The sequence below is a fragment of the Phytoamicus setariae genome (assembly GCF_016722925.1).
In the GTDB taxonomy this organism is placed as follows: Bacteria; Pseudomonadota; Alphaproteobacteria; order Rhizobiales; family Rhizobiaceae; genus Rhizobium_E; species Rhizobium_E setariae.
This window is the reverse complement of sequence record NZ_JAEQNC010000002.1, coordinates 168,452-226,122: the sequence shown is the minus strand read 5'-3', so window position 1 is coordinate 226,122 and position 57,671 is coordinate 168,452. Positions and strand designations below refer to the sequence as shown.

The window sequence follows — 57,671 nt, the reverse complement described above, 5'->3', positions numbered from 1 at the left end:
CGCCAACGGTACTCGAACGCCACGCCCCGGAAGATGAGGCCCACCAGCATGGCGATGATCGGTGCGTAAAGGGCGGGCAGGATGGTGGCGTAAGCGAGCGGAAACACTGCCATCAACCCGCCGCCGCCCAGCACCAGCCATGTCTCGTTGCCGTCCCAGACAGGGGCGACCGAGTTCATCATGACATCGCGGTCCTGTTTTTCCGGAAAGAGCGGAAAGAGGATGCCGACACCGAGATCGAAACCATCAAGGATGACATAGGCGAGCACGGCAAAGGCAATGATCGCCGCCCAGATGAAGGCAAGATCAATGGCCATGGGACTTCTCCTGCTGGGCCAGACCGGGATTGATGCCTGCCGTGCGCAGCGGGCCATCGACGAGTTCCGGCATAGGGTCACGCGGCAGACGCGCCATCAGCCTGAGTATGTAGAATACGCCGGCGCCGAAGACGAAGAAATAGACTGTTATGAAGGCGATCAGCGACGACGCCACCGCCGGCGCCGAGATCGGCGAGACGGAATCGATCGTCAGCAACTCGCCATAGACGGTGTACGGCTGACGGCCGACCTCGGTGGTGACCCAGCCCGCGAGCACGGCGACAAAGCCCATTGGCCCCATGATCAAGGCAGCGCAATGGAACCAGGTGTTGTGCGTGAACGATCCCTTCCACCGACAATAAAGACTGAAGAGCCCGAGGCCGAGCATGGCAAAGCCGAGCCCGACCATGATCCGGAACGACCAGAAGACGATGAAGACCGGCGGCCGGCGATCGACCGGCACCGTATCGAGGCCATTCAGAGGCGCATTCAGGTCGTGCTTGAGGATCAGGCTCGAAAGCTTGGGAATCTGGATGGCATAGTCGATGCGGTTCTCTTTCTCGTTGGGAATGCCGAACAGGATCAGCGGCGCGCCGTCCGGGTGGCTTTCATAGTGGCCTTCCATCGCCATGATCTTCACCGGCTGGTGCTCCAGTGTATTGAGGCCGTGCTCGTCACCGGCAAAAATCTGGATCGGCGCCACGATTGTCACCATCCACATCGCCATCGACAGCATCTTGCGTGCCCGAACAGGCGCGGTGCGGCGGATCAGATGGAAGGCGCCGACCGCGCCCACCACCAGCGCGGTGGTGAGGTAGGCCGCCAGCACCATATGCACCAGCCGATAGGGAAAGGACGGATTGAAGATGATCGCCCACCAGTCGACGGGGATGAACTGGCCATTGGCATGTTTGGCAAAGCCTACGGGCGTCTGCATCCAGGAATTGGCCGAGAGGATCCAGGTCGCCGATATCAGCGTGCCGATGGCCACCATCAGGGTGGCAAAGAAGTGCAGGCCGGGACCGACGCGGTTCCTGCCGAACAGCATCACCCCGAGAAAGCCGGCCTCGAGGAAGAAGGCGGTCATCACCTCATAGCCCATCAGCGGCCCGATGATCGGCCCGACCTTGTCGGAAAAGACGCTCCAGTTGGTGCCGAACTGATAGGACATGACGATGCCGGACACGACACCCATGCCGAAGGCGACGGCGAAGATCGTCTTCCAGAAGTCGAAGAGTTCGAGATAAACGCGTTCTTTCGTCCACAGCCAGAGGCCTTCGAGCACGGCAAGATAGCTTGCAAGCCCGATCGAGAACGCGGGAAAGACGATGTGGAACGACACCGTGAAGGCGAACTGGAAACGCGCCAGGAGTGTTGCGTCGAGACTGTCGAGCATGAATAAGCGTCCTGCGGCTACAAGGTTGTAGCATATTTTGTATTGCGTGATCTAGGCTGGACCCGCACCCCCCAACTGTCAACGACCACGATGTCGCTGTGTCCGGTGGTCGCAGCCTGATATCGGCTTCAATGGAAGTTGCGTCCCCCGGGCATGACGTTGGCGGCGCTCTCCACCTGGCGGCGCAGATCCTCCTTGAGTTCCGGCATTTCCTTGAAGAGCGCGAGCGCGGCGCCACCTGGCTTCGGCCTCAGGCGGTGCTCCTGTACCGGCCGCCGGACCTCATCGACATTGGCGAGCGCATCGATCATGCGGCCTTCTTCGGCGAGCTTGCCGAGGTATTCGGTCAGGTTCTCGACATGCTCGGCAACCACATGGGTAACGCCGTCCGCTTTCTGCACGCGTCCACGAATGCCCACCAGCCGCGAGCCCATGACGACAGGGCGATAGACGCCGAAGACCTTAGGCCAGACGATGGCATTGGCGATACCGGTCTCGTCCTCGATCGTCATGAAGATTACCCCCTTGGCAGAGCCAGGCCGCTGCCGGACGAGGACGAGGCCGGCGACCGTGACTCTCCTGCCATTGGCAATATTTTCCAGCTCCGCGGTCGGCACGATGCCGAGTGCCGAGAAATCCCGGCGCAGAAACGATACCGGATGCGCCTTGAGCGAATGCGACATCGTCCTGTAATCGTGAATGACTTGCTCGCCTTCCGGCATGACAGGCAGATTGACCTCGGCCTCGTGTTCAAGGAGATCGTCACCGGAGTTCTCAAACAGCGGCAGACGCTCGGCGGCACTCTTCTCGTCGAGCGCGCGCACCGCCCAGAGCGCTGTGCGTCGGTCAAGACCAATCGAACGAAAGGCATCGGCATCGGCCAACCGTTCGATGGCTGAGCGGGAAAGCCCCGAACGCAGCCAGAGATCGCGCACCGAACGGTAGCCCTCGCCACGGCACTCCACCAGCCGCCTCGCATCCTCTTCCGAAAAGCCTTTGATCCTGTGAAAACCAAGCCGCACGGCCTTGCGTGTCCGGATCACGCCGATCATTTCTCGATGATGGGGATGGATTCGTCCGGGATCGAAGGTGCCGTCCTCCAGATCCGAGTACCAGGTGGAATGGTTGATATCAGGCTCGAAGATCTCCACGCCGTGTTCGCGCGCGTCGCGGATCAATTGCGAGGGCGCATAAAACCCCATCGGCTGGGAATTGAGGATGGCCGCACAGAAGACGTCGGGATAGCGGGCCTTCAACCAGCAGGAGGCATAGACGAGCAGTGCAAAAGAGGCGGCATGACTTTCCGGAAAACCATACTCGCCAAAACCCTCGATCTGCTTGAAGCACCGTTCGGCGAAATCCGCCTCGTAGCCGCGCGCCACCATGCCATCGACCATCTTCTTCTGGAACGTATGGATCGTGCCCACGCGTCGGAATGTCGCCATGGCGCGACGCAACCGGTCGGCCTCGCCGGGCTCGAAACCCGCCGCAACGATGGCGATCTTCATCGCCTGCTCCTGGAAGAGCGGCACGCCGAGCGTCCGGCCTAGCACTGCCTCCAGTTCCTTGCTGGGATACTTCACCTCTTCCTTGCCCTGCCGCCGACGGAGATAGGGATGGACCATATCGCCCTGGATCGGACCGGGACGGACGATCGCCACCTCGATCACAAGGTCGTAGAAAGTTCGCGGCCTGAGGCGCGGCAGCATGCTCATCTGCGCCCGGCTTTCGATCTGGAAGACGCCCAGTGTATCGGCCCGGCAGATCATGTCGTAAACCTCGTAACGTTCCTTGGGTATCTTGGCGAGGCTCAGTTCCCCGCTGTTGTAATGACGTTCGAACAGTTTGAAGGCCCTGGCGATACAGGTGAGCATGCCGAGCGCCAGGACATCAATCTTGAGGATGCCAAGCGCATCAAGATCGTCCTTGTCCCACTCCACCTGCGAGCGCCCCTCCATTGCCGTCGGCATGACAGGCACCACCTCGTCAAGCCGGTCGCGGGTGATGACGAAGCCACCGACATGCTGGGAGAGGTGTCGGGGAAAGCCCATCAGGATGGCGGAATAATCGAGCACCCGCCGGGTCGTCGGGTCGGCGACATCGAGGCCGGCGGCCCTGGCTTCCCTTTCATCGAGGGCAGACGCCGACCAGCCCCAGACCGCGCCCGACAGCGCCGACTGCTGGTCTTCCGACAGCCCGAAGGCCTTGGCGGTCTCGCGTCCTGCCGAACGCGCCCGATAGGTGATCACGGTCGCGGCAATGCCGGCACGATGCCTGCCGTATTTCTCATAGATATACTGGATCACCTCCTCACGCCGCTCGTGCTCGAAATCGACATCGATATCGGGCGGCTCGCGGCGCTCGGGCGAGATGAAGCGTTCGAAGAGAAGATCGGTAAGTATGGGGTCGACCTCGGTGATGCCTATACAAAAGCAGACCGTGGAATTGGCCGCCGAGCCCCGGCCTTGGCAAAGGATCTTCCGAGAACGGGCAAAGCGGACAATATCATAAACCGTGAGGAAATAGGGTTCGTATTCCAGTTTGCGGATCAGCTTGAGTTCATAGTCGATCTGCCCCCGGACCTTGTCCGGGATGCCGTCGGGATAGCGCCGTGCGGCCCCTTCCCAGGCAAGGCGCCTGAGGGATTCGACCTCCGTTTCGCCGGGCACCGCCTCGTCGGGATATTGGTAACTGAGTTCCTCCAGCGAAAATGTCAGCCGCTCGAAAAACCGGCAGGCATTCTTCACCGCCTCCGGATAACGGCGGAAAAGCCTCGCCATTTCCCCAGCGCTTTTCAGATGTCGTTCGGCGTGGGCCGCAAGCCTCATCCCCGCCTTCTGCACCGGCACATGCTCACGGATCGCCGTCACCAGATCGGCCATCGGCTTGCGCGCCGCCTCGTGCATGAGGACGTCGTTGGTGGCAAGCAGCGGCAAGCCGATCTCGGCTGCAATGGCAGCAAAGAAATCGAACGTTCGTCTGTCGTGGCCGTCATAACGCGGCACGAGCGCGAGATAGACCTGGTTCGGAAACCGCGTCTTCAGCCGGTTCAGGAGATTGGGCAACCCCTCGGCGTTCGTCTGTGGCTCGGCCATAACGACAAGCAAAATCCCCTCGCCCCATTCCATAAGATCGGCCTCGTAAATCTCGCAGGTGCCCTTTTTGTTGGCGCGAAGATTGCCCTGGCTGAGCAGCCGGCAGAGACGTCCCCAGGCCGGACGGTCGGTGGGATAGGCAAGAATGTCGGGCGTCTCGTCAGCAAACACCAGCCGCGCGCCGGGATGATAGGGAAGCCTCGCCTCCTTGGCCGCGAGATGGACCCGTACCGTGCCCGCCACCGTATTGCGGTCGGCGATGCCGATGCCCATCAACCCCAATCGCTTGGCGGCAACCGCCAGTTCCTCGGGATGCGAAGCCCCCTCGAGAAAGGAAAAGTTGCTGCGGATGCCGATCTCCGCAAATTGCGGTCCGTCACTCATGCAAACACTCCCTGGATGAACCAGCGCGGCGGTGCCGGGTCACGCTCGTAAAGCCCTTCGCGATAGAGCCAGTAGCGCCGTCCCTCCTCATCCTCGATGCGGAAATAGTCGCGCGCGGGCGCCGTCTCGCCATCGATCCACCATTCCGGCGAAATCCGCTCCGGCCCCTCGGCACGCACCACCCGGAAGGACACTCGCCGCCAGCGAAACGAACGCGGCGGACCATCGGGCACTTCCGCCATCGTCTCGACCGGCTCGGGATGGCTAAAGAGCCGGAGCGGTCGCACAGCTCCGCCTCGATAGACGGACGCATTGCCGTCACCTTGCATGGCATCGCTCACCGGCATCAGCCGCCCGGCCCGCTCCGGCACATGGCTCTGGAACAGCACCGGCACGGTCAGAATCTCCGAACCGAACCGCGCCGACATCTGGTCGATGAAGTCCAACAGCGTGTCGTCCTTGAGGTTTCGCCCCTGCAGGTCGGCTTGCGTCTCCGCGAAAGGGGCCGCGCTCAGGACGTTGAGGCGCAGTGTCTCGAATCCGTAACCGGCATCGAAATCGTCATAGATCGCCGACAGCCGCGCCCGGAAAAGTGCGACGATGCGGGCGGGATCACGGACCGGCATGGCCGTGCCCGCGCGAATGGAAAGGACCTTGCCGTCAACGCGAAAAAGCAGCAATTCGAAGAGCTTGCCGCCCTCGCCGCGCGCCTCGAACGGAGCCTTCAACCCCTCGCCCAGCTTGCCGAGCAGGAGCAGGATATTGTCCTCGTCGATGATCGGTTCGCTCAATCGGCGTTCGGTCGACAATGCCGCCACCGGCCGGCGTGGCGAGATCGCCTCCTCCTCGAGGCCCAATGCCTGGTCGAGGCGCAGCATCAATACGGAACCGAAGCGGCGAGCGAGCGGTGCGCGCGGCTGGCCAAGCAGATCCCCCACCTGCTTGAGGCCTGATTTCACCAAGAGCTCAACCGTTTCCTCCGGCAGCCGCAGCGCGCGCACGGGCAGGCGGATGAGCGCCTCCTCCGCTCCATCAGGCTCGACGACGCCGGGAGGGCCGAAGCGTGAGACGGCCGACGACAGGCCCGGCGCGGACGAAATCGCACCGCGCACGGCAATCCCCATATGGAAAAGTCGTGAGACGATGTCGTCAAACAGTGCCTTTTCACCACCGAAAAGGTGCGCCGAGCCGGAAATGTCGAGAAACAGCCCCCCATCGCCGTCAAACGCCACGAGCGGCGTGTAACGGTCGCACCAGTCGGCGATCGCCTCAAGAAATGCCCGGTCGGCGGCCGAATCGGCCTCGACAACATCGACATCGGGGATCATGGCGCGGGCTTCCGTCACCCCTTGACCAGCTCTCAGGCCGACATGGCGTGCCTCCTCGTCGAGCGCGACAAGCCGGACGGCATTGCGGACATGGCCGGCACAGACGATGGGTGGATGGTCAGGACGCCCGCGGGAACGCCAGGACTGACCCCAGCGCTTGCGCGCGATCCGGTCGGTGGCGAGGAAGGGAAAGTAGAGCGACAGAACCCTCTGTGTGGTGGCCGGCTGGAACAACGATCCGGTCGCGGTCGATTTCGTGAAAGAGGCGGTCATCGGCGTTCCATTCGAGGTAAAAGTCCGGCGGGGACGGGTTACGGCTTTTTTCGATCGTGACGTGGAAGACAGGATTGCCCATGCCCTCGGGATAGAACCGCCCGCCGGGCAGGCGTTCAGGGGCAGCCGGCGCCGGGCCGACGACAAAGCGCGCCGCGGCGTTGGAGGCTTCCTCCTCCCCCCGCTCGCGCAGCAGAAACAGCGGGCGCCGATGCGCCTTGGCGCGCAGGTTGAGGCGGCGGCTTTCCGTCAGTCCGAATTTGGGCGGATTACCATAGATCTCCAGAATGACCGCCGCGAAGGAATTCACCGCAAGTGCTGCCTCGGCGATCATCAGCGCATCCTTCAGATGCCTGGGCCGGGCATGAAGCATGGAGGATGGCGGCACACCATGACGAGCCAGCCCCGGACCGTAGAGGCGCCCGCTTTCAGACGTCCCCATGGGATCGGCGATCCAGAGAAGCCGCGGTTGAGATCCGTCTCCACCGACCTGCCCGAGCGCCAGCCCGCACAAGGCCAGGGCAAAACCGCTCGCCGCGCCGTTGTCGGCGGTCGCTGCCGAGCGAATCTCGTTGAGTGCGGCACGCGCCACGCCGCCACCGAGCGCCAGATCGAAACCGGCAGCGCCCGAGGCAATGACACCATCCCCGGGGTTTGCACCCGCGCTTTGCCAGCCGTCCTGCCGGCCGGCGATCGCCAGCGGCGATGGATTTCCGCTCTCCAGCCGATCGATTTCCGTGCGCAGGGCAGACAGCGCCTCGTGCGCCAAAGCAGCCTGTGCCATGACGTTCATCCTTCATTTTGTTCTTGTTATGTTCTATTAAACGCCCGAAGTGGGGTGGGAGTCAACAGGAGTCTGCCGCTCTGCCGAAATCACTTTCAGCGAATGGTTACCGATCGGAAATCAGGGAATTTGCGCGATGACCAACCGGACGGCACGCCGCAAACGGCAAGAATCGTACGGCAGAACTCCGCCTACCCCTCGCCCGCAGGCCTACCCGCATGCAAAAGCGCCTGCCGGGTCAGAACGAAGAAATCGCTGTCGCCTTCGCCGGCATTATAGGCCAGTTCATATTGCTGGCGGATCTGGGCGGCGAGCGGCAGCGGGCAATGGACATCGCGCCCGACCGACAGGAGGAGATCAAGATCCTTCATCATCTGCCTGACTTTGACATCGGGCGAATAATCGCCATTCACCATCGTTTCCGTCTTTGCCGTCAGCAGCGGCGAAGCGACCGGGCTCGCGTTCAGGACCTCCAGCATCGTCTCCGTCCCGACCCCGCCCTTGCGGCAGAAGGCAACGGCTTCGGCCACAACAGCCGACATCGCCCCCTCCATCGCGTTGAGCGCAAGTTTCATGTAGCGGGACTCGTCCTCCTTGCCGACCACCAGCTGACGGGCCGCAAAGGTGGCGAACAAGGGCTGGAGCCGTTCGCAATCCAGTGGTGCGCCGGAAACGATGACCGTCATTTGCCCCGCTTGCGCGCGCTCGCGCGAGCCGCAGGCCGGAGCACGGACATAGGCCACACCACGGGTTGCGAGCATATCGGCCACCAACTCCGAAGCTTCGGGCGATACAGTGCTCGTGTCGACAAAGATGTGGCCGTAGCGCAGGCATTCGAGCAACCCGCCGGATCCCATGACGATATCCAACAGGGCCTTGTCGTCGCCCACATGCGAAATGATAATTTCCGCCTCTGCCGCAAGGCCGCTGAGCGTCGCAACCGACTTCATGTCACGCTTGCCGGCGTTTGCGACATCATCGCCCCCGACCAGAGCCGTGACATCATAGCCAGCCGCCCTGAGCCGGTTGCAAATCGACGTTCCGATCTCGCAGAACCCAATCCAGCCGATCGTCGGCGCTTCATCTGTCATATTCCAACCCTTGAATATCGGACTGCATCCACAGACATACGCCGCAGCGATCGATATGGATCCGCCACCGCATGATGGCAGAAAGCCTTCCGCCTTGGAGGCAAAAACGCATTCAATGTTGAGATTCTATTAACTCACTTGTCCGGGCCTGGCTCGTCGGCGTCCAAATCGACCGGAGATCCATTTGTGTTGCCCCCCAGAAAACCCACGATCAACAAAACCAAAAAGCCACCCACGACGGCAAAAAGCGCAATCGGCCACAGCCCGAAACCGGTCGCCAGCCCAACAGCTCCGGAAAGCCAGAGGCTGGCGCCGGTGGTCAGCCCGTGAACCTCGCCGCGACTGAGAACGATCGTGCCGGCGGCGAGAAAGGCCACTCCGGCAGTGACTGCCTCCACCACGCGCAGCGGATCGATTTTCACCTGAGAGTCGGAAAGCCCGGCCAGATGCACGCTTTCGATCGAAATCACGGCAAAAACGGCGGCAGCCAGCGTCACCATAATATGCGTCTTCAGCCCGGCGGGCCTGTTTTTCGCTTCCCGCTCGAACCCGATCAGCGCTCCGAACAGGATCGCGCCGATAAAGCGGGCGACGATGACGGGATAGGGTGTCTGGCTGGATGGGAAGATATCGGCATATATTTCCTGCATGGCGAACGTAACGCGATCGCCAGACAATTGTTCCCTGACTGCCCGCAGGCCCTACGCTTCCTGTAAGCCGTAGCCCGCAAAACTTTCGAGCGTTTCGGCGATCTGTTCGGATGTGAGGATAACGGGGCCGCCAATCAGGAGCGAGTGGTAGTATTGATTGGCGATGGTTTCGAGCTCCACGGCACGCCACATCGCCTTCTTGAGGGTCGAGCCTACCGCCAGCATCCCGTGATTGGCCATCAGGCAGCCGTTGCGCCCCTGCAGCGCCACAAGCACATGTTCGGAAAGCGCCTTGGTGCCGTAACGCGCATAATCGGCGACACGGATGTCGTCGCCGCCGAATGCGGCAATCATGTAGTGGCAAGCCGGGATCGGCTTGCGGGCGATGGCGAGAATGGTCGAGTATGGCGCGTGCGTATGAATGACGCTACCGACATCGGGGCGCGCCTTCATGATGTCGAGATGGAATCGCCATTCGGTGGAGGGCTTCTTCGGGCCCTCCCAGGCGCCGTATTCGCCGTCGATCGGCATCGCGCAGATCATGTCCGGCGTCATTTCCTGATAGGGAATGGAAGACGGCGTGATCAGCATCGTATCGCCGTGGCGCACGCTGATATTGCCGGCATTGCCCTGGTTCAAGCCGGAACTGTTCATCAGCAGGCAGTGCTCGATAATCGAACGGCGGATATCCAACTCTGTCATGGCAGGCTCCTCAGCAAATCCCGGTTCGCAACTGTCCTTACAAGCTGTCGCGGAGCTGTTCCAACTGTTCTTTTTCGCAGGAGATGAAAACAGCAGGGAACCATGCGAAGCTCGCAACGTTCGAAGACAGACCCCGAACGAAGATGAATGCAGGATTAACGGCATTTTCAGCCTGCATTAAGCACAAACGCTTCATAGAACGCATCATGGGCAAGTTTTGAGCGCCGTGATTTGACCACCATGACGCGGTAGCACGGCCACGTGGGCAGTTTCATACGGACGAGGAAAGGACAGACAGATGGTCAAGACCTATAAAGGCACCAATGGACCAGATACCGTCAACCAGAAGAACGATAGCAACCACAACTGGTTCAACATCTACACCTATGGCGGTGCCGACCAGATAACCCTCCGGCTGAACCAGACCTATGTCGAGGCCGGAAGTGGCAACGACGTCGTCAAGAGCAATATCGAATACCAGAACGACATCTATTTGCAGAACGGCGACGACACCTATACCGGCAATGGCTTTACCACTTACGGCAATCGGTACGACCGCGTCTATGGTGGTGCAGGCAACGACACGTTCAACATCTCGACCAGCGTCAGCAAATATTATGGCGACGGTGACAACGATACGTTCAACTCCGTCGGTTATTCCAATTACATCAATGGCGGCAAGGGCAGCGACACGGTGAGCTACCTGCGTCAGGACAACGATTCATTCCTGCGCGGGCGCGGCGTCAGCATCGACCTCGATGACGAGACTGCCTTCACAGGCGCGAACCGCGTGGAAGTGCTGCTGAACATCGAACATGCCAAGGGCACGTCCTACGCCGATGACGTTCTCGGCGACGGCGGCAACAACAAGCTGTGGGGCATGGATGGAAATGATTACCTCAAGGGACGTGACGGCAAGGACACGCTTTATGGCGGCAACGGCAAGGATGATCTGCACGGCGGCAACAATGCCGACAAACTGATCGGCGGCAAGGGTTGCGACTTCCTGTGGGGCGACAGCGGTGCCGATACGTTCATCTTCCAGTCCGCCAAGGATTCGGTGAATGGTTCGCAACGCGATGTGATCAAGGATTTCAGCCGTTCGGATGGCGACCTGGTCGATGTCTCCGCCATTGCCGACTTCACCTTCATCGGCAACAGCGCCTTCTCTGGCACCGAGCCTGAACTCCGCTTCGCCAACAACATCATCTATGGCGATGTCGACGGTGACGGCAAAGCCGACTTCCAGATCAAGGTCGCCGGCGTCTCAACGATGCACAATAGCGATTTCATTCTATAAATCACAGTTCCCTGCCCGAACGAAACAACCCGCCGGAGGGATCCGGCGGGTTTTTGCATTCAGGGTTTCGCAAAGCGTTTCAGCTGCGCGAACCGGTCAGCTTGTCGATCGCGTTGGCTGTCGTGACGCCGAAAATACCGTCGACCGGGCCGGAATAGTAGCCGCGATCCTTCAGCAGCCGCTGGATTTCCCGACGGAACGCCGGCGAGTAATTGGTCGCTCCGGCCTTCATGTCGGTGATGAACGGAGCTTCGCCGCCTTCCATCGAAGCGATGGCGAGCCGGGCAGCTTGGCGCGCATCGGGACTCGTGCCGAGGCCCTTGTCGTACAGCAATGAAAGATTGCCCATCGCATAGGCGCTACCGCTGCTGGCAGCCTTTTCGTACCAGTACTTGGCTTCGGAATAGTCCTGTTTGACGCCCTTGCCGTTCTCGTAGAGCCAGGCGAGCGATGCCATCGAGTAAGCGTCGTTGCTCTGGGCGGCCTTCTCATACCACGTGCGCGCTTCCTCGTAGTTCACGGGAACGCCGAGGCCATTCTGCAAGGCATAGCCCATCGAGCCCAACGCATTGAGATCGCCCAGATCCGCGCCCTTGCGATAGTAATCCAGCGAACGGGCATAGTCTTTGTTGACGCCAGCGCCCTCACGATACATCCAGCCCAGCGAGGCGTAGGAATAGGCATCGTTGTTGGCTGCCGCCATCTCATACCAGCGCAGCGCCTCCCGGTAATTGACTGGTATGCCGAGGCCGTACTGGTTCATGTATCCAAGCGACGACATGCCCGTGACATCATTGAGATTGGCAGCGCGCGTGTAGAGATCGAGTGCCTTCGAATAGTCTTGCTCGACGCCTTTGCCCTCGCGATAGAGCCAGGCGAGTGCCGACAACGAATAGGGATCGTTACGGGCTACGCCCTTTTCATACCATTGGCGGGCAGCCGCGAAATCGACTTTGGTGCCCAGACCATTCTGCAAGGCGAAGCCAAGCGAGCCGATGGCGTTCAGATCGCCATTGGCGGCACCCTTTTGATAGAACTCCAGGGACTTGGCGTAGTCGCGTTCGACCCCACGGCCCTCGCGATAGAGCCAGCCGACCGAGGCCTGACCATTGGGATAGTCCTGCATCGCCGATTTGAGATACCAGTCGAAAGCGGCCTTGTAGTCCTGTGCGATGCCACCGTAACCTTCGCGGTAGATCCAGCCGAGCGAAGCCTGCGCATAGGAATTTCCAGCGTTTGCCGCCCGTTCCAGCATGCGCATGCCGCGCGCCATGTCCTGTGGCTCGCCGTTGCCGTAGATCGCCAGCCAGGCCATGTTGGTATAGGCATGCGCGTTTCCGAGATCGACGGCCTTCTGGTAGTTTTTCCGGGCCTGTTCGTAGTTGCGATCAATGTCATGGGCGCGGCCGATCATGTCATGAAGCATGGAGTCGCCGGGGTCCTGCTGGGACGCCTTCGTGCAGATGTCGATAGCCTTGCGGGTCGGAATATCGACGAAAAGCACCCCGGCCAAGCCGGGTTCGGAACCCGGCTCTCCGGCTATGCGATAGCATTCGCGCGCATCCCGAGAGACGCTCTTCACATTCGGACGGAACGTGATCGCATCACCGACCGTGGTGGTCGTGGAGCCATTGTCCATGACTGCCGTGCCACCATTATTCGTGGTGATCGTGGTACCGTTGTCACTGCTGCCGTCGCTCAGGACATTGGGATTGGCGTGGAGGTCCTGACCGGCAGCCAGGCTGTCGATCGCCGAGATCGTCTCAGGACCGAACTCGCCATCGACCGACCCCTTGAAATATCCGCGTGACTGCAGCAATTCCTGAAACTCGCGCCGGAACTTCGGCGAGAAGTTCTGCGGCTGTTCCTTGAGTTCGGTGGTCTTGCCGGGATCGCCACGCTCGACGGCAGCGACCGCCCAGCGCACGGCTTCCTGCGCATCGACGGCCGTACCCAGCCCCTGGTCATAGAGCCGCGAGAGATTGCCCATGGCATAGGCGCTACCGGCATTGGCAGCCTTTTCATACCAATAGCGCGCTTCCACGTAATCCTGCTTTACGCCGGCTCCAGCATCATAGAGGAAACCAAGCGAGGCCATGGAATAGGCATCACCCGCATTGGCACCTTTTTCATACCAACTGCGCGCCTCATCATAGTTCTGGGGGATGCCGAGACCGTTCTGGGCGGCATAGCCCATAGCCGCAATCGAGCTCAGATCACCGGCATCGGCGCCGCGACGATAATAACCTATCGATTTCCCGTAGTCCTGGGCGACACCGACGCCTTCGCGATAGTACCAACCGAGATTGCCGAGTGCGGTCGCATTGCCCTGATCGGCAGCTTTCTCATACCACTTGATCGCTTCAACATTGTCCTGGCGGGTCCCGCCATATCCATCGCGGTAAAGAAAGGCCAAGGAAGCCTGCGCCGAATGGTTGCCGGCGACAGCAGCCCTTTCGAAATCCCTGCGGCCCTCATCGACATCGGCCGGACCATCCAGGCCATAGACGGAAAGCCAGCCAAGATTGGTGAGTGCAAACATGTTGCCGAGATCGGATGCCTTCTGATAGTTCCGGCGCGCTTCGGTGTAGTTGCGGTCCGCTTCCTGCGCGCGCCCAAGCAGATTGACCAGCATGCCGTCGCTTGGGTTCTCGTTGACGGCCTGGGCACAAGCCGTCAGTGCGCGTTTGGAATCGATCTTCGGCAGATAGACGCCCGCAAAGCCTTCAAGCGACTGCGGCTCGCCTGCAAACAGATAGCAATCGCGCGAGGCCGGCGTATCCTTGAGCATCGTCGTCAGCGGGCTCTGCACAGGTGCGAGCACCGCAACCGCCTGCTCGGCATCGCGTTTATAACGGCTGTCCGGATAACGCTCGAGAAAGCGCTTGAGCGCCGCCGCATCCGTCGAGCCCTTGAGCGCTTCCCAGGCAATCTGGTCGGCGCCAACATCGGCCTTCTGCTCGGCTTCAGCCAGCAGCTTCAGCTTCTTTTCGGCGAGCATCTTGTAGACGGGGTCGCTGCCATGCTTGGCGATGAATGCCTCGAGCAGCTCCTTGTCCGCGAGGTCCCTGATGTTCTGCCAGTCGGCGGCGGCAGCGGAGATACCGTTCGGCGCGGCGTCCTGTTTCTTTTCTTCCTTTTTCTCCGTGTTGATGGTGACGTTCAGTTCCTTGATGGAAAGGAATATCTGCGCGCCCCCGAGCGAGCCATAGACGAAGGGCTCCTGCTTGCGCTGGGTGACCTTGACCACCTCGTCCCGGACCTGTCCGAGCGCGATACGGACATCCACGCCGGGCTGAGCAATATATTTGCCAAGCGCCTCGGCGAAGGGACTGTTCTGCCCCTGCCCGTCCAGCGCTACGGTTCCAGCACGCGACGCATAGGCGACAAGCGTATCGGCGCCCTCCGGCTCGACCTTGGCAAGGCCCTTGGCCACCGCCTTCGATCCGTACGAGCGGGTCATCGTATCAATAAAGGGATTGTTGCGGCAGGCATCGAGAATCACCAGCTTCAGCTTTGAAGCTCCGGTTAGAGACCGCTCGGCGCGGTCGAGCGGCAGCGCCTCATCCTCGACGTCCTTGTCGGTCTTCAGAGTCGCATCAATCGGGATCAGATAGTTCTGGCCATTCATTTCCAGGCCATGGCCGGAATAGTAGAGAACGGCGACCTCGGAGCCTTCCGCCTTATCCTCGAAATTGCGCAGCGTCTTGCGCATCGCGACAAGATCGAGGTTGAGCGCGACCTCCACATCGTCGAATCCAGCGGCAATCAGCGTAGACCGCATCAACTCGACGTCGTTGACCGGATTCTTCAGCGCCGTCGTGGAATTGTAATCCTGATTACCGATCAGAAGCGCCACTCGCTTCGCCGCCTCCGCCGTGGTTCCCGCAAATGCAAAAACTGCTGCGAAAACAACGACGAAGGGAAGACGGCCCTTCAGCTGTCGGGTAAACATGCCCATTCCTCCTGAAATTCTTCCGGAAGTATTACGGATGGGGACGCCAGTTTCAATGTCGCTCGGCAAGAATTTTTATTTGCCCGCCGAAGTTTACATCAGACGATGCTAACGCGACGCCCTTCCGCGTGTGACCGCGCAATTATCGGCCGCTCCCCCGCGATGGATTATCTGCCCCAAGGATCGCAAAACCAATCGCGGCTTCATTCCAAGCCGGCCGAATCTGGAAATTTTCTTCCGTCTTATTGTCAGCCGCCTGTCATTCGAGATCGATTTCCTCCATATGTTTCACTTGCACGGAATGGACATTCCATTTTCGCATGTGTGGAGATGCCCGATGAGCCAATCGCCCAGTACCAATTCGGCGCCTCGCGATTTCGAGAGCTTGCGCGTGGCGATGGTCGAGCGCAAGGCCGACATGCCCAAGCGGCTGGCGCAAGTTGCCGCCTATTCGCTTGCCAATCCCGATGAGATCGCTTTCGGGACCGCCGCCAGCATTGCCGCCGCAGCCGAAGTGCAGCCTTCGACGCTCGTCCGGCTTGCCCATCATCTCGGTTACGGCGGGTTCTCGGACCTCCAGCGTATCTTTCGCGAGCGCCTGCGGGAAAAGAACCTGACCTACGAGGAGCGCCTCAACATTCTCGAGCGCGATCGCCAGCATGTCGAAGAAGCCGAGTTGCTCAGCGGCTTTCTCAATGCTGCATCACAATCCATCGGGAGGCTGGCGGCTTCGATCAATCCAGCGCAATTCGCCCAGGCCACCGACATTCTCGCCCGCGCCGAAACAATCTATCTTATTGCCAAGCGCCGCGCCTACCCGCTGACCGCACACATGGCCTACGCGTTCGGCAAGCTGGACATCCGCTACATGATGGTCTCTTCGCCCAATGGCGTGGAAGCGGAAATGGCGCGCTTCGCGACAGAACGGGACGCGGCTTTCGCGGCCAGTTTCTCACCCTATTCTCCTGACAGCATCGCCCAAGCCGAAAGCTTTTCCAAGCGGGGCGTGCCGGTGGTGTCGATCACCGATTCAGCCTTCTCGCCGCTCGCCGTGTTTTCGGCATGCTGGTTTGAAGTGGCGGAATCGGACTTTTCCGGCTTCCGTTCGCTTTCAGCCTCGATGGCGCTTGCCATGGCTCTGCCGGTTGCAGTTGCCGAAAGGCGAAGGCAGCTTGAGCGTGATCGGAACAAAAACTCTGAAATGAAATAAACATTCCGTTTGACAATTCGGCGGAATTAATGTTTCAAATTTACCAACTCGCAGATCGATAGACGCGCTGCGGCCGGGAGGATTTCATGAGCCAGACGACATCCGTTTCCAACGCGGAAAAGGCGCTTGATGTGATCGCCATCGGGCGCTCTTCGGTCGATCTCTACGGCCAACAGTCCGGTTCGCGACTGGAGGACATCGCCTCCTTCGCCAAATCGGTCGGCGGTTGCCCGACCAACATCTCTGTCGGTACCGCACGGCTCGGGCTCAAGTCGGCACTGATTACCCGGGTCGGCGACGAGCAGATGGGCCGTTTCATCCGCGAGCAACTGGAACGCGAGGGCGTCAGCACCGACGGGATTGCGACCGACAACGAGCGGCTGACGGCCCTGGTGCTGCTTGCGGTGGAATCCGAAGGCGTTTCACCGATGATCTTCGTGCGCACCGACTGCGCCGACATGGCGCTCTCAGAAGATGATGTCGACGAATCGTTCGTCGCCTCATCGCGTGCGGTCCTCGTATCGGGCACGCATTTCTCCAAGCCGAACACCGAGGCAGCACAGCGCAAGGCGATCCGCATCGCCAAGGCCAATGGCGGCAAGGTGATCTTCGACATCGACTACCGGCCGAATCTCTGGGGCCTCGCCGGCCACGCCGAGGGTTTCGAGCGCTACGTGAAGTCCGACCGCGTCTCCACCCTGATGAAATCGGTGCTGCCCGATTGCGACCTGATCGTCGGCACCGAAGAAGAAATCATGATCGCCGCCGGCGTCGATGACGTACTGGGGTCGCTGAAGGCGATCCGCGCTGTCAGCAAGGCCACCATCGTGCTCAAACGCGGCGCGATGGGATGCATCGTCTATGACGGACCGATCAGCGACAATCTCGAGGACGGCATCGTCGGTCAGGGCTTTCCGATCGAGATCTACAACGTGCTGGGCGCAGGCGACGCCTTCATGTCCGGTCTGCTGCGCGGATGGTTGACCGGCCAGGATCACAAGACATCCGCCACTTGGGCGAATGCCTGCGGCGCCTTCGCCGTCTCCCGCCTGCTCTGTGCGCCCGAATATCCGACCTGGGAGGAACTGCAGTACTTCCTCAAGCATGGCAGCAAGCACAGAGCGCTGCGCAAGGACGAGACAATCAATCACATGCATTGGGCGACGACGCGGCGCGGCGAAATCCCGCTGCTGATGGCGCTGGCCATCGATCATCGATCGCAATTGACCGACATAGCCGACGCACAGAAGGTCAGCCATTCCAGGATCAACGCCTTCAAGCGACTTGCGGTCTCCGCCGCCGGGCGCGTCAGCCAGGGCCGCGAAGGCTACGGCATGCTGATCGACGAACGCTTCGGCCGCGAAGCCTTTTTCGATGCCGCCAAGAAGGACTTTTCCTGGATCGGCCGGCCGGTAGAACTGCCGGGGTCAAGGCCGCTGCGCTTCGAATTCAGCCAGGACATCGGCTCGCAGCTGGTCGAATGGCCTGTCGATCATTGCATCAAGTGCCTATGCTTCTATCATCCTGATGATCCGGAATCCCTGAAGAAGGAGCAACAACAAAAAATTCGCGCCCTTTTCGACGCCGCCCGCAAGGTTGGCCGCGAATTGCTGGTCGAGATTATTGCCGGCAAGCATGGCACGCTCGACGATACGACGATTTCCCGTTCGCTCAGTGAACTCTACGCGCTCGGCATCAAGCCCGACTGGTGGAAACTCGAACCGCAGCATTCGCCCAATGCCTGGAGAAATATCGAAAAGGTCATCGCCGACAACGACCCGTGGTGTCGTGGTATTGTGCTGCTCGGGCTGGAGGCACCGGCGGCCGAACTCGAAAAGGCGTTCGCCGCCACGACGGTGGCGCCGATGGTCAAGGGATTTGCGGTCGGCCGCACGATTTTCGCCCATGCCGCCCAGCAGTGGATGGCGGGCGCGATGACCGACGAGCAGGCCATTGCCGACATGGCAGCGCGCTTCGAGGCGCTGACCAAGGCATGGCTCAGGACCAGAGGACTGTAAATAAGGGAAGCCCCTCCCCAACCCTTCCCCTTGTGGGGAGGGGTTGGGGAGGGTTTTCCGAGATCGCAACGGACAAGAAGAAAGCGGGAGGAAACCATGACCAAGACGATCCGGCTGACGATGGCGCAGGCCGTCGTACATTTCATGAAGGCGCAGATGACCATCATCGACGGCGAGAAGCTGCCGATCTTCGGCGGCGTCTGGGCGATCTTCGGTCATGGCAACGTCGCCGGCATCGGCGAAGCGCTCTATCAGGTGCGCGAAGATCTGCCGACATACCGCGCCCACAACGAGCAGGGCATGGCGCATGCGGCCATCGCCTATACGAAGGCGCTTTTCCGCCAGCGGTTCATGGCCTGCACTACGTCGATCGGTCCCGGCGCGCTCAATATGGTCACGGCTGCGGGCGTTGCCCATGTCAACCGGCTGCCGGTGCTGTTCCTGCCGGGCGACGTGTTTGCCAACCGGACGCCTGATCCGGTGCTGCAGCAAGTCGAGAGCTTCGGCGACGGCACGCTTTCGGCCAATGACGCCTTCCGACCCGTCACCCGCTATTTCGACCGCATTACGCGGCCCGAGCAGATCATGCCCGCGCTCAAGCGTGCCATGCAGGTAATGACCGACCCGGTGGATTGCGGCCCCGTATGCCTGTCGCTCTGCCAAGATGTTCAGGCCGAAGCCTACGACTACCCGTCGGAATTCTTCGCCGAGAAGGTCTGGGCCTTCCGCCGCTCCCGCGCCGACGAAGACGAACTGACAGTCGCAGTTGCCGCCCTTCAGGCCGCACGGGAACCGGTGATCATCGCCGGCGGCGGCGTGCTCTATTCTCGCGCGAGCGCCGAGTTGCAGGCATTTGCCGACAAGCACAACATTCCCGTCGTCGTCACACAGGCCGGCAAATCGGCGATCAACGAAACCCACCCGCTTTCGATGGGTTCGGTGGGGGTGACAGGAACCTCGGCAGCAAATGCCCTGACCGAAGATGCTGACGTGATCGTCGCTGTCGGCACGCGCCTGCAGGATTTCACCACCGGCTCCTGGGCGCTGTTCAAGAATCCCGACGTCACTTTCGTCGGCATCAACACCGCGAGCTTCGATGCAGCCAAGCACAACGCGCTGCCTGTGGTCGGCGACGCGCGCGTGACACTTGAGGCGATTTCCGCTGCGCTTGGTGACTGGTCGGCCCCGCGCGGCCACAAGGAAAGAGCCGTCAATCTCAAGGCCGAATGGCTCAAAGCTGCCAACAACGCCATGACGGCCACCAATGCGCCCCTGCCCTCCGATGCGCAGGTGATCGGCGCGGTGGCCCGCAACAGGGCCGGTGAAAACTCCGTGCTGCTTTGTGCGGCCGGCGGCCTGCCGGGGGAACTGCACAAGCTGTGGCCCGCGACATCGCCCGGCAGCTACCACATGGAATACGGCTTCTCCTGCATGGGCTATGAAGTGGCTGGCGGTCTGGGCGTCAAGATGGCGCGGCCGGATGCCGATGTGATCGTGATGGTCGGCGACGGTTCCTACATGATGCTCAACTCGGAGCTGGCCACCTCGGTGATGCTCGGCAAGAAGATCACCGTCGTGCTGCTCGACAACCGCGGCTATGGCTGCATCAACCGCCTGCAAATGGGCACAGGCGGCGCCAACTTCAACAACCTGTTGAAGGACAGCTACCACGAGGTGATGCCCGACATCGATTTCCGCAAGCATGCCGAAAGCATGGGCGCGGTGGCGCTCAAGGTTTCCTCGATTGCGGAGCTGGAACAGGCTCTCAAGGACACGGCAGGCAGCAACCGCACGACTGTGATTGTGATCGACACGGACCCGCTGGTCACGACAAACGAAGGCGGCCATTGGTGGGATGTGGCGGTGCCGGAAGTCAGCCCGCGCGAAAGCGTCAACAAGGCCCATGCAGCCTATATGGAAGCGCGCAAGCTTCAGCGTTGAGAATTATTGAACGGAGAAAGAGAATGATCCGCTACGGGACCAATCCCATTGCCTGGACCAATGACGACGACCAGACGCTCGGCGCTCACCTGACGCTGGAAGACTGCCTGTCGGATTGCGAAAAGATCGGCTTCGACGGCATCGAGAAGGGCCACCTGATGCCCTCCGATCCTGAGGAACTCAAGCAGGTGCTCGCCGCCCACAAGCTGGTGTTCGTGTCGGGCTGGCATTCGCTCAACCTGCTGGTCAACGATATCGAGACCGAGAAGAAGGCGATCCAGCCGCATCTCGACTTGCTCAAGCACAATGGCTGCAAGGTCTGCATCGTCTGCGAGACCTCCAATGCCATTCACGGCGACGACACCAAGTCCTTGGCCGACAAGCCCAATCTACCCGAAGAGCAGTGGGCAAAATTCGGCGCGGGCGTCGACGCGATCGCCGAATATTGCGCCGCCCAGGGCATCGACCTCGTCTATCATCATCATATGGGCACGGTCGTGCAGACACCTGCCGAGATCGACAAGCTGATGGCCAATACCGGCCCGCATACCAAGCTTCTGCTCGATACCGGGCACGCCTGGTTCGGCGGCGGCGACCCGGCAGAGCTGGCGCGCAAATACATGCATCGCGTACGCCATATCCATGCCAAGAATGTGCGCACCGCAATCCGCAAGCAGGTCGAAGGCGAAGGACTGTCGTTCCTCGAGGGCGTGCGTCGCGGTGTGTTTACCGTTCCCGGCGACAGCGAGGGCGGCGTGGACTTCCTGCCGGTGCTGAAGATCGCCGCAATCCACGGCTACGAGGGCTGGCTGGTGATCGAGGCCGAACAGGATTCGAAGGTGCGCATTCCGTTCGAGTACCAGTCGCTCGGACTGAAATCGCTGAAGGCGTTTGCAAGGGAAGCGGGACTGGACAAGGGCTGAACTCTTGCCAAGGGAGAACCACCATGCCGAAACTTCTCGTAAAACCCAAAGGCGATCAAGGGCGTGTCACGCATGTAACGCCGGAGAGTGCCGGCTGGACTTATGTCGGCTTCGATGTTCACCGGTTGAAGTCCGGTGAAACCGTCTCGGGCCAGACCGGTGACAAGGAAGTCTGCCTCGTCTGGATTTCAGGCAAAGGCGAGACAACGGCGGGCGGCGAGGATTTCGGCGTACTCGGCGAGCGCATGACACCGTTCGACGGTGCTCCGCACGCGCTCTACGTCGCTGTCGGAAGCGACTGGTCGGTGACTGCCACGACCGATCTCGAGCTTGCCGTCTGTTCGGCACCGGGCGGCGGCGACTTCAAGACCAAAGCGATCGCACCGGGCACCCATCCACAGTTCATACGCGGCAAGGGCTCCAACGTCAGGCACGTCACCAACATCATGCCGGAAGACGACAATTCCGCCCATTCCCTGCTGGTGGTCGAGGTCATCACACCGAACGGCAATACCTCGTCCTATCCGTCGCACAAGCACGACCAGGACAACCTGCCGCATGAAAGCCTGCTGGAAGAGACCTATTATCACCGCCTCAATCCGCCGCAGGGTTTTGCCTTCCAGCGCGTCTATACCGACGACCGGTCGCTGGATGAGGCGATGGCAGTTGAGAACGGTGACGTGACATTGGTCCCAAAGGGCTATCACCCCTGCGCCACCATTGCCGGCTACGATCTCTATTATCTCAATGTCATGGCTGGGCCGAAGCGGGTGTGGAAATTCCACAATGCGCGGGAACATGAGTGGCTGCTGAAGGCGTGAGGCATTTCGCACCTACAAAAACAGTAAAGGGCGGCCAATCGCCGCCCTTTTGATTTCACACCGGCTGCAGCAATCCAAACCGCCAGCCGGTTTTCCTTGCGCTGACGATCAGTACGATCGTCACCAGCGCCAACATGCAGAGCTCTGCTGCAGGCGTCGCCATCCAGACGCCCATCTCGCCAAAGATGTGCGGCAGAACGAACACCAGCGGAATTGTGAAGAGATAGATGCGGGAAAGGCCGAAGATGCCCGCACGACCCGCATCGCCGATCGACTGGAAATAGCCTGACAGGATCACCGGCAGTCCGAAGATTGCGTATGCGGCAACCGTCCATGGCAGAATGCGCGTGGTTTCCGCTATAATCTTGGGGTCATCGACAAACGCCGCGCCAAGCCCGCCGCCGAACAGCAGGATTACAGCTTCGACTGCAGCGCAGTAGAGAAACGCAATCGTCAGTGCAATCCTCAGGCTCTTGTTGGTGCGCTCCCTTTCGCCTGCGCCGAAATTGTTGCCGCAGATCGTCTGGAAGGCGATGCTCACCCCCATCAGCGGCAGATAGGCGAAGGTCAGGATGCGGGTAATGATGCCATAGGCGGCAATCGTTGCAACGAAACTGTCGGTCTGCCAGAGGCGAAGATTGAAGATCACGGCGGCCGAGCTCAGCGATATGCCGAGCATGCCGAGGCTGGTCGGCGCGCCCAGCGCCAGGATGGAGCGCCATTCCGCGACCGGTCCGGGGCGCGACAGTCTCAGGGCACCCCGGGTGCGCCAGCGGTAGGCGAGAACAAAACTAAGGCAGAAGAACTGCGCCATGACAGTGCCGATTGCCGAACCGGCAACGCCCCAGCCGAAAACGCCCATCAGCAGCCAGTTGAACAAGATGTTCAGCAGCGTTGCGGAGATCGTAACGATTGTCATGAAACCAAGCCTGCCTTCGCAGCGCAACGCATCGATGTTGAGCGACAGGATAAAACCGATCGGCGCGAAAGCGACGGTCACTGCCATGAAAATATGTGCGTTATCAGCAACTTCCGGCGCTCCCGCCGATGCGATGCCGATCACCTTTTCGCCGAACAGCCAGTAGATGGACCAAAGCAGCAGCACCACCCCGCACGCGAGCAGATGAGCCCCGGTGAAGGTGGCGCTTGCCTGTTGGCGGCGGCCGGCTCCGAGCTCGCGGGCAAGAATGCTCGCCATGCCGTTGGAGACAAGCGTCTGCAATGCAAACAGCATCATCATCATCGGGAAGATCAATGTCACTGCGGACAGCGCGGCGGGGCCGACATAGACCCCGAGCAGCCATGCATCCACGACCACGTAGAGCCCGTTGATGACCATGATCAGGATGATGGGTGCAGCCGTTCTGGCAAACAAGGTACCCAGACTGCCGCGCAGAAACATATTCGTCGAACCAGAAGACGTCATAGAAGCCTCTCAATACGCTGCGGGAAATTCGGTGGTGCTCGCATTGCCGCCATCCCGTTTGACGTGTTGGGGCTGTGATTTCCAGGAGGTCTTCACCATGAGCAGTTGCTCGCGAGCGGCGGGCGCCTCGACCCGAAAAACTTGCTATCCCCTGCACCTAGAGGTGTCAAGCCGCCGCGGCAGCACATTGCCAGCATGACGAGAAATCTCCGCTCGATTCAATGTTGGTAAACCTTGGGTCGGTAGAGTTGCCGCTGAATAACAGGTTGGCTAGATGTCATGAACTTAAAGAATTTCAAGGATTTCAACGAACGACTTTTCCTGCAGAACCCGAAACGGAGTTTCAAGCAGCATCAAGTCGACAGGCCCGGCATGATCATTCCGGTCGGCCACCACCTGACGATCAAGGTGCAGTACAACTGCCTGATCGAGAGTATTTCCTGTGGCGGCGCATTGCTCAATTTTAGCCCGTTCATCGAGCTGCCGAAAAACTTCTTTCTCGTCATCCTCGGATCCAGCGAAGAGATCGGTGCAACGGTGTTCAACCGCGATGGCGACCACATCATGGCGAAATTCAACATGTTCCTCGATGCGGGTTTCCTGCAATCGATCGTCGGTACGGCCTCAATCGAGATCGAGCCGCTCTGAGCACAGCCCAAGAAATTTCGCAGATGCTAAAATTCTAGCTTTCCAATTGAACATCATGCAACAACTCCGTGCCATTTTCGGACTTGAAGCCAGAACAGGAGCCGCAAATGATCATTTCGGAGAATGCCGTATCCTCGGTACATACACAATCTGGCCTCGACGCACGCAAGTACGAACGCTTCATCATCAACAAGCCGGGCAGCCTTATGGCGATTGGCGCCGGGTTGAGTGGCATGACATCGCGCAGTTGTCGGGTGATCGACATATCCAAGGGCGGCGCCTGCGTGCAGGTGACGACCACCATCGGCCTGCCCGATCACTACTACCTGAACTTTCTGGGCATACCAGACCGGATCGGCTGCGCTGAAGTCTACCGCAACGGCGAACGTATCGGCGTCAAGTTCATCAAGGCAATCGCCGACGACCTTCTGTCGGGCATCGTGCGCAACGACTTCTTCACGAAATAAGCCGCTTTTCGCAACCCGCATATTGCCCTATTCTCCGCCTGTCAGTGAATCAGGGTCTATTGCATGTCCAGTTTTCCGCGCTTTACCGCGCTCGCCCGAGAGCTTCCGGCGACCGTTCCATTCGTCGGCCCGGAAGCCATCGAACGAAACCGCCATCTCATCGTGAAAGCCCGTATCGGGGCCAACGAAAACGGCTTCGGACCAGCGCCGTCGGTCATCGATGCGATAACGCAGGCAGCAACCCAGACGTGGAAATATACCGACCCCGAGAACTTTGAACTGCGTGAAGCGATCGCATCGCATCATGGCGTGAGCATCGACCAGATCAATGTCGGCGAAGGCATCGACGGACTTCTGGGCCAGATCGTCCGCCTGATCATCGGACCGGGCATGCCGGTCGTCACCTCGCTCGGCGGTTATCCAACCTTCAATTATCACGTCACCGGTTATGGCGGGCGCCTGGTCACCGTGCCCTACAAGGACGATAGCGAAGATATCGACGGCCTGCTCGAAGCTGCGATCCGAGAAGATGCACCGCTCGTCTATTTCGCCAATCCCGACAATCCGATGGGAAGCGCCATTGCTGGATCGCGCGTCGTCGAGTTTGCGCGCGCGCTGCCGCAAACGACCATGCTGATCCTCGACGAGGCCTATGGGGAAACCGCTCCCGCCGGCATCATTCCTGCGGCGGATGCACTCATCGACCGGCCAAACGTTATCCGCACCCGCACATTCTCCAAAGCCTACGGGCTTGCCGGCTCGAGGATCGGCTACGTCATTGCGCACGCCGATACGGCCCGCGCTTTCGACAAGATCCGCAACCATTTCGGACTGAACCGGATCGGCGTTGCGGCCGCCATCGCAGCGCTGAAGGATCAGACCTATCTGAAGGACGTGATTGGAAAAATTGGAGCGGCAAGGGAGCGGATCGCCGATATCGCGCGTGCCAATGGCCTAAAGCCCCTGCCTTCAGCGACAAACTTTGTAACGATCGATTGCGGCCATGACGGCGCCTATGCCCGCGCGATCGTCGACGGTTTGATGGAGGAAGGGGTATTCATCCGCATGCCGGGCGTAGCGCCCCTCAACCGCTGCATTCGCATCAGCGTGGGGCCTGAGCCGAAACTCGACCTGTTGGAGCAGGCGCTGCCGAAGGTGCTGGAACGAACCAGCCAAAGCCGATAATCAATCGTGAGACTAAATTGGGATATCCGGCAACCAAGCCGGGTATCTAGTGATGCTGGACCGGCTCTCTACGGCCGTGTACTTGTCCAGCGCGATGCCATGCTCAATGCATGGTCATCCATTCGCGGGCGGCGCGCAGCGCCTGGGCCAACTGGGTCTTGGTCATCGACGGCGTGAGATCCGCTCGGAGTTCCGCAGCCCGGTCAGAGCCCTTGATCGCGGCGATGTTGAGCCACTTGTGCGCAGCGACCAGATCAATCTCGCAACCGCGGCCAATCGCATACATCAGGCCCATTTCGCAGAAGACGTCAGCCTGGGCTTTGCCGCCCATTGCCGTTGCCATGCCGTTCATTTCATAGCGTGCCATTTTGCTGTCCCTTCGAACGTATAGTTTCGTTTTACTTTTGCCCTGTCTTGCCTTGAGAGGCGCCGGAGGTAGATCTACCCATCTTTTATTCTGTGGATATCTTAGATCTATTCTCGGGTTCGGCGAGTTGTTCCCGCCCGTCTTATGGCTCTACTATGCCAACAGCATTTCAACATGGGCTTAAAATGCATGATTAATTTGAGGCAAACAAAGTTCAAACAGTTGGTAAACTTGGGTTTTTGTTAAGTATCGGACCCACCGGAACTCTCGCGAATTCCAGAAATTTTTACAGAAATTTCATCTTGAGAAATAAACCGACTGTTCACCACAAATTGGGTTGGCAAAATCGACGTCGGTAATTTTCGGGAGCAAAAGGCCAAAAAAGAGCCGCCAGGCTCTAAGCGTCGTCGGGCAGGAATACATCCGCATCGGGGCGATGAAGTCGCTCGTCCTTCGCCAACATGACGCCGAGTTCGACCGCAATAGCCATTTCAAGGCTTTCGGCAATCCGCAACGCGCGCTCGGCAAAGAGTCGGCCAGCGGAAGGCGGGCAGATTTCGGCAACCGTGCCGATAAACAGCCTCAGCCACATATCAAAATGCCTGGAGTCAACTGGCAGACCGAGATGCTTCTGCATCGGACTGCCCCCATAGGCCCCGCTGGCGAGCATGACAGACGACCAAAAGGCCATGAGACGCTGCATATGCTCTTCCCAGTCGGTTACCCGCTCATTGAAGATCGGGCCAAGCACCGGATGTTGCCGTACCTTGCCGCAGAAGGACCGCACGAGGCGTTCGATCATCGCGTCATCGATGCCGGTTTCGGCCATTCGCCTGGCTTTGGCCTCGGCGCGGCGCTCACGCGTTGTCATTTTCCATCTCCGGGTGCGGTGCGAGCATTGTTAGCAGAGGCATGGCGAAACGCCATGCCGCATTCTGCCACATGACAATCTGATCGCCGGCTCAACGTGCCCGCTGGCCGAACAGGATCTTCTGCGCTTCCTTGTCATCGGCAAGATTGGCCTGGCGGGCGCGCTCTTCCTTGCCGACTTCGATGCCCCGGAGAACGGCAGGCCGTTCGTGCATGCGCTCATGCCATGCCTTCAGATTGGGAAAATCTCCGAGATCCTGCCCCTGATTCTTGTATGGAATGACCCAGCCGATGCACGCCATGTCGGCAATCGAATATTCGCCGGCAAGGTACGCTCGATCGGCGAGCCGCGTGTTCATCACCCCGTAAAGCCGATTGACCTCGTTGGTATAACGGTCGATGCCGTACTGTATCTGCTCCGGTGCATAACCGCGGAAGTGATGCGCCTGCCCTGCCATCGGACCAAGCCCGCCGACCTGCCAGAACAGCCATTGCTCGACTTCTACTCTCTGCCGCTCGCTGGCGGGATAGAAGCGTCCATACTTGCGGCCGAGATATTGTAGGATCGCACCCGATTCGAAAATCGAGATTGGCGCATCGCCTGGACCGTCCGGATCTATGATTGCCGGCATCCGGTTGTTGGGCGCAATTTTCAGGAAACCCGGCTCAAACTGCTCGCCGCGACCGATATTGACGTATTTCACCTCATAGGGAACGCCCAGTTCCTCCAGCATGATGGTGATCTTCCAGCCATTCGGCGTTGGCCAGTAGTACAGTTCGATCGGTGCTGCCATTCCATCACTCCATTGTCCCCAAGCGGATCACAACGCAGAGGTAGTGCGTCGATCCTTCCGCGGCAACCATTCTGAACGGAAAATGAATGCGGGGCTCAGGGGCAGTTCAGCAAGCATGCCGTAAAACCTGTTCAACAATGACACACGTTCGGGACATGGCTTCGATGACGATACTGATGCGGCGCTTTACAATTGTCTGCCTGACCTTCGCCGTCTTTGCGCTCGGCCTGACAATGGTCGTCAACAGCCAAGCCCGCAGGGTGCAACTCAGCCAGACAGGCCACTTCGGCCTCAATGCCCCCTGCCCGCAACCGCTTGGCCTGCATTGCTCGATCAGGAACTGAATCCGGCCAGTTGGAAAGCACAGTTCGGCAAATATTTTACGGTATCGTCATTCAGACAGTTTGATTGTCACGAATCGCTTCCTATAATGACTTATGGCAAAGCGAATCCTTTCTTCATCCGTATTTGATATCCATTCCCCCGAGCCTTTCGAAGCGGTGAGTTTCACCGACGCCGAAGCCGCCGTTGAAACGCTTGAAGCGCTCTACAATCGCAACACTGCGTTCCTCAAGGAAGCCTTCGAGAATATCGTCAAGGGCGGAGAGCCACTCGGCCGCTATCGGGCCTTTTATCCGGAGGTGCGGATCGCCACAGTCCGCTATGACAAGATCGACGCGCGGCTCCCCTACGGATTTCTCAGTGAGCCGGGCCTCTATTCCACGACGATCACGCGCCCGCGTCTGTTCAGGCATTACCTGAGACAGCAGCTCAGCCAGCTCATCAAGAACCACGGCCTGCCGATCACGGTTGCCGAATCATCGACGCCGATTCCACTGCATTTTGCCTTTGGCGAAGGTGCTCACGTCGAAGCATCGGCCGGTGCTACATTCGATGCGCCGCTGCGCGATCACTTCGACGCGCCTGACCTGACGACGACCGATGACGAAATTGCCAATGGCGAATACGAGCCACCGGCAGGCACCGCCCGTCCGCTCTCCCCGTTCACCGCACAGCGCATCGACTATTCTCTTGCACGGCTCAGCCACTATACCGCGACCAAGGCGGAGCATTTCCAGAATTTTGTGCTGTTTTCCAACTACCAGTTCTACATCGACGAATTCTGCAACTGGGCGCGCGAACAGATGCGCGCCGGCGGCAACGGCTATACCGAATTCGTCGAACCGGGCAACCTGATCACCAAGGCCGGGGACAGCGAGCCCACCGAGGGCCTGCCCACAACGCGCCTGCCGCAGATGCCTGCCTACCACATCAAGAAAAAGGGTCATGCCGGCATTACCGTCGTCAATATCGGCGTCGGGCCATCAAACGCAAAGACGATCACCGACCATATCGCCGTTCTCAGGCCGCATGCATGGCTTATGCTCGGCCATTGCGCAGGGCTGCGCAACAGCCAGACGCTTGGCGACTATGTGCTGGCGCACGCCTATATGCGCGAGGACCACGTCCTCGACGATGATCTGCCGATCTGGGTGCCGATCCCGGCACTTGCCGAAGTCCAACAGGCTCTGCAGGATTCGGTCGCCGAAGTTACAGGTTACGACGGTTACGATCTGAAGCGGATCATGCGCACCGGCACGGTGGCGACCATAGATAACCGGAACTGGGAACTGCGCGACCAGCGAGGACCGGTCAAGCGCCTGTCACAGGCGCGCGCCATCGCGCTCGACATGGAATCGGCCACCATCGCCGCCAACGGCTTCCGGTTCCGCGTTCCCTATGGCACGTTGCTTTGCGTCTCCGACAAACCGCTGCATGGCGAGCTCAAGCTGCCGGGCATGGCGACCGCGTTCTACAAGAACCAGGTCAACCAGCACCTGCGCATCGGGCTACGGGCGCTCGAGCTCCTCTCGGCCATGCCACCGGAGAAACTGCATTCGCGCAAGCTGAGAAGCTTCTTCGAAACGGCGTTCCAGTAACCGATGAGCGACGATCCCCTTTACCGCGATCCGGAACTCGTCGATTTCTATGATCTGGAAAACGGCGTCTGGGACGACTTCGGCTTTTGCATCGAGCTTGCGCGCGACGCTCGTTCTCTACTCGATCTCGGTTGCGGCACGGGTCAGCTGGCGGCAATGTCCGCCGACGGACAGCGGCGCGTCGCGGGTGTCGATCCGGCGGCCGCGATGCTTGAGGTCGCCCGCAAACGCGACGGCGGTGACAAGGTGCGTTGGGTTGAGGCTCCTGCCGAAACCGTGCGGCTCGGCGAGAAATTCGACCTGATCATGCTTACCGGCCACGCCTTCCAAGTGTTCCTGACCGATGAAGCAATTTCAGCCGTGCTGACGACGATTGCGGCCCATCTTGAGCCCGAAGGCCGCTTCATATTCGACACCCGCAATCCACTATGCCAGGAATGGCGGGAGTGGGTGCCCGATACGTCGCAGCGGATCGTACCCCATCCCGTCTATGGCGATGTCAAAGCCTGGAACGACGTGGCGTTTGATGATGCCACCGCGATCGCCACCTACCAGACGTTCTATGAGATCGCCGCAACAGGCAAGACGCTGTCGGCTTCATCGCAGATCCGGTTCATGGGCAAACCCAGATTGGAGGCTCTGCTGGCCGAGGCCGGCCTGAGGGCCGATCGATGGCTTGGCGACTGGAAAGGTGAACCTTTCCATGAGCAAGCCAAAGAAATCATACCGATCGGCCGGCTTGGCTAGTGCGGGTTCTGCAATAACCAATCCAAGCCGCGCCCTCAGACGTCTTTCGGCACGATCACTTTCAGTTCGCCCGGATGAAGCTTTATCGAGATGTCGCGGCCAAGCGGAATAAGCTCGCCATCGAGCACGTAATTGGCGGAGCGATAGACCTTGGGAAAATGCAGATCGACTGCCTTCACCTTCATTTCCGTGATTGCGGCGTTTTGCTTGAGCTTGCCGCGCAGGATATCCACGGCGAGCTTTGCTGCGCTCGACGGACGAAGCGGATCAGCGAGATAGAAACCAAGATGGCCCGTTGTCAGGTCGTCAGAAAACATCAGGCCGTTCTGGCCGAATGGATTGTTCGATACGGAAATCGCGGAAATCCGGCGGTGCTCGCGGTAACCGTCGACATAGAACTCGATGTCGAACTCCGGCGGATTCATCAACACGCCGACAGAGGCGCGGACGTTCGCGGCGATTTTGCCGGCGCGCGACCTGTAGGGAAGCGTATTTCGGTACCGCACCATGCGCGCGTGCATGCCCGCGGAAAACTGGTGGACGAAGGCCCGGCCATTGACGCTGCCGATGTCGGTGTTCTGGACATCGCCCGAGGCCAATACCGGCAGAACGGACCATATGTCGAGCGGCAGTTTCAGGGAGCGGGCAAAAAGGTTCATCGTGCCGGCCGGAATGATACCGAGCGGTTTGCCCGATCGCCAAGCGATACCGGCTGCGGTGGAAATCGTGCCATCGCCGCCGCCTGCGATTATCGCGTCGATATCCTCGCGGGCGGCGGCGACATCGAGTTCGGATGGCATTTCCCTGCCGGCAACGACGGCAACATCCAGCTCATCGCCGGCGGCCTGAAAGACCTGTTTTGCATGGGCAGCATAGGCATCCATGTCCGCCGTGCGGAATGTGCCTCCGTCCCTGTTCAAAACCGCCTTGATCTTCATCCATCAAATCCCGAGCCGCAAATCGCCATTGCCATCGACGACTATGTGGGTTTTGAGGGATCGACTATCAAGCAGAGCGGGCGCTTTGCCCGTAGAGCCCGCTATGCGGGTTCGCTGTTGCGCTCCAGGGCCAGCGATATGAAGAACACGACCAGGCCGAGGACCGACAGGCCAGCGCCGACATAACCGGTGGCTGCATACCCGTAGCCACCGGCAATGACCATGCCGCCGAACCAGGCGCCGATGGCATTGGCGATGTTGAAAGCGGAGTGGTTGGAAGCAGCGGCAAGCGTCTGGGCATCGGCGGCGACATCCATCAGTCGTGTCTGAAGCGCCGGGCCGGCAGCAAAGGTACAGCCGACGAGAAAAACCGAAAGGCACAGCAGGTACGGATTGGCCGCGGTCAGCGCAAACATCAGCATGATCAGCACATTGAGTGCCAGCATGGTGCCAATGGTTCCCATCAGCGATATGTCGGCAAGCTTGGAGCCGACGAGGTTGCCGACATTCATGCCGACACCGAACAAAGCAAGGATGACCGGAATCATGCTCAACGGCATGCCGGCGACCTCGGTGACGGTGGGGGCGATATAGCTGAACACCGCAAACATGCCGCCGAAACCCGTCGCGGCAATCGCCAGCGTCAGCCAGACCTGCGGACGATAGAATGCGCCGAGTTCGCGCGAAACGCTGGCGCCTTCAGCCACCTCGTCCTTCGGCAGGTAAAGCCAGATCAGCGCCACGGTCAGCGCACCGATTGCGCCGACGAACATGAAGGCCACCCGCCAGCTGAGCAATTGCCCGAAGAAGGCGGTGATCGGCGTGCCTGCCAGGGTGGCGATGGTCAAACCCATCATGACCCAGCCGACGGACCGCGCCCGCATGTGAAACGGCACCATCGAAGCGGCCACCAGCGCAGCAACCCCGAAATAGGCACCGTGCGGCAAACCGGTCAAAAACCTGAGGATGAAGAACGAATTGAAATCCGGCGCAAAGGCGCTGAGAATATTGCCCGTGGCAAACACCGCCATCAGCGACAGCAACAGATTGCGACGCGAAACACGTGCCGCAAGCAGCGCGATGATCGGAGCGCCGACGACCACACCCAGCGCATAGGCGCTGATCACATAGCCGGCAACCGGCGTCGAGACGCCATAGCTCGTACCGACATCCGGCAGAAAGCCCATGATCGCGAATTCGCCCGTTCCGATTCCAAAGCCGCCGCAGGCCAAGGCAATGATGACGAGGAAAATCTGAAACTTGGTGAACTCCACCGCACCCTTGTCGGTGCCGGAGAGCGAGTCGGAAAGGGTAACGTCGGTCACGGACAATGCTTTCAAAAGGCGCGGGCATCCCGGCTGGGAGCGCCGGGTTTGTCTCGAATGGATTGTGGAGAGGTCGTATCCCGCGGATGCTTGGGAGGAGTGGGCGCGACCTGCCGTTTTATAGCCGCACCAACGCCGCAACGTAAAGCGCTTTGTGCGCCGCACACCAAAATTTGAACGTTGCGCGCAATATTCATCCTCGCATGAGGACGACCGGCAACACATGCACCCTCATCCCAGAGCCAAGGCCCAGCACTCAGCGGCGCAAACATCGATATCTGAAACTTGAGACGAGGCGGAGGCTACCGGGCCAACAAACCCTCAAGCTTGGATAACCACGACCCGGCCGCCGACTTCGGCGCGCGCGTAGAGATCGATGATGTCGTGGTTCAACATGCGGATACAACCGCTCGACATGGCCTGACCGATGGAACTGGGCGCATTGGTGCCATGGATACGAAAATGGGTGTCGTTGCCGTGGCGATAGAGATAAAGAGCGCGGGCACCGAGCGGATTGTTGATGCCGCCGGGCACGCCGCCGGCGTATTTCAAGTTCTTTTCCGGATCGCGGCGGATCATGTTGGCGGTCGGCGTCCAGGTCGGCCATTCCGCCTTGCGACCGATATAGGCGCCGCCACGGAGGGCCAACCCTTCACGGCCGACCCCAATGCCGTAACGTACCGCCATGCCCTCGCCCAGCACGTAGTAGAGCCGACGCGCAGGCGTATCGACAACGATGGTGCCGGCGGGATGGCTGGTGTCGTAAGCCACTTCGGTGCGTCGAAGCTCGGGCTTGATCTGCTCCACCGGCATGGCCGGCAGTGGATGGGTCTCGTCAGGTCGCGCGGCGTAATTGGCTCTCTGCACCGAACGCTCGGTGGTGCAGCCTGCCAACAGTGCCGACATGCCGAGGAGAAGGCCGCGCCGCGTGATCGTCATGAAAAAGGTCCTTAATATCCGGTTGCCCTGCCCGGAAATTAGGGAATTATGGTTAATGGTCGGTTAAGCCGCGCGAATGCTGCAAGCCCACTCGCCGCAATGTTGTCATTCCGAAATAGAATTGCTACGCATTGGTGAATTCCTGCATATTTTCCAGTTCCGTAGTCGAGCCGCAGCACCAGACTCCCGACTTGCGCGCTGATGCGGACGTGAGCCTTGTTGCGAATACCCTTTTGAAAAAGTCGGGGCTTTCCATCGCCCACCTTGCCCGCTCTCATGAATTCTTACCCGGAGGTTCTTATGATTGCAGTGCTTTCTCTCCTCATCGGTATCGTTGCAGGCCTGCGCGCCATGACCGCACCTGCAGCCGTCAGCTGGGCGGCGCATCTCGGATGGATCGATGTGTCGCAAAGCTGGCTTGCATTCTTGGGCTATCAATGGACGCCCTGGATATTCTTGCTGTTGGCTCTCGGCGAACTGGTCAACGACAAGCGGCCGACGACACCGAGCCGCAAGGTGCCACCGCAGTTCGCCGCCCGCATCCTCATGGGCGGCCTGGCGGGCGCGGCGATCGGAGAGAGCGGCGAGATACTGGTGGCGGGATTGATCGCCGGCATCGTCGGTGCCGTGATCGGCACCTATGGCGGCGCTGCAGTACGCGGCCGCCTCGCGGCAATCCTCGGCAGCGATATGCCGGCCGCCCTCATTGAAGATGCGGTGGCCGTCGTCGGCGCCTTTCTGATTGTCTGGAGCCTGGCATGAAAACCTTTGACGCAATCATCATCGGCGCGGGACAGGCGGGTGCGCCGCTGGCAGGGCGGCTCGCCTCGGAAGGCCGAAAGGTCGCGCTTGTCGAGCGCAAACATCTCGGCGGCACCTGCGTCAACACGGGCTGCAAGCCAACCAAGACGCTGGTCGCTTCCGCGCGCGTCGGTCATATGGCTTTTCGAGCCGCCGACTTCGGCGTGATACTTGAGAGCCAGCCGCGCATCGACATGGCAAAAGTGCGCGCACGGGCGCAGAAGGTCATTGTCGATTCCCGGGAGGGAATCGAAGGCTGGCTCGGCGCCATGCCAACCCTGAAAATCTATCGAACCCATGCCCGCTTCGCATCGCCGAATGTCCTCCGTGTCGGCGACGAAGACATCACCGCACCTCAGATCTTCATCAATGTCGGCGGGCGGCCCTCGAGGCCCGACCTGCCTGGCATCGGCGAGATCGAATACCTGACCAGCAGCAGCATCCTTGATCTCGATTTCGTGCCAGATCACCTCGTGGTCGTCGGTGGAAGCTACATCGGGCTCGAATTTGCCCAGATGTACCGCCGCTTTGGCTCGAATGTCACAATAATCGAGCGCCAGACGCACCTGCTGCCGCGCGAAGACGAGGTGATTTCATCGGCGATCGCAAGCCTCATGCAGAGCGAAGGCATCGGTCTGCGCACCAACGCCAACTGCATCGCCTTCTCGAAGCATCCCGATGGCGTGTCGGTGCGGGTCGATTGCGAGGCTGGATCGCCCGAAGTCGTCGGCAGCCACGTGCTGCTCGCAATGGGCCGAACCTCGAACACCGACGATCTCGGGCTGGACGCTACGGGCGTCGTAGTCGACAGCCACGGCTTCATCACCGTCGACGACGAGCTCAGGACAAATGTCGCGGGCATCTGGGCGCTGGGGGATTGCAACGGCCGGGGGGCTTTCACCCACACCTCGTACAATGACTTCGAAATCATCGCAGCCAACCTGCTGGATGGCGGCAAGCGGAAGGTTACAAGCCGCATTCCCGCTTACGCGCTCTACATCGATCCGCCGTTGGGGCGCGTCGGCATGACCGAGAAGGAAGCGCGAGCCAGCGGTCGCAACATTCTCGTTTCCGACCGGCTGATGACCAATGTCGGGCGCGCGGTGGAGCGCGACGAGACTAAAGGGCTGATGACCGTGGTGGCTGATGCCGACACCCACGAAATCCTCGGCGCCGCCATTCTCGGCATCGAGGGCGATGAGGCCATCCACGGCATTCTCGACGTGATGAACGGCAAGAACGACTATCGGACGTTCCAGTGGGCGGTCCCGATCCACCCGACGGTCTCGGAACTGATTCCCACACTGATGGGTGGTCTCAAGCCACCTCCTGGAAAGGCGAACAGTCAGGGCTGAAAATCCAGCTGCATTGCCACGCGCCGCGCGGGATCAAGGCCGGCGGCATGCTCCTTTGCAAGGATCGCTGCCAGCCGATCGGGCAATTCGCTTGCCTCAAGCATGCGAAAACCGAGCGTCGAATAGAAGGCAGCGTTGAAGGGCGCAAACCGATCGGTTGTCAGCGTGGCACAGGCAAGTCCGCGCGCTCGCCCTTCATCCAGCATCGCGCGCATCAGTCGGCGGCCAATGCCCCGACGTTGCCAATCAGGGTGGACATCGAGCTCGCCTATATGCAGCCAGCCATCGCCGCAGAGTGCTCCGGCATATCCCACGGAAACATCGCCACCATTAACTGCAGCAAGAAGCACGCCCGTTTCGAGATAACGCAGCAGTTCTTCGTCACCGCTCGCGATCGCCTCTCCGAAGACCGCTCCGGCTGCACGCAAGGTTTCGAAGGCGTCGAGCTCGATCGCATTCAAAGCAGCAAAGTCTGAAGAAATGGCCGGGCGGATCATAATTTCCATATCCGCCCCTCCCAAATCACATGTTCGGATAGACAGGACCCTCGCCGCCCTGCGGCGGCACCCAGTTGATGTTCTGGTTGGGGTCCTTGATGTCACAAGTCTTGCAGTGGACGCAGTTCTGCGCGTTGATGACAAAGACGTCCTTGCCGTCCTTCTCCACCCACTCATAGACGCCGGCGGGACAGTAGCGGGTCGAAGGACCGGCATAGACGTCGTGCTCGGAGGTCTTTTGCAGATCGGGATTCTTGAGCTGCAGGTGGATCGGCTGGTCTTCCTCGTGGTTGGTGTTCGACAGGAACACCGAGGACAGGCGATCGAAGGTCAGCACGCCGTCGGGCTTGGGATACTCGATCTTCTTGTGCTGGGAAGCCGGCTCCAGCGAGGCAGCGTCCGTCTTGCCATGCTTGAGCGTGCCGAAGAACGAGAAGCCGAACAGCTGGTTGGTCCACATGTCGAGACCGCCCAGGCCGATGCCGAGGACCGTGCCGAACCTCGACCACAACGGCTTGACGTTGCGGACCCGCTTCAGGTCCTTGCCGATGTCGGTCGCACGCCAGGCATTTTCGATCTCGAGCGGCTCGTCATTGGCACGACCGTTGGCAATCGCATCAGCCAGCTTTTCAGCGGCGAGCATGCCCGAGAGTACGGCGTTGTGGCTGCCCTTGATGCGCGGCACATTGACGAAGCCGGCCGAGCAGCCGATCAGCGCACCACCCGGGAACGATAGTTTAGGCACTGACTGGTAGCCGCCTTCGGTGATGGCGCGCGCGCCATAGGAAATGCGCTTGCCGCCTTCGAAGGTGCCTCGGATCGCCGGATGGGTCTTGAAGCGCTGGAATTCCTCGAAGGGGAAGAGATACGGATTCTTGTAGTTCAGGTGCAGCACGAAGCCCACCGCAACCATGTTGTCTTCGAGGTGGTAGAGGAACGAACCACCGCCGGTCTTCATGTCGAGTGGCCAGCCGAACGAGTGCTGGACGAGGCCCAGCTTGTGGTTCTCGGGCTTGACCTGCCAGAGTTCCTTGATACCGATGCCGAACTTGCCAGGCTCGCGGCCTTCGTCGAGCTTGTATTTGGCAATCAGCTGCTTGGCGAGCGAGCCGCGCACGCCTTCGCCGATCAGCACATATTTGCCGAGCAGTTCCATGCCACGGGCGAAGTTCGGGCCCGGCTCGCCGTTGCGCTCGATGCCCATGTCACCGGTCGCGACGCCGCGCACCGCGCCGTCTTCCGTGTAAAGCAACTCGGTTGCAGCAAAGCCGGGATAGATCTCCACGCCAAGCTCTTCGGCCTTAGTGGCAAGCCAGCGACAGACATTGCCGAGCGAGACGATGTAGTTGCCGTGATTGCTCATCAGCGGCGGCATCATGAAGTTCGGCAGGCGGATCGAACCGGCAGGACCGAGGAAGAGGAAGTGATCATCAGTCACTTCGGTCTTGAACGGATGGTCGGCCTCCTCGCGCCAACCGGGCAGGAGGCGATCGATACCAATCGGATCCACCACCGCGCCGGAGAGAATGTGCGCGCCGACCTCGGCGCCTTTTTCGAGGACGACGACAGACAGGTCCGGATTGACCTGTTTCAGGCGGATCGCGGCCGACAATCCAGCAGGGCCTGCGCCGACGATCACCACGTCGAACTCCATGCTTTCGCGTTCCGGAAGGTCCATCTCACTCATTTGTGCACTCCACTCGTCCCCATCGGCTTGCCAACCGTCAAAAAATCCTCTGTCTTTTGTCAAATCGTCCGCGACTTGTCGAGCCGACAAGCGGCAAATTCATACGGGCCTGAGGCTTATATATCTTTGAAGCAGCATGCATATGATATGTGTTTGCCGCAGCGCCGCCAAACCCGGCACTCAACGGCTTCCGACCCTCGGGGGATACGACATGAAAATGATAAGCCTCATCCTCGCTGTCATCGGTATTTTGATGATCATCATGGGGGCGTTGTGGGCAGCACAGGGCAGCGGCCTGTTCCCCTATCCCGAGACAAGCCCGATGATCAACCAATCGCAGTGGATCACAAGAGGTGGCATTCTCGGGATCCTCGGCATCGCCGTCATCTGGATTTCGAGAAAACTGAAGGCTTGATTCACAGCCGCCATCGCGGACGCATGGCAGCCAGCCACCTTTCGCACTTGCCATCGTACCATCGTCGTGGCATGAGCCGCACCCTTCACCTGCCGCAGTGCAGCAAACATCCTCATCAATGCGCGAATTGCGCGGGAGAACGCTCATGGCGTCAGCCCTCGGCCTCGATTTTGGCACGACCAATACAGTACTGGCAATCAAGGAAGGAGACGGCACGCGCTCGGTTTCCTTCGAGAGCATGGCCGGAACATCCGACAGCATGCGTACATGCCTGTCCTTCATGAAAGGCTCGGTAAGGGACGTTCTCGATGTCGACGCGGGTGCGGCAGCCATCCGCCAGTTCATCGACAACCCCGGTGACTGCCGTTTCTTGCAGTCGATCAAGACCTTTGCAGCAAGCTCGCTGTTTCAGGGCACGTTGGTGCATGCCAGGCGTCACCAGTTCGAGGACCTGATGGAAGTGTTCCTCAACCGGCTCGCTTCCTATGCCGGACGCGACCTGTCCAGCGACTATTCGCGCGTGGTCGCGGGCCGGCCGGTGACGTTTGCAGGCCACAACGCCGATGAGGCGCTGGCGCTGGAGCGCTATAATACCGCGCTGACCCGACTGGGCTTTCCAGAAATACATTTCGTCTACGAACCTGTTGCCGCTGCCTTCTATTTCGCGCAGAACCTCAAGCAGGACGCGACCGTGCTCGTAGCCGATTTCGGCGGCGGCACCACCGACTATTCGATCATCCGGTTCGAGACGCATGGAGGCAAGCTCAGCGCAGTACCCGTCGGACATTCCGGCGTCGGCGTGGCGGGCGATCATTTCGATTTCCGCATCATCGACAACGTCGTCTCGCCGCAGATCGGCAAGGGCAGCCATTTCAAGAGCTTCGACAAGATCCTCGAAGTGCCCTCAAACTACTACGCCAATTTTGGCAGATGGAACCAGTTGTCGATCTTCAAGACGCTCAGGGACTTTCAGGAGTTGAAGAAACTCGTGCGCTCCAGCCTGGAGCCGGAAAAGCTGGAAGCCTTCGTTGACCTGATCGAGCATGACGAGGGCTATCCTCTCTATCAGGCCGTATCCGCGGCCAAGATGCGGCTTTCTGAAGCCGAGGAAACCGAGTTTTATTTCGCCCCTCTCGGCAAGGACAGCCGCAGGACGATCCGTCGCGATGATTTCGAAAGCTGGATCACGGAAGACCTGAAGGCGATCGAAGGCGCGCTCGACGATGTGCTGGTGAAATCGGGAACCGCGCCCGACACGATCGATCGGGTCTTTCTCACCGGCGGCACATCCTTCGTGCCAGCCGTCCGCAAGATCTTCGAACGACGCTTCGATGCGAGCCGCATCGATAGCGGCGGCGAACTGATGTCGATTGCCCACGGGCTTGCCCTGATCGGCGAACGCGACGACATCGGCCTCTGGACAGCAAACGGATAAACGCATAGGTGGAAATCATGAGTATACACAAGAGGCACTCATGATTTCCACGAGCATCCGCATCATCCGAGAGAACTGGCACTTCTACTTGTTCTTCGTCATAGCCATGCTGGTCGTCGCTGCGCTCGCGGACACCGGGATAGTCCGGTCTGCCTCCGGCACGGGCACGATGGTTGCGTGGTTGTTGCTGGCGTTGTTCGTTCATCGCGCCGCTCTCTTCAATCTCAAGTTCGGCGCCCCGAATGCCGATGGGACCGCCGACCGCTCGTTTGGCGGCTTCATGTTCAAAGCACTGGCGCTGCTGGTCCTTTCGGTGATCCCGGCGATGCCGGTGCTACTATCGGCATCAGGGGCCACGGGTGCGGATAGCCAAGCCCCCGACATTCCCGGCCTGCTTCCTTTCTTCGGAGCAACGCTGTTGAGCTATGCCGTGTTGCTGGGCCTAGCCGGCTCCTGGCTGCCAGCTTCGGTCTACAAGCAAAACACCGGTCTCGGCGCGGCATTCAAGCGAGGCATGCGCAACTTCCTGCCTGTGTTCATCCGCATCGCAGCGGTTCTGATCCTGACAATCGTGCTTCAGTTCGCAATCCTGATGACGGCGGGAATGTCTGGAATCCAGCCTTCAGTCATTCGCGACGCCATGCCAAATGTATCCGGCGCGGTGATGACGGTTGTCGAGACCTCCATCGAGGCGGTCAGTATCACGCTGATCTCCGTAATTCTCTCGCACTACTATCTCAAAGCCGAGGACATTGGCGGCAATCGCCCCGGACCATACGACCCCGCCGCAAACAGCACTCCGCCCCCATCGTCATTCGGTGGAAATGTCTGACTTCAACGCCACCACCTGACGGTTTCTGGCTATTGAAAAGCCGCAAATGTGCATATGAGAGACTCTTGATTTGAGTCTTATCTGCCGGAGTGACGAATGCTAGAAGGCCTACGCGCGGTCTCCAGCCTGCTAGTTTCCATTTTCATCGTCATGACCGGCTTCGGCGTCGCGAGCTACATCGTGCAGATCCGCGCGCTTGGCGAAGGCTGGACGGCCCAGGACATTTCCTTCATCGGCGCGGTCTATTCCCTCGGCTATACGATCTCGTCATTCATCACGCCGAAGTTCATCCGCCGCACCGGCCATATCAGGGTTTTTGCCGCCTATATCGCCGCACTGTCGATCTCGATCCTGCTCTGCTCCCTGATGCCGAATCCCTATGCGTGGATGGCGTTTCGCGGCCTTTTCGGCTTTGCGATGGCCGGGTCCTACCTGATCATGGAAAGCTGGATCAGCGAGAAGTCCGCCAACGAATATCGCGGCTTCATGTTTTCGGTCTACATGGTCGTCGCCATGGCCGGCTCGATCCTTGGCCCCTATATCGCCGCCTGGGGCGATGCCCAGACCACCACTCTGTTCATCGTCGCCGCGATGTTCTTTTCGCTGGCGGTTTTCCCCATAGCGCTATCCAGTTCGTCGTCGCCATCAGTGCCGACCGAGGTCGGCTTCGACCTCAAAGGCCTGTGGCAGCGTTCGCCGGTGGCATTTGTCGGAACATTCCTTGCCGGTGTCATATCGGCGGCCTGGCTGAACTTTTCCGCTGTCTACGCCAAGATGGTTGGCCTGAGTGAGACCGGCGGTGCCAACATCATCGCCGCCGTCATCCTCGGCTCGATGGTGGCGCAGTTTCCGCTGGGACGGATCTCGGACTACGTCGACCGCCGCAAGGTGATGGTCGTTTGCGGCGCGTTTGGTGTGGGCGCCAGCCTGTGGATGGCGGCCTCCGATGCCAGCCATGAATACATGCTCTATGTCGCAGCCTTTGCCGCAGGTATGGTGATATTTCCGATCTATGCGCTGAACGTCGCCCATGCCAACGACATGGCCGATCCCGGCGAATATGTCCGGATATCGAGCGGCCTTACCGTTCTCTATGGTTTTGGGGTCATTGCCGGGCCGTTGCTCGCCGGGCAGGCGATCGCCTATGCCGGGCCGGCCGGGCTTCCGCTGCTTCTAACCATCACCTTCGCGCTTTACGGCAGCTATGCGGCCTGGCGCATCGTTCGCAGGCCATCCCAAATCCCGGTGACTCATGGTGTCAGCGACTGATCCTTGCGTGCTGTATCCACGGCGCGCTGCCTTTCCCGGAAGATAATGAATATGCCGGCGCTTATCACGATCGCGGCGCCGACCAGCAGCGTTTCGTCTGGCAACTCGTTGAAGAAGAGGTAGCCGATGAGCGTGCCCCAGATGATTGAGGTGTACTCGAACGGGGCAACAGCGGAGACATCGGCATAGCGGTAGCTCTCGGTGAGCAGGATTTGTGCAACCCCACCAATGAAACCCGCTCCAATCAGCATCAGGGCCGCAGGCATCGAAATCGCGTTCCAGCCGAATGGCAACGTCATCAAAGAAAAGATGCTCGACGAGAGTGAGAAGTAGAAGACGATAGTGGGCGTCCGCTCGGTGCGCACCAGTTGGCGGACATGCACCATGGCGATCGCCGCCATTGCCGCCGAACAAAGCACCGCGAGCGCGCCGGCCGTAGCCCCGGCACCGAATGTTCCCTGGCGGATCATATCCAGTCGCGGCCAGAGGATGATCACCACGCCGACGAACCCCGCACCCACTGCACCCCAGCGGTAGCGATGCACATCCTCCTTCAGCAGTACCGCGCCAGCGATGACCGAGAAAAGCGGCATGGCATAGCTGATCGCGATCGACTCCGGCAGCGGCAGATGCACAATGCCGTAGAAGCCGAGAGTCATCGAAATAACCCCAATGAACCCGCGATAGAAATGTCCGACAGGATTTGCGGTCTTCAGCGCTCCCGGCAGATCGCCCCGGAAGGCGAGCCAGCCGAGAATGGGCACCATCGCGAAAAACGAGCGGAAAAAGGTAATTTCACCAGTTGCAATACCTTTGCCCCCTTCCTTGATCAGCCCTTGCATGCAGATGAACAGCATGATCGACATTACCTTCATGGCAATGCCGCGAAGTGGGTTGGCGGTGGTCTTGTCCATGGGTATTCCGGCATTCTCGACAGGGATTTGGCAAGCATGACGGCATGCTTGCCGCGCGGGCGAAAAAATGGGTAACAATCGGCTTATGGCCGGTCAAGCCGCATTGCGCGCCTTCGCCTGCTCGATCGCCGCCCAAATCTTGCCGGGGGTCGCCGGCATGTCGAGCGCAGGAATTCCATAGCCGTGATACAACGCGTCGATCACGGCATTCATGACAGCGGGCGTGGAACCTATGGTCGCGGCCTCGCCTGCCCCCTTTATACCAAGCGCATTGGTTTTCGAAGGGACGTTGCGGGTCTCGAACTTGAACATCGGAAAACTGTCGGCGCGCGGCATGGCATAATCCATCAGTGTCGCGGTCAACAATTGGCCGTTTTCGGAATAGACCGCGCCTTCGATCAGTGCCTGGCCTGCGCCCTGGGCGATTCCGCCGTGGATCTGCCCGGCAAGCAGGATCGGGTTCACGGTCACGCCGAAATCGTCGACGATCTGGTAAGCGACGATCTCCGTCTGCCCGGTCTCCGGATCGATCTCGACTTCCACCACATGGGTGCCGTTCGGGTAGGTCGCTTCGTCCTGGTGGACATCGGCGATGGCGATCAGATCGTCGGGTTTCTTCGCGGCCTTCGCGACACCGGCAAAGTCGAGTTCGCGGTCGGTGCCGGCAACCCGGGCAACGCCATTTACAAGTTCGATATCTTCCGGGGAGGCTTCGAGCTCGTCGCCGGCAATGCGCTTGATCTTCTCAGCCAGATCCTCACCCGCACGCAGCACGGAGACGCCGCCTATAGGGATGGAGCGCGATCCGCCGGTGCCGCCGCCTTTGGCCAGCTCGCGCGTATCACCCTGCCGGACGATGATCTTGTCAAAGTCGATGCCAATCTTTTCGGCTATGAACTGGCTGTAAGCCGTTGCGTGACCTTGCCCATTCGTCTGCGTGCCAATGTAGAGCGTGATCGTACCGTCTTGGTTCAAGTGGAGATGGGCGGGCTCGGATCCCCCGAAAGCGCAGATTTCCACATAGGTGGAGAGCCCGATTCCGCGGAGTCTACCGTTGTTTTTCGCCCCTTTTCGGCGTTGTTCGAAGCCCTGCCAGTCAGAAAGGGAAAGTGCCTTGTCGAGATGCCCTTCGAATTCCCCCACGTCGTAGTGGCAGCCGCCCTGCGTCCTGTAGGGAAATTGATCCGGCCGGATGAAATTGATCCGCCGCAGCTCAGCCGGACCAAGACCCAGCTCACGCGCTGCAGCATCGATGATCCGCTCGATAAGATAGGCCGCTTCGGGCCGGCCCGCTCCCCGATAGGCATCGACGGGAGTGGTATTGGTGTAGACGGCCTTGATCTCGAAATCGAGAACCGGAATGTCGTAGACGCCGGTTGCCATCAGCGCAGTCATCGTCGGAATCATCGGCCCGTATTGGGAGAGATAGGCTCCCATATTTGCGGTCATCCTCACGCGCATGGCGGTGATCCGGTTACCGGCATCGAAGGCCAGCGACGCCGCCATGATGCTGTCGCGTCCATGGGTATCGGCCAGTGCATGCTCGGTGCGGCTGGAAACCCAGCGGACGGGCGCCTCGAGCCGCCTTGCAGCCTCCAGCACCAATGCATACTCGCGATAGCAGAAGGCTTTCGTTCCAAACCCGCCGCCGACATCGCCGGTTATGACAGTCACCTTTGCAGGGGCGACATGCAGTATATCCTTCGCCAGAATATTGCGCACCGAATGCACGCCCTGGCTGGGCGCATTGAGGATGTAAGTTTCGCTTTCCGTATCGTAGCGACCGACAGCGGCGCGCGGTTCCAGATAGTTGGAGATGATCCGGTTGTTGACGACCGTCAGGTCTGTGACATGTGCGGCGCGCTCAAAGGCTGCATCCGCCTTTTTCCGATTTCCCTTGTGATAGGTATAGGCGAGATTGTCGTCGCGTTCCTCCCACACGAGCGCCGCATCCGCCTCCAGCGCGGTAGCCAGATCGACATGCGCATCCAGATCCTGCCAGTCGATCTCGATCAATTCAGCGGCGTCTTCGGCTTTTTCACGGCTCTCGGCGACAATGAACGCCACCGCATCGCCCATATGGCGCACCCTGTCGCGACAGAGCAGCGGCGCCTCGCGTTTGTCCTGAAGGCTGCCGTCAGGCTGCGTCACAAGCTGTTTGCACGGCACGTTGCCAAGTTCGGCGATATCGGCCGCGGTGAGGATCAACCGCACGCCCGGCATTGCCAGAGCGGCCTCGGTCGACAAAATGCGGAATGCCGCATGCGCATATTGCGATCTCAGGACAAATCCATGCAACGCTTCGTCCGAGCGGATGTCGTCAGTGAAGGAGCCTTGTCCTCGGATCAGGGTGAAGTCTTCCTTGCGCAGAGCGGAGGCTCCAATGCCGAACTTGGGTACAGCCACCATGTCAACTCCTGTCGCAATATACTGCAGTTTCCGGGAGTCTACTGTCTTAGACAGGTTACGCCAATCGCCATTATCCGCTATCTTTCATATTGCATTTTTCGCCCACGCAGGCACAAATGCGTTTATCTACCGGCCCCTGCGTCAAATCGGGACAGGTTTAACGATAATTCAGTGATTGGCGTTGATACTGCCGCCGGATTTGCGCTGTTTCGTATTGCTGATAGCCCGAGATGGACGCAGGGAGAGACGCCTCAACACAAGAAAATGGCTCGGCCATTCGGGAATCAACATGGAAGCCACTGCTGGCCAGGTCGTTCATCTGGCAGATTATCGCCCCACCGATTTTGTGCTGGAACGGGTGGACCTGACGTTCGAACTGGATCCCAAACAGACATTGGTCATCCAGCGATCGTTGATGCACCGGCGGGAAGGCGCATCCGAACAGGCTCCGCTGGTCCTGGATGGCGACGAACTGACGCTGAAAGCAGTGGCGATCGATGGCAACCCGATCGATGAAAGCCAGTACAGCGTCAACGACAAGCAACTTGTCATCGGTAACCTGCCGACCGGCGTGACATTCGAAGTAACTGTCGAGACGATTATCGATCCCGAGGCCAATACCAAGCTGATGGGCCTTTACCGCACTAACGGCACCTATTGCACCCAATGCGAGGCCGAAGGGTTTCGCCGTATCACCTACTTCATGGACAGACCCGATGTCCTCGGGGTCTATACGATCACCATCATCGCCGACGGCTCTGCCAATCCGGTGATGCTTTCCAACGGCAACTTTCTCGGCGCCGGCGATTACGGCGACGGACGCCGTTTTTCCGCTTGGTATGACCCACATCCGAAACCGAGCTACCTTTTCGCGCTGGTGGCAGGCGATCTCGGCGTTGTAGAAGACACCTTCACCACCATGTCCGAGCGCGAAGTCGCTCTCAAGATCTACGTCGAGCACGGCAAAGAAGCCAGGGCGGCCTATGCGATGGACGCTCTGAAGCGTTCGATGAAATGGGATGAGGAGGCGTTTGGCCGCGAATACGACCTCGATATTTTCATGATCGTCGCCGTGTCCGATTTCAACATGGGCGCCATGGAGAACAAGGGGCTCAACGTCTTCAACGACAAGTACGTGCTGGCCGACCCCGAGACTGCAACTGACCAAGATTATGCCAATATCGAGGCGATCGTCGCCCACGAATATTTTCACAACTGGACCGGCAATCGCATCACCTGCCGCGACTGGTTCCAGCTTTGCCTCAAGGAAGGGCTGACAGTCTTCCGCGACCACGAGTTTTCGGCTGACCAGCGTTCACGCCCGGTCAAGCGCATTGCAGAGGTCCGCCACCTGAAAGCCGAACAGTTCGCCGAAGATTCCGGGCCTCTCGCTCATCCGGTGCGCCCGCAACTCTATCGCGAGATCAACAACTTCTACACGACCACGGTCTACGAGAAGGGCTCCGAAGTCACGCGCATGATCGCGACGTTGCTCGGCAGGCCGATGTTCCGCAAGGGCATGGATCTCTATTTCGAACGCCACGACGGTCAAGCCGTGACTATCGAGGACTTCGTCAAATGCTTCGAGGATGTCTCCGGCCGCGACCTGACCCAGTTTTCACTCTGGTATCATCAGTCCGGCACGCCGCTCGTATCGGTATCTGCGAACTACGACGCTGCTTCACAAGAATTCAAACTGTCGCTTGAGCAGATGATCCCGCCGACCCCCGGCCAACAGACCAAGGAACCCATGCATATCCCTCTCGCGATGGGACTGATCCTTGAGGATGGCAGCGATGCGAAGGCCGCCACAGTCACAGGCGGCGAGTTCACCGATGGCGTGCTGCACCTGACCGAGCGTACGCAGACGTTTGTATTCGAGGGCGTCGCGAACCGCCCTGCCCTGTCGCTCAACAGGAGCTTCTCGGCCCCCGTAAATCTCCACTTCGACCAGTCGGCGGAAGACATCGTCCATATTGCCCGGCATGACAGCGATCTGTTCTCGCGCTGGCAAGCGATCAACTATTTGGCTATCCAGGAACTGACGGCCGCGGTAAAGACGACCGAAGCCGGTGGAGACGTCGCCGCGAGCCCCGCGTTGACGTCGATCCTTATGGCAACAGCGTCTGACGAAGCACTCGAGCCTGCCTTCCGCGCCCAGGTGCTTGCCCTGCCGACAGAAGCTGACATTGCGCGTGAAATCGGCAGCAATATCGACAATGACGCGATCCACACCACGCGCAATGCCATCATGTATTCGATCGCCTCCGCCATCGCCGGGCCTCTCGAATACCTCCACGCAATGACGACGAACAACGGCGCATTCAGCCCGGATGCCGCCAGTGCCGGCCGCCGCAGCCTGCGCAATTCCGCACTCACCTGGCTCTCCCATATCGATGACGGTCCGGCTCGCGCCGCAGCAGCCTATGCCGCGGCGGACAACATGACAGAACTGGCTCATGCACTGACCGTGCTTGCGCATCGGTTCCCGGGATCGAACGAGGCCGAAGCCGCAATTGCCGAATTCGAACAGCGATTTGCAGCGAATCCGCTGGTGATTGACAAGTGGTTCATGATTCAGGCGACTGTGCCCGGCGATACGACGCTTCGCCGCGTCCAGGATTTGATGCGAGGATCGCATTTCGCTCCGAACAACCCCAATCGCTTGCGCTCGCTCATCGGCTCCTTTGCGATGTCGAACCCGACGGGTTTCAACCGTGCCGATGGCGAGGGCTATCGCTTCCTCGCCGAACGCATCGTCGAAATCGACGGACGCAATCCCCAGGTTGCAGCGCGCATCCTGACCTCCATGCGTTCGTGGCGCTCGCTGGAACCTGGCCGGGCCGCGCACGCAAAGTCCGCACTGCTGGCGATCGACCTGTCCGGCAGGTTGTCGACGGACGTTCGCGACCTGATAGACCGGATGCTGAAATCCTGACATCCCCATGAAATGACTGGCGATCCCGAAAAAAATCGCGAGTCATTTGAACGGGTTAAAAAAGCCTTAAGAAAAGCGGCTGGACAAGCCGATTCGGCAGTGATTCATTGTTGATGATTCGGGCGGGCGGCGCACCGAATCCACAAGAGAATCAAGGCGGAAAAGAATGACGGATGCGCGTCGAGGAAGCGTGACCGGCAGCCGGCTACGGTACGGCTTCAGGGGATTTCCGGGGATCGAGAGAATGATCCGGCAACGAACACGTGACTTTGCCGGCGGCGGTAAGGTCGAGCTTTCCAAAGTCGAGCCCATCCTCAAGCGTTCGATCCCCATCCTGATCACGCTTTTCCTGCTCGTCGTCGCAGCGGCACGTATGTCGGGTATCTATGCCGAAGTGGTTCGCATGGAGGGTGCGGCGCGCCTCCAGACCGAACTCATGGCGTCTGCGGCCGCCGCCGCCCAATATACTGCCGACGGCAACCCGAAAATCGCCGATCAGGCTGTCGGTGCGGCGACCGAACTTCGCGCCCTTGCGGAAGCTGTTACGACGGGATTTTCCACAGTTCTGCTCGTTGCCGACCGCACAGGCACGGTGGTCGCAACCACATCAGGAGCCGAGTCTTATAGGGGGCGCTATCTCCAGAGCATCGTGCCGCAGTTTTATGCCGACGCTACCGAAGCCGAGCCCCGGCTGGTGCTCGGCGGGGCCGAATACTTCGCGGCTTTCCGCTCGGTCCGCGCCGAGGCCGGCTATGTACTTGCTCTCACACCCACGACCATGATCAGTGCGCGCTGGCGTGAGGAGGTCTCGCTCAACGTCACACTTTTCACCGGCATCTCGGCCATCATCCTCGTCATTCTGTTCGCCTATTATACGCAGGCCAGGCGCTTGCGTGATGCTGACGAGGTTTTCGTCGAATCCAATATGCGCGTGGAGTCCGCACTTTCGCGCGGGCGCTGCGGGCTCTGGGATTTCGATATGGTCGATGGCCGGCTCTTCTGGTCGCGGTCGATGTACGAGATGCTCGGCATGCCTCCGCGTGAAGGTGTCCTCTCCTTCGGCGACGTCGCTCGAATGATGCACCCAGACGATCGTGCGATCTATGCGCTGGCGCGCGGCATCGCCCGCGGCGATCTGATGCAGATCGACCAGGTATTCCGTATGCGCCATGCTGCGGGGCACTATGTCTGGCTCAGGGCCCGTGCCCAGATCATCCGCTCACCGTCGAAACGGCCCCACCTTATCGGCATCGCCATGGACGTGACCGAGCAACACAAGTTGGCGCAGCGCTATGCGGAAGCCGACCAGCGGCTGGCCGATGCCATCGAATCCACGACGGAAGCGTTCGTTCTCTGGGACAAGAACGATCGATTGGTCATGTGCAACGCCCACTACCAGCAGGCCTACGGATTGCCGGATCAGGTTCTGGTGCCCGGCGCCGAACGCCTGATTGTCCTTGCATCGGCATCGCGCCCGGTCATCGAGCGCCGGCTTGCGGATCCAGATCCGGGTCACTGCCATTCGCAGACCACCGAGGTTCAGCTTGCAGACGGCCGTTGGCTCCAGATCAACGAGCGCCGGACGCATGACGGCGGTCTTGTTTCCGTAGGCACCGACATCACGCTGATGAAGCGACATCAGGAACGGCTAAGGGAATCCGAACGGCGGTTGATGGCGACGATCGGAGACCTCTCGGCATCACGTGCCAAGCTGGAACGACAGGCTGCCGAGCTCTCCAACGCCAATGCGAATTACCAGGCGGAAAAGGAACGGGCCGAAGCCGCCAATCGTGCCAAATCCGAGTTCCTCGCCAACATGTCACATGAGTTGCGCACGCCGCTCAACGCCATCCTCGGCTTCTCGGAAATCCTGCAGAACGAGATGTTCGGGCCGCTCGGTTGCGACAAATACTTCGAGTATTCTTGCGATATCCACGAGAGCGGCAAGCATCTGCTCAACGTCATCAGCGACATTCTTGATATGTCCAAGATCGAGGCCGGCCATCTCAAGCTTCGTCTCGAGCCGACCGATCTATCTTTGCTTATTGAGGAAAGCCTGCGTTTCGTTTCCATTGCCGCGGAACTGAAAAACATCACAGTGGAACAGCGGGTCGTTGGCGATCTCAATCTCAGGGCTGATCGCCGCGCCATGAAACAGATCATGCTCAACCTGCTTTCGAACGCCGTCAAGTTCACCAATCCGGACGGTCGCATCATCGTGCGGTGCAAGCGTGTCGGCCAGTCCATTTGCCTGACGATCGCTGACACCGGCATTGGCATACCTAAGGCGGCCATGCAGAAGATCGGCCAGCCCTTCGAGCAGGTCCAGAGCCAGTATGCGAAGAGCCAGGGCGGCTCCGGCCTGGGCCTGGCGATCTCACGCTCACTCGCCCAGCTTCATGGCGGTGAAATGGGAATCCGCTCTTGCGAAGGGCGTGGCACGATCATTGTCGTGCGGATCTGACTGGCAAGTGACGGTCCTGACCACGACCTTGAAGATCTTGCGCACCGCCTGTGATGCCTGCCGCAACTCCCCTTCGAGCACCTTGAGGTCCGGAACTTCGGCTACCTGGCAAAGCAGTTCCTTGAGGCCTTCCGGCGCTTCCTTCGGATCGAACGGACCGTCGATGCAGAGCCTCACGATCTGGGCGATATCGGAATAGAGCCTCAGGGAAGCACGCACGGTATCGACATCGGCGGGCGCCATAAGATGAGCGCCGAAGCGCTGGAGCACAGCATCGGTGTTGGGGTCGAGATCTCGCACATCCAGCCCGCGCGCCGGCGCGATCAGTGTCATGAACTGCGCGATGAATTCGATATCCACCAGCCCACCAGCAATAAGTTTCACGTCCCAAATATCGCGCGGCGGTTTTTCCTTGTCGATCATCTGGCGCATTTCGACGACGTCGGCGGCGATCTTGGCGACATTGTCCACGCGCGACAGAACGCGCGTTATGATCGCCTGCGCTGATGCCGCCAGGCCGGAATCACCCGCGATGATCCGCGCGCGCGTCAACGCCATGTGTTCCCAGGTCCAGGCCTCCTCGAACTGATACTTCTCAAATGTTCTCAGGCGGGTGGCGACCGGTCCCTTGTTACCTGATGGGCGCAGTCGCATATCGACTTCGTAGAGAACGCCCTCGGCCGTCGGTGCCGACAGGGCGGCTGTCAGTCGTTGGGTCAACCGGGAGAAATAGCGGCTCGCATCGATCGGCTTGGGACCTGCGGATTCGGCCGCCTCGTCGTCATAGTCGTAAAGCAGGATAAGGTCGATGTCGGAACCGCCGGTCATCTCGCCGCTGCCGAGCTTGCCCATGCCGATGATGGCAACCTGCCCGCCTGGAAAAGGTCCGTGAACGGCTTCCAGTTCTGTTCGGACGGCGGCCAGGGTCTCGACGATCACAAGATCGGCAAGATCGGTAAATGCCGTGGCAGCGGTCGTCCCCTCGATGGCGCCAGTCAGCAACCGAATGCCGATGAGAAATTTCTGCTCGAATGCAAAGATCCTCAATCTATCCAGTATGTCCTCGAAATGGGTGGCGCCTGCGAGAAAGGTCGTCAGCCTCGCCGCGAGATAGGCACGGGTGGGCAACTCCGAGATCAGCCCGGGATCGAGCATGCCGTCGAAGACATGCGGCTTGGACGCAATGATCCCCGCCAGCTTTGGCGCAGCAGACATGATCGTGGCGAGCAGCGAAAGCAGGGAGGGATTGGAAGACAGCAGGGAGAACAGCTGAATTCCTGATGGCAATCCCGAAATGAACTGATCAAAGCGCATCAGGGCTTCATCTGCCCGTTTGCTCTCGCCGAAGATCTTCAATAATTCGGGCATCAGTTCCGTCAGTCGCTCGCGCGCTTCGACGGATTGGGTCGCCCGATAACGCCCGTAATGCCAGCCCCGGATGGTGCGGGACATGTCCTCGGGGCGCTGGAAACCGAGCTTCTGCAGTGTCTTGAGCGTGTCCGGATCGTCCTTCTGGCCCGTAAAGACCAGGTTTCCACTATCGGTGGACAGCTTGTTTTCCTGTTCGAAAAGCTGGGCATATCGGCGTTCCACAGTCTTCAGAACCTGGGTCAACGCCTTGGAGAAGGCGGAGGTATCGGCATAGCCTTGCATATAAGCTATTCGCTTCAGCTCGGCCTCGGTGGTCGGCAGGATGTGCGTCTGCTCGTCATGCACCATCTGCACACGGTGTTCGACAGAGCGCAGGAACCAGTAGGCATCCGTTAGTTCCTCGCGGGTCGCGGCGTCGATCCATCGCGCATCTTCGAGCGCCCGCAATGCAACCTGGGTACTGCGAGAACGCAATTCCGGCATGCGTCCACCGGCAATCAGTTGCTGCGTCTGTGCGAAAAACTCGATTTCCCGGATCCCACCGCGTCCAAGCTTGATGTTGTGGCCTTTTACGGCAATTTCGCCGTGGCCCTTGTGCACGTGGATCTGGCGCTTGATCGAATGGATGTCGGAAATCGCAGCATAATCGAGATATTTCCGGAACACGAAGGGCACGAGTTCGCGCAGAAACCGTTCTCCCGCCTCGATATCGCCGGCTACGGGCCGCGCCTTGATGTAGGCAGCACGCTCCCAGTTCTGCCCCCGGCCTTCGTAATAGAGGATTGCAGCGTCCACGGGAATGGCAAGTGGCGTCGACCCAGGATCCGGTCGCAGGCGTAGGTCGGTCCGGAACACGTAGCCATCGCCGGTCCTGTCCTGCAGGATGCGGATCATGCGCCGCAGCATGCGCGCATAGGTGTCCGTGCCATCTTCCGGCTCGGTCAGGATGCCGGCTTCGGGATCGTAGAAAACCACGACGTCGATATCGGAGGAGTAATTGAGCTCCCTGCCGCCGAGCTTGCCCATGCCGAGGACGATAAGCCCCGACGACTTTGAAGGCTGGGTTTCATCGACAAGGCGCACCTTGCCGGCAACGTGGGATGCCTGGAGAAGATGGTCGATGGCGGCGGCGACCGATGCTTCGGCGAGATCGGTCAGCCAGCCCGTGGTTTCGCGACCGTCAAACAGCTTGGCCAGATCGGCAAGCGCAATCAGGAAGGCGGCACGGCGCTTGGCCTTGCGCAAGGCGGTCATCAGCTCCGCTTCGGTGCAATCGCGCCAGGTGTGCCGAACCGCTTCTACTGTCTGGCGAAGCGCGCTCCGTAGATCAGTGGTCAGCGCTACCGCGAGGAGGCTCGGGTCCACGCGGGCGATGTCGCGCAAAAAAGGAGAAAGCGAAAGTGCCGCAATGACAAACTCCCGATCCGGCGTCTCACCCGCCAAAAGGGAAGCGATTGCTGGCTCTCCCTTTGCCCAGTCCTTGAGATCCGCGATCACGGACTTCGCTTCCTGCTGGCTGAGCGGCCTGAGCGGATTGACAGGCAGAGAAGAGAGCTGTGCTGCCGGCAAAGTCTCAGTTGAAGCTGCTGCACTGTTCGACATGGATCCCCCAAAATGTCATTTCTCGGCCTCCTCCTCGGGAAAGACCATGATCACGGACAGTCCCTTGCCGGTCTCCCGGCCTGGATCGGTGGCTGCCAAAGCGATGCTGCCACCATGAAGCTCCATTACCGCGACCGCAAGCGAAAGACCAAGGCCGGTACCAGGTTTGGACCGGCTTTCATCGAGCCGGTAGAACCGTTGCACGACCTCGTCATACTTGTCTTCTGGAACTCCCGGACCATGATCGGCGACTTTCAACAGGATCGCTCGATGCGAACGCTCGACCGAAATCGCGATCTCCGGCTTCTGGTCATTCTCGCCATATTTGATCGCATTGTCGATCAGGTTCGAAATCGCCTGACCGATCAGTTCGCGATTTCCCCGCACCAGCATGCCCGGCGCGATCGATTTGACAATCGTGATACCCTGATCCTCCGCAACCGGCTCGTAGAGCTCGATGAATTCAGCGGCAATTTCCGACAGATCGAGGTCGGACATTTCCGCAGCAGCAGATCCGGCCTCGACGCGAGAAATCATCAGCAACGCATTGAACGTGCGGATCAACTGGTCGGACTCTGAGATCACATCCTCAAGTGCGGCTCGATACTCCTGCTCCGGCCGCTCGCCTGCAAGTGCGCTCTCAGCCCTGTTGCGCAGACGCGTGAGCGGCGTCTTCAGGTCATGGGCGATGTTGTCCGAGACCTGGCGCAAGCCCTCGTTCAGTTTTTCCATGCGTGCCAGCATCGCATTCAGTGAAACGGAAAGGCGGTCGAACTCGTCGCCGGCGCCTGTGACAGGCAGCCGTTGGGAAAGGTCGCCGCCCATGATCTTCTGTGCGGCCACTGATGTCCGGTCGATCCGGTTCAACGCATTGCGGCCGATAGCAAACCAGATGATCAAGGCGCCAAGCCCCATAACGCCAAGCGCCAGCATCAACGCGTGGCGCACCATCTGGCGCGCGTTTTCGGGCTCGCCGAGGTCGCGCCCGACGAGGACCCGCAATCCGTTTTCAAAGAAGAAAACATGGGCAATGGCTGCGTGGCGATCATTCTTGTCGCGATCGCCGTAGCGTTGATAGAGGAACGGCTTGTTGGTCCAGCCTTCCTCGTCCAGAACCCCGGGCTGAAGCGAGGCGACGTTACCGGCCAGAATCTCGCCATTCGGCCCAGCGATCACATAAAGATTGGCGCCGGGCTGGTGAGAGCGGTTTTCCAGGAACTTCAACAGCGCAGCGATTCCGCCCCGCGAATAGATGTCATCGAGTTCCTGAACCTCCGATGCCACCGAATCCCGCATCCGGGACTGCAACTGGGTCTCGGAAACCGACGAAACGTAGAGCACCAGCAGCGCAGCACAGGCGGAAAACAGCAGCAGATAGAGTGCGGACAAACGCAGCGCTGTGTTTCTGGCAAGCGCCTGCAACCGGCTGGGTGCCGACATTATCCGTCGTCCTTGATCATATAGCCCGCACCACGAATGGTCCGCAGCAACGGCTTGTCGAAATCCTTTTCGATCTTGGATCTCAGCCGGGAAACATGCACGTCGATGACGTTTGTCTGTGGGTCAAAATGGTAATCCCAGACATTCTCCAGCAGCATCGTACGCGTTACCACCTGACCGGCATTTTTCATCAGGTATTCGAGCAAGCGGTATTCGCGTGGCTGCAGCAGGATCTCCTTGCCCTGCCGGCGCACCTCATGAGACAGCCGATCGAGCTCAAGGTCGCCCACTTTGTAGACCATGTCCTGTTCGGGCTGGCCACGACGACGTCCCAACACTTCGACACGTGCCAGCAACTCGGTGAACGAGTAAGGCTTTGGCAGATAATCATCTCCTCCGGCCCGAAGACCGGTTACGCGATCGTCAACCTGACCGAGAGCCGAAAGAATGAGTACGGGTGTATTGATGTTCTTCTTCCGGAGTTCGATGATCACGGAAAGACCGTCCCTGCGCGGTAGCATCCGGTCCACGACGAGCACGTCATAGGTGTTCTCGGTGGCCATGAACAGGCCGCTTTCACCATCGCTTGCATGGTCGATCGTGTGGCCCGCCTCGCGAAATGCCTTGGCGAGATAGCTTGCAGCATCCAGATCGTCTTCAATGATGAGAATCTTCATGGCGGCAGGATAGGCAGGAAAGCGCTGGACAGGAAGCCCCCCCTTCGTGGGAAGGGAGGGCAGACGAAGCGAAGCAGAAGAGACTTATCAGCCGAGTGGCAGGGCCACGAACCGATTGCCGTTCTGATCCTCGATCTGGAACAGCGCCTTCTTGCGGCCGTCCTTCTTGGCGGATTCGATCACCTTCTGGATATCCTCAGCGGAGCTGACCGTCTGGTTGTTGACAGAAGTGATCTTCTCACCCTGTTTCAGACCCTTGTCGGCAGCGTCGGACTGCGGATTGACAGATGTAATCCGTACGCCGTTGCCATCATCAGCAGGTGTGACGATGATACCGAGCTTGTCCAGCGTCTGCTCGGTCGGGCTCTGGTTCTCATCCGTACCCTGCTGGGGCTGGGCAGAAGCCTCCTTGTTGTCCACAGGCAGCGTTCCGAGCGTTACCTTGACGCTCACTGACTTGCCATCACGCCAGACGGATACATCCACGACTTTGCCCGGATCCATGGAGCCGATCTTCCGAGCGAGCTCTTTCGGACCCTTCACCGTTTCGCCATCGACGGCAGTGATAACGTCGCCAACCTTGATGCCGGCCTTGTCGCCAGGCGATCCGGTCTGCGGTTCGTTGACCAGTGCACCGGCAGCCTCGGCCAGGCCGAGCGAGTCGGCGACGTCCTGCGTCACAGGCTCGATCTTTACGCCAAGCCAGCCGCGGGCGATGTCGCCGCCCTTGATCAGCTTGGTGACGACATCCTTGGCAACGGATGCAGGAATGGCGAAGGCAATGCCGACATTGCCGCCGGTCGGCGAGAAGATTGCGGTGTTGATCCCGACGACTTCGCCTTCGAGGTTAAAGGTCGGTCCGCCGGAATTGCCGCGATTGACGGCAGCATCCACCTGCAGGAAGTCGTCATACGGGCCCTGGCCAAGGTCACGGCTGCGTGCCGAAACGATACCGGCAGTCACCGTGCCGCCGAGGCCGAAGGGGTTGCCCACTGCAACCACCCAATCGCCGACGCGAACCTTGCTGTCATCTGCAAACTGCACGTAGGTGAACTTGCGCTTTTCATCGACCTTCAGAACCGCGAGATCCGTACGCGGATCGCGGCCAATCATCTTGGCATCCATTTCCGTGCCGTCAGCGAGCACCACGGTAAAGGCGCTGCCGCCGTCAACCACGTGATTGTTGGTGACGAGATAACCATCCTCGGAGATGAAGAACCCGGAGCCCTGCGAGGTCGGGCGAAGGCGCGGCTTCATGTCCTTGTCGCGATTGCCATAACGCTTCCAGTGATCCTGACCAGGGTCAGGCGTCTGGTTGCCAAACTGGTCACCGCCGAATTCGCGGAAGAAGCGCTTCAGCGGGTGATCGTCCGGCAGGTTGTCAAAGCCACCGGGGCCACCGAAATTGAAACCATAGCTGTCGGTGTCCGAGGCTGGCGTAGCGCGAGACTGAACGCGCACAGACACAACGGCGGGGGTAACGGCGCTCACAACATCCGCGAAGCCGGGCAACTGCTGGGCATTTTCCAGCTTCACGGCAGCAGCTTCCGCAGATTGAATGCGCAGCGGCGCTCCGGTCACCAGCACAGCAGCGGCAATACCGGCAATGGTGCCGGCCTTGAGGAGCGAGGTGAGTGACGTGCGGGAAGCGATCTTACCGGTCATTTGCATTTTCCTTCCATTCAGCGAAGCATGATGAACTTCGACCTATCAATGATGGGAAAATTACTA

General features: G+C 59.8%; 43 protein-coding genes and 1 pseudogene (1 of these 44 cut by a window edge). 20 read left to right on the top strand and 24 right to left on the bottom strand.

The features are described 5' to 3' along the window. The 8 genes from cydB to JJB09_RS03730 all read right to left on the bottom strand — a co-directional run. Positions 1-317 carry the beginning of a cytochrome d ubiquinol oxidase subunit II gene (gene cydB, locus JJB09_RS03760; protein ID WP_201653326.1) on the bottom strand. The gene continues 688 nt to the left of window position 1, outside the view, so only the first 317 of its 1,005 coding nucleotides appear in the window; the start codon lies at positions 315-317; its stop codon lies off the left edge, out of view. Then, the gene (locus JJB09_RS03755; RefSeq protein WP_201653323.1) at positions 307-1,713 is read right to left on the bottom strand and encodes a cytochrome ubiquinol oxidase subunit I; all 1,407 of its coding nucleotides are present in this window, start codon (positions 1,711-1,713) and stop codon (positions 307-309) included. The genes cydB and JJB09_RS03755 overlap by 11 nt, the downstream gene beginning before the upstream one ends. 128 nt (positions 1,714-1,841) lie before the next feature. Continuing rightward, entirely contained in the window at positions 1,842-5,192 is a 3,351-nt protein-coding gene (locus JJB09_RS03750; protein WP_201653320.1) for an error-prone DNA polymerase, read from the bottom strand. Continuing rightward, positions 5,189-6,754, bottom strand: coding sequence for a DNA polymerase Y family protein (locus tag JJB09_RS03745; RefSeq protein ID WP_246748588.1), 1,566 nt, complete (start codon positions 6,752-6,754; stop codon positions 5,189-5,191). Before JJB09_RS03745 ends, JJB09_RS03750 begins: the two co-directional genes overlap by 4 nt. Continuing rightward, positions 6,639-7,577: an ImuA family protein gene (locus JJB09_RS26565; protein ID WP_246748567.1), complete on the bottom strand. Its 939-nt coding sequence runs from the start codon at positions 7,575-7,577 to the stop codon at positions 6,639-6,641. Before JJB09_RS26565 ends, JJB09_RS03745 begins: the two co-directional genes overlap by 116 nt. A gap of 191 nt (positions 7,578-7,768) precedes the next feature. Next, entirely contained in the window at positions 7,769-8,668 is a 900-nt protein-coding gene (locus JJB09_RS03740) for an NAD(P)-dependent oxidoreductase (RefSeq protein WP_201653315.1), read from the bottom strand. Positions 8,669-8,802: 134 nt separating this feature from the next. Continuing rightward, positions 8,803-9,318: an MgtC/SapB family protein gene (locus JJB09_RS03735; protein WP_201654156.1), complete on the bottom strand. Its 516-nt coding sequence runs from the start codon at positions 9,316-9,318 to the stop codon at positions 8,803-8,805. Between the two features lie 51 nt (positions 9,319-9,369). Continuing rightward, positions 9,370-10,020, bottom strand: coding sequence for a class II aldolase/adducin family protein (locus JJB09_RS03730; protein WP_201653312.1), 651 nt, complete (start codon positions 10,018-10,020; stop codon positions 9,370-9,372). 298 nt (positions 10,021-10,318) lie between these two features. Here JJB09_RS03730 and JJB09_RS03725 point away from each other — a divergent pair, with 298 nt between their 5' ends. After that, positions 10,319-11,320, top strand: a complete 1,002-nt coding sequence (locus tag JJB09_RS03725; protein WP_201653309.1) for a calcium-binding protein — start codon at positions 10,319-10,321, stop codon at positions 11,318-11,320. A gap of 79 nt (positions 11,321-11,399) precedes the next feature. Here the strand turns inward: JJB09_RS03725 and JJB09_RS03720 are convergent, their stop codons facing one another. Continuing rightward, a complete protein-coding gene (locus JJB09_RS03720; protein WP_201653306.1) occupies positions 11,400-15,275 on the bottom strand; it encodes a caspase family protein in 3,876 nt (1,291 codons plus the stop codon). 337 nt (positions 15,276-15,612) lie between these two features. On the opposite strand from JJB09_RS03720, the gene JJB09_RS03715 reads away from it, so the two are divergent. The 5 genes from JJB09_RS03715 (at position 15,613) to iolB (ending at position 22,188) form a co-directional block, all read left to right on the top strand. Further along, positions 15,613-16,485 (top strand): MurR/RpiR family transcriptional regulator, encoded by an 873-nt coding sequence (locus JJB09_RS03715; protein WP_201653303.1) that lies wholly within the window; start codon positions 15,613-15,615, stop codon positions 16,483-16,485. A gap of 86 nt (positions 16,486-16,571) precedes the next feature. After that, entirely contained in the window at positions 16,572-18,503 is a 1,932-nt protein-coding gene (locus tag JJB09_RS03710) for a bifunctional 5-dehydro-2-deoxygluconokinase/5-dehydro-2-deoxyphosphogluconate aldolase (RefSeq protein ID WP_201653300.1), read from the top strand. A gap of 96 nt (positions 18,504-18,599) precedes the next feature. After that, positions 18,600-20,444, top strand: a complete 1,845-nt coding sequence (gene iolD, locus JJB09_RS03705) for a 3D-(3,5/4)-trihydroxycyclohexane-1,2-dione acylhydrolase (decyclizing) (RefSeq protein WP_201653297.1) — start codon at positions 18,600-18,602, stop codon at positions 20,442-20,444. A 23-nt stretch (positions 20,445-20,467) separates the two neighbouring features. After that, positions 20,468-21,367, top strand: coding sequence for a myo-inosose-2 dehydratase (gene iolE / locus JJB09_RS03700; RefSeq protein WP_201653294.1), 900 nt, complete (start codon positions 20,468-20,470; stop codon positions 21,365-21,367). Between the two features lie 23 nt (positions 21,368-21,390). Continuing rightward, on the top strand, positions 21,391-22,188 hold the full coding sequence (gene iolB / locus JJB09_RS03695) for a 5-deoxy-glucuronate isomerase (protein ID WP_201653291.1): 798 nt from the start codon (positions 21,391-21,393) through the stop codon (positions 22,186-22,188). 55 nt (positions 22,189-22,243) lie between these two features. On the opposite strand, the gene JJB09_RS03690 is transcribed toward iolB, so the two are convergent. Beyond that, positions 22,244-23,614 (bottom strand): MATE family efflux transporter, encoded by a 1,371-nt coding sequence (locus JJB09_RS03690; RefSeq protein ID WP_201653288.1) that lies wholly within the window; start codon positions 23,612-23,614, stop codon positions 22,244-22,246. Between the two features lie 279 nt (positions 23,615-23,893). Here JJB09_RS03690 and JJB09_RS03685 point away from each other — a divergent pair, with 279 nt between their 5' ends. The 3 genes from JJB09_RS03685 (at position 23,894) to JJB09_RS03675 (ending at position 25,914) form a co-directional block, all read left to right on the top strand. After that, a complete protein-coding gene (locus JJB09_RS03685; protein WP_201653285.1) occupies positions 23,894-24,262 on the top strand; it encodes a hypothetical protein in 369 nt (122 codons plus the stop codon). 107 nt (positions 24,263-24,369) lie between these two features. Beyond that, on the top strand, positions 24,370-24,729 hold the full coding sequence (locus tag JJB09_RS03680; protein WP_201653282.1) for a PilZ domain-containing protein: 360 nt from the start codon (positions 24,370-24,372) through the stop codon (positions 24,727-24,729). Positions 24,730-24,792: 63 nt separating this feature from the next. Next, entirely contained in the window at positions 24,793-25,914 is a 1,122-nt protein-coding gene (locus JJB09_RS03675; protein ID WP_201653279.1) for a pyridoxal phosphate-dependent aminotransferase, read from the top strand. A 103-nt stretch (positions 25,915-26,017) separates the two neighbouring features. Here JJB09_RS03675 and JJB09_RS03670 read toward each other — a convergent pair whose 3' ends face one another. From JJB09_RS03670 to JJB09_RS03660, 3 genes are all read right to left on the bottom strand, one after another. After that, the gene (locus JJB09_RS03670) at positions 26,018-26,281 is read right to left on the bottom strand and encodes a sel1 repeat family protein (protein ID WP_201653275.1); all 264 of its coding nucleotides are present in this window, start codon (positions 26,279-26,281) and stop codon (positions 26,018-26,020) included. Between the two features lie 397 nt (positions 26,282-26,678). After that, positions 26,679-27,152, bottom strand: coding sequence for a group III truncated hemoglobin (locus JJB09_RS03665; RefSeq protein ID WP_201653272.1), 474 nt, complete (start codon positions 27,150-27,152; stop codon positions 26,679-26,681). 91 nt (positions 27,153-27,243) lie between these two features. Continuing rightward, entirely contained in the window at positions 27,244-27,945 is a 702-nt protein-coding gene (locus JJB09_RS03660; protein WP_201653269.1) for a glutathione S-transferase N-terminal domain-containing protein, read from the bottom strand. Between the two features lie 164 nt (positions 27,946-28,109). Between JJB09_RS03660 and JJB09_RS03655 the strand changes: the two genes are divergently transcribed. From JJB09_RS03655 to JJB09_RS03645, 3 genes are all read left to right on the top strand, one after another. Beyond that, complete coding sequence (locus JJB09_RS03655; protein WP_201653266.1) at positions 28,110-28,289, top strand: hypothetical protein; 180 nt, start codon at positions 28,110-28,112, stop codon at positions 28,287-28,289. 93 nt (positions 28,290-28,382) lie between these two features. Next, entirely contained in the window at positions 28,383-29,885 is a 1,503-nt protein-coding gene (locus JJB09_RS03650; RefSeq protein WP_201653263.1) for an AMP nucleosidase, read from the top strand. Positions 29,886-29,888: 3 nt separating this feature from the next. Next, positions 29,889-30,632 carry a class I SAM-dependent methyltransferase gene (locus JJB09_RS03645; RefSeq protein ID WP_201653260.1) on the top strand — a complete coding sequence of 248 codons (744 nt, stop codon included), beginning with the start codon at positions 29,889-29,891 and terminating at the stop codon, positions 30,630-30,632. A 35-nt stretch (positions 30,633-30,667) separates the two neighbouring features. On the opposite strand, the gene JJB09_RS03640 is transcribed toward JJB09_RS03645, so the two are convergent. The 3 genes from JJB09_RS03640 to JJB09_RS03630 all read right to left on the bottom strand — a co-directional run bounded on the left by JJB09_RS03640 (position 30,668) and on the right by JJB09_RS03630 (position 33,834). Next, on the bottom strand, positions 30,668-31,570 hold the full coding sequence (locus JJB09_RS03640; protein WP_201653257.1) for a diacylglycerol/lipid kinase family protein: 903 nt from the start codon (positions 31,568-31,570) through the stop codon (positions 30,668-30,670). Between the two features lie 101 nt (positions 31,571-31,671). Continuing rightward, positions 31,672-32,844 (bottom strand): MFS transporter, encoded by a 1,173-nt coding sequence (locus tag JJB09_RS03635; protein ID WP_425523683.1) that lies wholly within the window; start codon positions 32,842-32,844, stop codon positions 31,672-31,674. 372 nt (positions 32,845-33,216) lie between these two features. Further along, positions 33,217-33,834, bottom strand: a complete 618-nt coding sequence (locus JJB09_RS03630; protein WP_201653251.1) for a L,D-transpeptidase — start codon at positions 33,832-33,834, stop codon at positions 33,217-33,219. A gap of 300 nt (positions 33,835-34,134) precedes the next feature. Here JJB09_RS03630 and JJB09_RS03625 point away from each other — a divergent pair, with 300 nt between their 5' ends. After that, on the top strand, positions 34,135-34,596 hold the full coding sequence (locus JJB09_RS03625; RefSeq protein ID WP_201653248.1) for a DUF4126 family protein: 462 nt from the start codon (positions 34,135-34,137) through the stop codon (positions 34,594-34,596). Then, positions 34,593-35,990, top strand: coding sequence for an FAD-containing oxidoreductase (locus tag JJB09_RS03620; RefSeq protein ID WP_201653245.1), 1,398 nt, complete (start codon positions 34,593-34,595; stop codon positions 35,988-35,990). Before JJB09_RS03625 ends, JJB09_RS03620 begins: the two co-directional genes overlap by 4 nt. Here JJB09_RS03620 and JJB09_RS03615 read toward each other — a convergent pair. Further along, complete coding sequence (locus JJB09_RS03615; RefSeq protein ID WP_210341651.1) at positions 35,981-36,496, bottom strand: GNAT family N-acetyltransferase; 516 nt, start codon at positions 36,494-36,496, stop codon at positions 35,981-35,983. The genes JJB09_RS03620 and JJB09_RS03615 overlap by 10 nt on opposite strands. 16 nt (positions 36,497-36,512) lie before the next feature. Next, entirely contained in the window at positions 36,513-38,174 is a 1,662-nt protein-coding gene (locus JJB09_RS03610) for an electron transfer flavoprotein-ubiquinone oxidoreductase (RefSeq protein ID WP_201653242.1), read from the bottom strand. 211 nt (positions 38,175-38,385) lie between these two features. Between JJB09_RS03610 and JJB09_RS03605 the strand changes: the two genes are divergently transcribed. The 4 genes from JJB09_RS03605 to JJB09_RS03590 all read left to right on the top strand — a co-directional run bounded on the left by JJB09_RS03605 (position 38,386) and on the right by JJB09_RS03590 (position 42,125). Further along, complete coding sequence (locus tag JJB09_RS03605) at positions 38,386-38,589, top strand: hypothetical protein (RefSeq protein WP_201653239.1); 204 nt, start codon at positions 38,386-38,388, stop codon at positions 38,587-38,589. A gap of 145 nt (positions 38,590-38,734) precedes the next feature. Next, on the top strand, positions 38,735-40,024 hold the full coding sequence (locus tag JJB09_RS03600; protein WP_201653236.1) for an Hsp70 family protein: 1,290 nt from the start codon (positions 38,735-38,737) through the stop codon (positions 40,022-40,024). A 40-nt stretch (positions 40,025-40,064) separates the two neighbouring features. Further along, on the top strand, positions 40,065-40,856 hold the full coding sequence (locus JJB09_RS03595; RefSeq protein WP_201653232.1) for a hypothetical protein: 792 nt from the start codon (positions 40,065-40,067) through the stop codon (positions 40,854-40,856). A 96-nt stretch (positions 40,857-40,952) separates the two neighbouring features. Beyond that, entirely contained in the window at positions 40,953-42,125 is a 1,173-nt protein-coding gene (locus JJB09_RS03590) for an MFS transporter (RefSeq protein ID WP_201653229.1), read from the top strand. On the opposite strand, the gene JJB09_RS03585 is transcribed toward JJB09_RS03590, so the two are convergent. Beyond that, a complete protein-coding gene (locus tag JJB09_RS03585) occupies positions 42,107-43,039 on the bottom strand; it encodes a DMT family transporter (protein ID WP_201653227.1) in 933 nt (310 codons plus the stop codon). The genes JJB09_RS03590 and JJB09_RS03585 overlap by 19 nt on opposite strands. A gap of 93 nt (positions 43,040-43,132) precedes the next feature. Then, a complete protein-coding gene (locus tag JJB09_RS03580) occupies positions 43,133-45,448 on the bottom strand; it encodes a xanthine dehydrogenase family protein molybdopterin-binding subunit (protein ID WP_201653224.1) in 2,316 nt (771 codons plus the stop codon). 289 nt (positions 45,449-45,737) lie between these two features. On the opposite strand from JJB09_RS03580, the gene pepN reads away from it, so the two are divergent. Then, positions 45,738-48,386 carry an aminopeptidase N gene (gene pepN / locus JJB09_RS03575; protein ID WP_201653221.1) on the top strand — a complete coding sequence of 883 codons (2,649 nt, stop codon included), beginning with the start codon at positions 45,738-45,740 and terminating at the stop codon, positions 48,384-48,386. A 166-nt stretch (positions 48,387-48,552) separates the two neighbouring features. Further along, entirely contained in the window at positions 48,553-50,850 is a 2,298-nt protein-coding gene (locus JJB09_RS03570; RefSeq protein ID WP_201653218.1) for a sensor histidine kinase, read from the top strand. A gap of 15 nt (positions 50,851-50,865) precedes the next feature. On the opposite strand, the pseudogene JJB09_RS03565 reads toward JJB09_RS03570, so the two are convergent. From JJB09_RS03565 to JJB09_RS03550, 4 genes and pseudogenes are all read right to left on the bottom strand, one after another. After that, positions 50,866-53,823: pseudogene (locus tag JJB09_RS03565) on the bottom strand (bifunctional [glutamine synthetase] adenylyltransferase/[glutamine synthetase]-adenylyl-L-tyrosine phosphorylase); the annotation flags it as partial. Between the two features lie 15 nt (positions 53,824-53,838). After that, positions 53,839-55,263 (bottom strand): sensor histidine kinase, encoded by a 1,425-nt coding sequence (locus JJB09_RS03560; RefSeq protein ID WP_201653213.1) that lies wholly within the window; start codon positions 55,261-55,263, stop codon positions 53,839-53,841. Further along, the gene (locus JJB09_RS03555) at positions 55,263-55,940 is read right to left on the bottom strand and encodes a response regulator transcription factor (RefSeq protein ID WP_201653209.1); all 678 of its coding nucleotides are present in this window, start codon (positions 55,938-55,940) and stop codon (positions 55,263-55,265) included. The genes JJB09_RS03560 and JJB09_RS03555 overlap by 1 nt, the downstream gene beginning before the upstream one ends. 87 nt (positions 55,941-56,027) lie before the next feature. Continuing rightward, positions 56,028-57,605, bottom strand: a complete 1,578-nt coding sequence (locus JJB09_RS03550; protein ID WP_201653206.1) for a Do family serine endopeptidase — start codon at positions 57,603-57,605, stop codon at positions 56,028-56,030. Between the last annotated feature and the right edge of the window lie 66 nt (positions 57,606-57,671).

What these genes read in the sequence shown, in the direction of transcription:
- JJB09_RS03620 (WP_201653245.1), top strand. Translation starts at nt 34,593, where the DNA reads ATGAAAACCTTTGACGCAATCATCATCGGCGCGGGACAGGCGGGTGCG.
- JJB09_RS26565 (WP_246748567.1), bottom strand. Translation starts at nt 7,577, where the DNA reads ATGGCACAGGCTGCTTTGGCGCACGAGGCGCTGTCTGCCCTGCGCACG.
- JJB09_RS03715 (WP_201653303.1), top strand. Translation starts at nt 15,613, where the DNA reads ATGAGCCAATCGCCCAGTACCAATTCGGCGCCTCGCGATTTCGAGAGC.
- JJB09_RS03560 (WP_201653213.1), bottom strand. Translation starts at nt 55,263, where the DNA reads ATGTCGGCACCCAGCCGGTTGCAGGCGCTTGCCAGAAACACAGCGCTG.
- JJB09_RS03690 (WP_201653288.1), bottom strand. Translation starts at nt 23,614, where the DNA reads ATGACGTCTTCTGGTTCGACGAATATGTTTCTGCGCGGCAGTCTGGGT.
- JJB09_RS03640 (WP_201653257.1), bottom strand. Translation starts at nt 31,570, where the DNA reads ATGAAGATCAAGGCGGTTTTGAACAGGGACGGAGGCACATTCCGCACG.
- JJB09_RS03580 (WP_201653224.1), bottom strand. Translation starts at nt 45,448, where the DNA reads ATGGTGGCTGTACCCAAGTTCGGCATTGGAGCCTCCGCTCTGCGCAAG.
- iolD (WP_201653297.1), top strand. Translation starts at nt 18,600, where the DNA reads ATGACCAAGACGATCCGGCTGACGATGGCGCAGGCCGTCGTACATTTC.
- JJB09_RS03665 (WP_201653272.1), bottom strand. Translation starts at nt 27,152, where the DNA reads ATGACAACGCGTGAGCGCCGCGCCGAGGCCAAAGCCAGGCGAATGGCC.
- JJB09_RS03740 (WP_201653315.1), bottom strand. Translation starts at nt 8,668, where the DNA reads ATGACAGATGAAGCGCCGACGATCGGCTGGATTGGGTTCTGCGAGATC.
- JJB09_RS03610 (WP_201653242.1), bottom strand. Translation starts at nt 38,174, where the DNA reads ATGAGTGAGATGGACCTTCCGGAACGCGAAAGCATGGAGTTCGACGTG.
- JJB09_RS03660 (WP_201653269.1), bottom strand. Translation starts at nt 27,945, where the DNA reads ATGGCAGCACCGATCGAACTGTACTACTGGCCAACGCCGAATGGCTGG.
- JJB09_RS03675 (WP_201653279.1), top strand. Translation starts at nt 24,793, where the DNA reads ATGTCCAGTTTTCCGCGCTTTACCGCGCTCGCCCGAGAGCTTCCGGCG.
- JJB09_RS03750 (WP_201653320.1), bottom strand. Translation starts at nt 5,192, where the DNA reads ATGAGTGACGGACCGCAATTTGCGGAGATCGGCATCCGCAGCAACTTT.
- JJB09_RS03680 (WP_201653282.1), top strand. Translation starts at nt 24,370, where the DNA reads ATGATCATTTCGGAGAATGCCGTATCCTCGGTACATACACAATCTGGC.
- JJB09_RS03735 (WP_201654156.1), bottom strand. Translation starts at nt 9,318, where the DNA reads ATGCAGGAAATATATGCCGATATCTTCCCATCCAGCCAGACACCCTAT.
- JJB09_RS03645 (WP_201653260.1), top strand. Translation starts at nt 29,889, where the DNA reads ATGAGCGACGATCCCCTTTACCGCGATCCGGAACTCGTCGATTTCTAT.
- JJB09_RS03655 (WP_201653266.1), top strand. Translation starts at nt 28,110, where the DNA reads ATGACGATACTGATGCGGCGCTTTACAATTGTCTGCCTGACCTTCGCC.
- JJB09_RS03595 (WP_201653232.1), top strand. Translation starts at nt 40,065, where the DNA reads ATGATTTCCACGAGCATCCGCATCATCCGAGAGAACTGGCACTTCTAC.
- JJB09_RS03755 (WP_201653323.1), bottom strand. Translation starts at nt 1,713, where the DNA reads ATGCTCGACAGTCTCGACGCAACACTCCTGGCGCGTTTCCAGTTCGCC.
- JJB09_RS03555 (WP_201653209.1), bottom strand. Translation starts at nt 55,940, where the DNA reads ATGAAGATTCTCATCATTGAAGACGATCTGGATGCTGCAAGCTATCTC.
- JJB09_RS03630 (WP_201653251.1), bottom strand. Translation starts at nt 33,834, where the DNA reads ATGACGATCACGCGGCGCGGCCTTCTCCTCGGCATGTCGGCACTGTTG.
- JJB09_RS03625 (WP_201653248.1), top strand. Translation starts at nt 34,135, where the DNA reads ATGATTGCAGTGCTTTCTCTCCTCATCGGTATCGTTGCAGGCCTGCGC.
- JJB09_RS03590 (WP_201653229.1), top strand. Translation starts at nt 40,953, where the DNA reads ATGCTAGAAGGCCTACGCGCGGTCTCCAGCCTGCTAGTTTCCATTTTC.
- JJB09_RS03670 (WP_201653275.1), bottom strand. Translation starts at nt 26,281, where the DNA reads ATGGCACGCTATGAAATGAACGGCATGGCAACGGCAATGGGCGGCAAA.
- iolB (WP_201653291.1), top strand. Translation starts at nt 21,391, where the DNA reads ATGCCGAAACTTCTCGTAAAACCCAAAGGCGATCAAGGGCGTGTCACG.
- pepN (WP_201653221.1), top strand. Translation starts at nt 45,738, where the DNA reads ATGGAAGCCACTGCTGGCCAGGTCGTTCATCTGGCAGATTATCGCCCC.
- JJB09_RS03550 (WP_201653206.1), bottom strand. Translation starts at nt 57,605, where the DNA reads ATGACCGGTAAGATCGCTTCCCGCACGTCACTCACCTCGCTCCTCAAG.
- JJB09_RS03720 (WP_201653306.1), bottom strand. Translation starts at nt 15,275, where the DNA reads ATGTTTACCCGACAGCTGAAGGGCCGTCTTCCCTTCGTCGTTGTTTTC.
- JJB09_RS03600 (WP_201653236.1), top strand. Translation starts at nt 38,735, where the DNA reads ATGGCGTCAGCCCTCGGCCTCGATTTTGGCACGACCAATACAGTACTG.
- JJB09_RS03650 (WP_201653263.1), top strand. Translation starts at nt 28,383, where the DNA reads ATGGCAAAGCGAATCCTTTCTTCATCCGTATTTGATATCCATTCCCCC.
- JJB09_RS03730 (WP_201653312.1), bottom strand. Translation starts at nt 10,020, where the DNA reads ATGACAGAGTTGGATATCCGCCGTTCGATTATCGAGCACTGCCTGCTG.
- JJB09_RS03585 (WP_201653227.1), bottom strand. Translation starts at nt 43,039, where the DNA reads ATGGACAAGACCACCGCCAACCCACTTCGCGGCATTGCCATGAAGGTA.
- JJB09_RS03685 (WP_201653285.1), top strand. Translation starts at nt 23,894, where the DNA reads ATGAACTTAAAGAATTTCAAGGATTTCAACGAACGACTTTTCCTGCAG.
- JJB09_RS03615 (WP_210341651.1), bottom strand. Translation starts at nt 36,496, where the DNA reads ATGGAAATTATGATCCGCCCGGCCATTTCTTCAGACTTTGCTGCTTTG.
- JJB09_RS03605 (WP_201653239.1), top strand. Translation starts at nt 38,386, where the DNA reads ATGAAAATGATAAGCCTCATCCTCGCTGTCATCGGTATTTTGATGATC.
- JJB09_RS03710 (WP_201653300.1), top strand. Translation starts at nt 16,572, where the DNA reads ATGAGCCAGACGACATCCGTTTCCAACGCGGAAAAGGCGCTTGATGTG.
- iolE (WP_201653294.1), top strand. Translation starts at nt 20,468, where the DNA reads ATGATCCGCTACGGGACCAATCCCATTGCCTGGACCAATGACGACGAC.
- JJB09_RS03725 (WP_201653309.1), top strand. Translation starts at nt 10,319, where the DNA reads ATGGTCAAGACCTATAAAGGCACCAATGGACCAGATACCGTCAACCAG.
- JJB09_RS03570 (WP_201653218.1), top strand. Translation starts at nt 48,553, where the DNA reads ATGACGGATGCGCGTCGAGGAAGCGTGACCGGCAGCCGGCTACGGTAC.